We start from the raw sequence: 55,318 nt of genomic DNA, 5'->3' as shown, positions 1-55,318 counted from the left end.
GGAAAGCGTCGACCACGTCTTCATCTGCGGTCCGTCCGGCATGAGCGAGGACATCGAGGCGACCTGCCGAGGGCTCGGCATCGCGGACGAGCGCATCCACGTCGAGCGCTTCGTATCGGAGTTCGGCGGCAAGCCGCGGCCGAAGAAGATCGTTGCGCCGGACGCGCCGCCGAAAGCGATCGCGTCGCTGATCATCGACGGCAAGCGCCGCGACGTGCCGGTCGCCGAGGACGAGGCGATCCTCGATGCCGCACTGCGCGCCGGAATCGATCTGCCCTTCGCCTGCAAGGGCGGCATGTGCTCGACCTGCCGTGCCAAACTGGTGGAGGGCGAGGCGCCGATGGACATCAACTACTCGCTGGAACCCTGGGAGCTGAAGGCTGGCTTTGTCCTGACCTGTCAGGCCAAGCCATCGTCGGAGCGGGTCGTGGTCGATTACGACCACGTTTGACAGTTTTAGCCAGGCAGCAGAACATCGTGTCCAAACAATCGGACGGGAGAAGCGCGTGAACGTCAAAGCCGCCTTGTCGCCCGAGGATGTTGCCCGCGCCTGCGCCAATGCGATGTGGGCGGAGGACGATGCCTCCAAAGGACTCGGCATGGAGATCGTCGAGATCGGACCAGGTTATGCGACGCTCGCCATGACTGTACGGCCGGACATGGTCAACGGCCAGCGCATCGCCCACGGTGGCTTCATCTTCACGCTGGCCGATTCCGCCTTCGCTTTCGCGTGCAACTCGCACAACGACCGCGTCGTGGCGGCGCAGGGCCAGATCACCTTCATCAAGCCGGGCAAGCTCGGCGATCGCCTCATCGCAAAGGCCCGCGAGGTTACGCGCGGCGGCCGCTCCGGCATCTATGACGTGCGCGTCACCGCCGGCGATACAGTCATCGCCGAATTCCGCGGGCATTCGCGGGCCATTCCCGGAAATTGGCTGCCGGCGCAGGATCAATAACGAAAAGCAATGATACGGGGAAACGAGGATGGCTCTGACGAGGCTCAAGGAAGGTGGCAACACCTATAAGGCCGAGCTGGATGCGCAAGAGCGCGCATCGCGCGACGAGATCATGGCGCTGCAGACGGAGCGGCTGGCCTGGTCGCTGAAGCACGCCTACGACAACGTCGCGCATTATCGCAAGGCCTTCGACGCGGCCGGCGTGCATCCGTCGGACTTTCGAGAGCTCTCGGACCTTGCGAAATTTCCGTTCACGGTGAAGACGGATCTGCGCGACAATTATCCCTTCAACATGTTTGCCGTGCCCCGTGAGAAGCTGGTGCGCGTGCATGCGTCCTCCGGCACGACGGGCAAACCGATCGTGGTGGGTTACACGCAACGCGATATCGACACATGGTCGGACGTGATGGCGCGCTCGATCCGCGCCGCCGGTGGCCGCACCGGCATGATCATCCACAATGCCTATGGCTACGGCCTCTTCACCGGCGGGTTAGGGGTGCACTATGGCGCCGAAAAGCTCGGCTGCACCGTGGTGCCGATCTCCGGCGGGATGACAGAACGACAGGTGCAGCTCATCAACGACTTCCGGCCCGACATCATCACGGTGACGCCGAGCTACATGCTTGCGATCCTCGACGAGTTCAAGCGCCAAAAGCTCGATCCGCGCCAGTGCTCGCTCAAGGTCGGCATCTTCGGCGCGGAGCCCTGGACCAATGCCATGCGCGGCGAGATCGAAGACGCCTTCGACATGGACGCGACCGACATCTACGGTCTTTCCGAGGTGATCGGGCCCGGCGTTGCGCAGGAATGTATCGAGACCAAGGACGGACTGCATATCTGGGAGGATCATTTCTATCCCGAAGTGATCGACCCCGACACCGGTGCGGTGCTGCCCGACGGGGAGAAGGGCGAACTGGTCTTTACTTCGCTCACCAAGGAAGCTTTTCCAGTGATCCGCTATCGCACCCGCGACCTGACGCGGCTGTTGCCGGGCACGGCGCGACCGGGCATGCGGCGGATGGAGAAGGTCACGGGACGTTCCGACGACATGATCATCCTGCGCGGGGTCAATCTGTTCCCGACCCAGATCGAGGAGGTTCTCCTCGCCACCGACTGGTGCGGCGGACATTTCATTCTGGAGCTGACCCGGGAAGGCCGCATGGACGAGCTGACCATCATTGCCGAGGCGCGGCCGGAGAGTTGGGACGGCCGGGGTCTCCTCGACCATGCGAGTCGGATCTCGACGCACATCAAGAACACCATCGGCATCAGCTCCAGGGTGAGCGTGGTTGCGCCGGCCACGCTGGAGCGCTCGCTCGGCAAGGCCAAGCGCCTCTACGACAAGCGGCCGAAGGATTAGGTCTTACCCCTCATGGTGAGGAGGCGCGTAGCGCCGTCTCGAACCATGCAGGCCAGGATGCTGCAATGCGGGCCTTCATCCTTCGAGACGCCGCTGGCGCGGCTCCTCAGGATGAGGGGAGGCAGGTTGACTTGGGTCTCTTCAAGGGCGACAAGGCCCGCGAGAAATCGCGGGTCTTTCCATGTCAACAGCCGTTCCCAAAGCCGTCGACGCGCGCTGCGTGCGCCTCAATGCCAAGGCCGAAAGCGCGGCTATGATCGCGCCGGCGGTCGAGCGTGAGACGCTTGCTCGCGGTCCGAATGATCTGCTGATCGAGATCAAGGCCGCTGCCGTCAATCCCTCCGACGTCAAGGCCGCGACCGGGCTGATGCCCTATGCCGTGTTTCCGCGCACGCCCGGCCGCGATTACGCCGGGGTAGTGATGGACGGGCCGGCCGGTACGATCGGCCGCGAGGTGTTCGGCTCCTCCGGTGATCTCGGCATTCGTCGCGACGGCACTCACGCCAGCCATCTCGTCGTTGAATCCGACGCGGTGGTGGAGAAGCCGAAGACCGTGTCCTGGGAGGAGGCCGCCGGCATCGGCGTGCCCTTTGTCACCGCGATGGAGGGTTTTCGCCGCGTCGGCATTCCAAAGCCCGGCGAAACGGTGCTGGTGTTCGGCGTCAACGGCAAGGTCGGGCAAGCTGCGGTGCAGATCGCGACCTGGCAGGGCGCGCGTGTCATCGGCGTGGTGCGCAAGGCGGAACCTTATGAGGGCCACACCAACGCATCCGTCGAGGTGATCGACGCTTCCGCGACCGACGTCGCGCCACGCGTGCGCGAGTTGACCGACGGTAGAGGCGCCGACATCGTCTTCAACACGGTCGGCGATCCCTATTTCCAGGCGGCGCACAAATCGCTCGCGCTTCGCGGCCGCCAGATCCTGATCGCCGCGATCGACCGCATCGTGCAGTTCAACATCCTCGAATTCTACCGCGGGCAACACACCTATGTCGGCATCGACACGCTCGGCCTGTCGTCGATCGCGACGGGCGCTGTGCTGCGTGACCTCGGCCAGGGCTTCGCGAGCGGGCACCTGAAACCGTTCCCCATCAAGGCGAACGCCGTCTATCCGCTCGAACGCGCGAAGGAGGCCTATGTCGCCGTTGCCGGCTCGTCGCGGGATCGCGTGATCCTGAAGCCTTGATGATGGAATCGTCCACCCAGCTCGTCATCCTCGCCGGCCTCGTCATTGGCCTGGTTTACGGCGCCGTCGGCCTGCTCAGCGGCTTCTGCCTGATGAGCAGCATGCGCGGCTGGCTATCGGACGGGGATGGGCGGTTGGTACGAACCTATGCGCTGGCGATCGCGGTCGCGACCGCAGCGAGCCAATTCCTCGCCGGCAACGGCATGGTAGATCTCGGCAAATCGATCTACCTGCAACAGTCCTTTTCGGTGCCGGTGCTGTTTCTCGGCGGACTTCTGTTTGGCTACGGCATGGTGCTGTCGAACGGCTGCGGTTCGCGCGCGCTGGTGCTGCTCGGTCGCGGCAATCTCCGCTCCTTCGTCGTGGTGGTCGTGCTCGCCATGGCCGCGCAGATGACGCTCAAGGGCCTGATCGCGCCGGCGCGCATCGCGCTGGTCCAGGCCTCGCAAACCACGGTCAACGTGAATTCGCTGCCGTCACTGTTGGCCGTGTTCGGTCCGGCTGAAGCGGTTTCGCGCGCGATGGCTGCTGCTGTCGTCGTCGTTGTGCTGATCCGGTTTGCTTTCGCGCACCCAGCGTTCCGGCGTTCGCCCGGCCAGATTGCGGCCGGCGTCATCGTCGGTCTCCTCGTCGCCGGAGGCTGGTTCGTCACCGGCTATCTCGGCGCGGATGATTTCAACCCCGTGCCGGTGACATCGCTCACCTTCGTCGCGCCGATCGCGGACAGCCTGCAATATGCCATGCTCTCGACCGGCCTGACGCTGAACTTCGGCATCACGACAGTTGCCGGCGTCTTCGCCGGCAGTCTGGTCACCGCGCTTGCGACGGGCCGTTTCCATCTCGAAGGCTATTCCTCGCCACGCCACATGCTGCGATCGGCGGGTGGCGCCGCGCTGATGGGCATCGGCGGCGTGATGGCGTTCGGTTGTTCGATCGGACAAGGGCTCACCGGCGTGTCGACGCTCGCGCTGGGGTCGTTCGTCGCCGTCGCCGGCATCCTGCTCGGCACGACGGCTGGCCTGCGCGGGATGCTGCGCGTTCAGCCTCTCGCGGTGGCCTGACCGCGCAGCAGACGATCGCCGAGCGTTGCGAGACCGATGCCGGTAACGATCAGCGCGGCCGCAATCACAAGACTCATGTCGATCGGCTCACCCAGCAGGATTGCAGCGCTGGCGATGCCGACGAGTGGCGTCCCGGTGGTGCCGAGTGACGTCGTCAGCGCCGAGATGCTCTTGTTGACCATCGACATCGCCCAATAGGCCAGCGCCGTCCCGATCAAGCCGGAATACAGGAACAGCAGCACGAGCCTCCACGACCATTCCGCGTGCGGCAGGCCGTGCGTGACGGCCGCCGATCCCGTCAGCACGATCGTCGCCACGAGCACCTGCCAGATCAAAAGCTGGAGCGGGGACGCGATCCAGCGATGCGCGCGGATGTAGATGATGTTCGCGGCCCATGAAATCGCGGCCAGGATGATCATGCCGGCGCCGAGTACGACGTTGGTGTTGGTCCAGTCGATCGATGCCGGATTCAGGATCACGGCAAGGCCGATCAGCCCGAGCAAGGCGCCGGCCAGCTTTGGCGCGGTCAGCGTGTCCTTCCCGAGCAGCGGCGCGGCGATCGCGACCCAGAGCGGCGTGGTGTAGCCCAGCACGATGGCCTTGCTCGCCGGCAGGAAGCGCACACCAGTCGCAACCAGCACCGAGAACACCGTCATGTGCAGCAGTGCGACGCTGAGGATTACCGGAATGTCGCGCCGCTCCGGGATCACCAGATTGTTGCTCAATCCGAGGATCGCGAACAATCCGGCCAGCGCGATCCAGCTCCGGATTGCCGACGTCCACAGGGGCGGGAGGAACTGGACGAGCTGCTTCGTCACCGACCAGTTCACGCCCCAGGCCAGCACGACGATGAGGAACAGGCCGACGGCCGCGCGGGGGGAAAGGGAGTTCATCTCGGAGGTCCTTGAAGCAGTCCAGTCCAGCGAATAGCATCCCGCTTGGCGCCTGAAAAAGTGCCAGATCGGAAAGGATTAAGGTGCCAGTTCCGGAAAGCATGATCTCCGCTCTGATCGACCTGAACCGGTCCGACGACGAGGGGCTGGTGGCTCAACTGACGAGCCAGCTCCGAAGCTTGATCGCGACGGGCCGTCTCGGCAAAGGCCGCACGCTGCCGTCGAGCCGCCGGCTTGCGAGCGATCTCGGCGTCTCGCGCAACACCGTCAGCTATGCGTTCGAGCAGCTCGCCGCCGAGGGATATCTCGAAGCCTCGCGCGGCCGCCGTCCGATGGTCACGGTCGACGGGGGCGAGCGCGTCGCAGAGGCGGGCGCCGTCGCATCTCGCATGCGCCCTGGCAAGCCGCGGCTTTCGCCCTGGGCGTCGAGCCTCACGCAGACCGACTGGCCGATGTCTTATCAGGCGCGACTAAGACCCTTGCGTCCCGGGCACGGCGATTTCAGGGAGTTTCCAAACGAGGTCTGGGCGCGTTGCCTGCGCCGCAGCGCCGTGCGCGCGGCGAAGCGCGAGCTCGGACCGGTCAACCGGACGCGCCTGCGCGAGGCGCTGGCGCATTATCTCGCGACCAGCAGGGGCGTGCGCGCGACGGCGGATCAGATCCTGATTCTGCCGAGCGCACAGGCTGCGCTGACCTTGATTGCGGCTGCCCTCATCACGCCCGGTGACGAGGTCTGGGTCGAGGATCCCGGCTATCCCGGCGCCGCCGCCGCCTTCCGCGCGTCCGGTGCGCGCGTGACCGGGATAGGATTGGACGAGCAGGGCATGCAGCGGATTCCGGGGATGGCGACCCCGACATTGATCTTCATGACGCCGTCGCACGAGCACCCGACCGGTCGCCTGATGTCGCTATCGCGCCGCACGGAATTTCTTGGCCTGAGCAGGCCCGGCAAGACCTGGATCGTGGAGGACGATTACGACGGCGAATTCCACTACGACAGCCGGCCGGTGCCGGCCTTGCAAGGACTCGATGCCCATGGCCGCGTGTTCTATGTCGGCACGTTCTCCAAAGTCATGACCGCGGACATCCGGCTCGGCTATCTCGTCGTACCGCGGGCCCTGGTCGGTACTCTCGAGATCGTACAGCGGCACATCGGACTGATCGCCGCGAGCCACATCCAGGAGGCGCTGGCCGAGTTCATTGCCGACGGGCATTTCCTGGCGCATCTGCGCCGGATGCGCCGGCTCTATCACGCCCGCCGCGATCACCTCGTGGAGGGACTAGCCGGCCATTTGGGCGACGTGCTCTCTGCCGAAGTGCCCCCGGGCGGCATTCAGCTCGTTGCGCGCCTCAAGCGCGGTCGCGCCGATCAGATGGCGGTCAAGCGGCTGGTCGAAGCGGGCGTTGAAACGCGTGCCCTGTCCGGCTTGGCACTGGGCAGGCCGCGCGATCACGGTCTGTTGCTCGGCTTCGCGGCCTGGCGCGAAAGCGAGATCACCGCGGCATTGCGGACGATGGCGTCGTGCTTCTAGCGCAATCGCGCTAGTCCACAGCCTTGGTCACGATGCGGATTTCCGAGGTCAGCGTCCGGTGCACCGGGCACTTGTCGGCGATCTCCATCAATTTCTTGCGCTGCTCGGGATCGAGCGCGCCGTCCATCGCGATGTCGCGCTCGATCTGGTCGAGCATGCCATCGCGCGTCTCGCACTCCGCGCAGTCTTTTGCATAGATCTTGGAATGCTTCAGCGAGACGGTGACACGATCGAGCGGCAGCGACTTGCGGTCGGCATAGAGACGCATGGTCATTGAAGTACAGGCCCCGAGGCCAGCGAGCAGGAGATCGTAGGGACCAGGGCCGGCATCCTCGCCGCCGGCGGCGACCGGCTCGTCCGCGATGAGCTGATGCGGTCCGACGGTGACGACCTGGTTGAACTTGCTCTTGCGGGTCTCCTGCACCACGACCCGGCGCGGTGCCTCGGGGAGATCCATCGCCTTCGCAGGCTTCGCCGTGTCGATGTACCGGCTCGCCCAGGCCGCGATCACGTCGGCTGCGTAGAGCGCGTCGGCCGGCTTGCTCAGCAGATGATCGGCGTGGTCGAGCGAGACGAAGCTCTTGGGATGCCGAGCGGAGACGAAGAGCTTCGTCGCATTGTCGATGCCGACGGTATCGTCGAGCGGAGAATGCATGACCAACAGCGCCTTGTGCAGGCCGGTGACGTCCTTCATCAGCTCGTGCTCGGCGATATCGTCGAGGAATTCGCGCTTGATCCGGAACGGGCGTCCCGCAAGCGAGACTTCGACCTCACCTTGCATGCGAATGTCGTCGAGATGCTCTTTGAACAGGCCGGTGACGTGGGCGGGATCGGATGGTGCCGCAATGGTCACAACCGCCTTGGCTTCCGGGATTTGTCCTGCTGCCGCAAGGATCGCGGCGCCGCCGAGGCTGTGACCGATCAGGATTGACGGCGCCTTGCGGACGCTACGCAGATGATCGGCCGCGCGCACGAGATCGGCCACGTTGGAGGAAAACGTCGAATTGGCGAAATCCCCTTCACTGGAGCCGAGCCCGGTGAAGTCGAAGCGCAGCACCGCGATACCCTTGGCTGCGAGTGCGACCGAGATGCGTTTGGCGGCCAGCGTGTCCTTGCCGCAGGTGAAGCAATGCGCGAACAGCGCGAAGGCCCCGGGCTCGCCGTCCGGCAATTCGAGCGTGGCCGAAAGCTGATGGCCGCCTTCGCCCGTGAACTGAAAGCGTTCCGTCGACATGGGCTTTCCCCCGTCCTTGCTTGAACCTAATCGTCCGAATAGCGCTGCTCTGCCCAGGGATCGCCGCGATTATGATAGCCGCGGACCTCCCAGAAGCCCGGAGCGTCCTCGGTCAGGAATTCAATCGACTGAACCCATTTGGCGCTTTTCCAGAAATACAGATGCGGCACGACCAGCCGCACCGGGCCGCCATGTTCGTCCGACAATGGCTCACCGGACCAGCGATGGGCGAGCAATGCATCCTCGGCGGCAAAGTCGTCCAGCGCGAGGTTGGTGGTGTAGCCGTCGTGAGAATGCAACACGACGAAGCGCGCGTCCTCGCGCGGCCGGCAGGCCGCGAGCAGCTCGCGCGTGGCGAGCCCCTCCCACTCATTGTCGTAGCGCGACCAGGTGGTGACGCAGTGGATGTCGGAGGTGAACTGCGCCTGGTTCTGGGCGACGAACTCGGCAAAGGTCCAGAACACGGGGTTCTCGACCGCGCCAAAGACATCGAGCCGCCAGCGCTCGCGCGAAACCGGCGGCACGACGCCGAGATCGAGCACCGGCCAGTCTTTTGTCAGATGCTGGCCGGGCGGCAGGCGCTGATCTTCCGGTCGCGCGATCTTGCCGGTCAAAAAACGGCCTTCGCGCGCCCATCTCTCCTTGGTGCGCGTCAGCTTGCTGTCGGGCGGCTCGTTGTCTTCGGCCATCGGCTACTCGTGGCGATGCATCGCGGAGGCGTGCTTGGTGTCGCGCATGGTGGAATAGATGATCAGTGACAGGCAGATGACGCCGGCGAGATAGTAGTAGAACCACTCCTCATGCCCGATGCTCTTGAAATAGAGCGCGATCGCGGGCGCCGTGCCGCCGAACATCGAGACGGTGATCGCATAGGGCAGGCCGACGCCGAGGGCGCGGACATTGGTCGGGAACAGCTCGGCCTTCACTACGGCGTTGATCGAGGTGTATCCGGCGACGAACAGCCAGGCCCCGCAGATCAGGATGAACGCGATGAAGGGCGACTTGGTCTCCTTCAGCGTCATCAGCAGCGGCACGGTTGCGAGCGTGCCGGCGACGCCGAAGAAGATCAGCAGCGGTTTGCGGCCGATCTTGTCGGAGATGGCGCCATAGATCGGCTGTAGGATGGTTGCGAAGATCAGCGTGCCGAAGATCACGAAAGTGGTCTGGTCCTCGGTCAGCCCCACCGAAAGCTTGACGAAGGTCTGCATGTAAGTGGTGAAGGTGTAGAACGCGGCGGTGCCGCCGGCGGTCAGGCCGACCACGAGCAAAAGCTCGCGCGGATACTTCAGCAGGTTCGTGATCGAGCCGGTCGGCTTCACCACCTTCTTGGCCTCTTCAAACGCTTCAGTCTCGTGCAGATTGCGCCGCATCACTGCAGCAAAGATCGCGAGCGCAGCACCGATCGCGAACGGGATGCGCCAGCCCCAGGCTCTCAGTTCCTCCGGCGTGAGGAAGATTTTTTGCAGAAGCAGCAGCACGATGATCGCGGTGAGCTGGCCGCCGATCAGGGTGACGTATTGAAAGCTCGAATAGAAGCCGCGGTGCTTGGGGTCGGCGACCTCGCTGAGATAGGTGGCGCTGGCGCCGTATTCGCCGCCGAGACTCAAGCCTTCGATGACGCGGGCGAGCGCCAGGATCACCGGCGCGGCGAAGCCGATCGTGGCGTAGGTCGGCGTCAACGCGATGATCAGGGAGCCGAAGCACATGAAGACGACCGACAGCGTCAGCGAGATGCGCCGCCCGTAATGATCGGCGATATAGCCGAACAGCCAGCCGCCCAACGGCCGCATCAGGAATGTCGCCGCGAATACGACGGCGACATTCAATTGTTGGACGACAGGATCGTTGCCGGGAAAGAAGGCGGGAGCGAAATAGAGCGCGAACGCGGTATAGGCGTAGAAGTCGTACCACTCGACGAGATTGCCGATCGAGCCGATGAAGATCGCCTTGATCCGGCGCTTGGCGTCGGCGACGTCAATATGGTCGGAAGCCGGTCGGGTTATTTGCTCAGTCACGTCCGGCCTCTCGGTATTGCTCTTTGGAGAGGTCTACATCGCCTTTCCAAGCAAAAATGGCAACTGGCGGGGGCCTCTGACGGTTCCCTGTGACCAGGTCACCGTGCCTGCCGGATCGAGGGCGAAGTCCGGAATTCGCTTCAGCCATTCCTCCAGCGCAACCTGCATCTCCATGCGCGCAAGGTTCGAGCCGACGCAGCGGTGGATGCCGAGGCCGAACGCGGCGTGGCGGTTCTCGCGGCGATCAATCACGACCTTGTCAGCATCCGGAAACATTTTCGGGTCACGGTTGGCGGCCGGGAAGGACAGCAGCACCATGTTGCCCGGCTTGACCGGGCAGCCTGAGACCGTTGTCTCCTTGACCACTTCGCGCGCCATCGTCACCGGCGAATAGGCCCGCAGCAGCTCTTCCACCGCGGTCGGGACCAGCCCGGGCTCGGCGACCAGGCGCTCGCGGTCGGCGGGCGTCCGGGCGAGGTGCCAGAGCGAGGAGCCGATCGCGCTCCAGGTGGTGTCGATGCCGGCAATCAGGAGCAGGCGCAACGAGCCCAGCACATGCGAATCCTCGAGCGGATTGCCGTCCTTGTCCCTGGCATTCATCAGGTAGGAAATAAGATCGTCGGTCGGCTTGGTCTTGCGCGCCTCGATGTGGGCGCTGAAATAGACGGTCATCTCCTGCACGGCCTGGAGCAGCGTGTTTTCATCCTTGATGCCAAGTTCCAGGATCATGTGGATCCAGCGGATGAAGAGATCGCTGTCTGTCTCGGGGATGCCGAGCATGTGTGCGATCGCGCGAACCGGAATGTGCTTGGTGTAGCGCTCTGCCGCGTCCAGTCGGTCTTCCGTGATGAAACCGTCGATCAACTCGTTGCAGATCGCGCGCACCCGCGGCTCCAGCTTCTTCATCGCGTCCGGCGTGAACGGCGGCAGCAGCAATTGCTTGGCTGGCTTGTGCACCGGCGGATCGGACGTGATCGGCGGGGCGGAGTTTCTGCTGGTGATCTCCGGTCGAACGTCACGGACGATGATGCGGCGTGAGGAGAAATGCTCACTGTCATTGGCGATCTCGCGCACCGCTTCATAGGTCGTCGGCAGGTAGCAGCCGAGGAAGCGCTCGGTATGCACGACCGGGCTTGCGGCGCGCAGCTCGTCCCAGATCGGGAAGGGATCTTCCGTCCATTGCGGATCGGTGTGGTCGAAATCATGGACCCAGTCGGTCACGGGCGGATGGGCGGCGGGCTGGCTGATGTCGGACATCTCGAAATCCCTTGGGGCTCGTGGTCGCGGAAGGCACGCGGGCAGAGGCGGGACGCGCTACTCCTCGATCACGTCGATCGCGATTTCCGGACAATTGGATTTGGCAAGCCAGGCCTTGTCTTCGAGGCCGGGTGGGACCGTGCCGTCGCCGGCCTCGTGGGCGTTGCCGTATTCGTCGAGCTCGAACAGCTCCGGCGCCAGCGCGTTGCAGCGCGCGTGCCCCTGGCATCTGTCGGGATCGACGTGAACCCTCAGTCGCTCTGTCATGGCGGCTTCCTCGGTCGTGTGCGCTCCAGCCCGAAGGCGGCGCGCGCTCCCATTTGCGTTTTTGTTCAAGTTATAGGCTATTACATTCGCGGCAGGCTTCCCCTGTCAAGCGCAAACTTATAGGCTCTGCGCAACATGCGTTCACAACTTGCCCGCAAGCCCGAGAATACCTACCACCACGGCGATCTCCGCGACGCCTTGATCAAGGCCGCGCTGCGCGAAGCCGAGCAGGGCGGGACGGAGGCGATCAGCATCAAGGCGCTGGCAAAGCAGCTGGGTGTCTCGCAGCCGGCGCCCTACCGGCATTTCGCCGATCGCGAGGCGCTGCTTGCGGCGGTGACGGCGGAGGCGTTCCGGCAGCTCAGCGCGCTTCTGCGTGCGGCGATGGCAAAGCCGTCGAAGCGATCGAAGCTGTCGCTGCTGGCGCAGGCGACGCTGGATTTCGGCTTACGCCGCAATGGCATCTACCGCTTGATGTTCGCTTCGCGCACGGTGTCGTGTGCGGCGAAAGGCAGCGAGCTGCACGAAGCGACACGCGAAACGTTTGCGCTCGTGATCGAGGCACTGGAAGCTCCGGCAGTCGATTACCTGCGCGAGCGGCAGGCGCTCAAGATCTGGGCGGCGCTGCATGGCGTGGTGATGCTGGCCGAGCAGGGGCTGTTCACCGGCGAGGCGGCCCATGCCACGCGCGAGGACCTTGTCGAGGATTTTGTCAGCGAAACGAAGGCCGCGCTTGCGGCGGCGATCAAGGGCGCGCGACGCCGGAAAAAGGCCGGCGCTTAAGCCTTCGCCGCCAACAGCTTCATCAGCTTCTCGACGGCGCTGTCAGGCGTGGTCACGACAGGGCGACCGGTAGCTTCTGCAACGAGGGGCGCAGTTGCCGCGATGCTGAACTGCGCGAGCGCGACGACGTCGCAATCGCGCAAATCATGTGAGGATTCCACGATCAGCCGGTCATGCGTAGCGCGGTCGCCACGGTCGAGTGCGGCCAGCGCGCCTTCGGCAAGTTTGGGCACGACCTGGACAGAGGCAGGAAACTCCGGCGGCATCGAGGCCAGCGTCGGCGCGAAGGTCGAGAGCAGGCCGATACGCCGGCCCATCGTCACTGCCCGCTCGATCATGGCTTCGTTCGGCTTGAGCACCGGCATCGGCGCATGCGCGCGCGCAACCGCCTCGATGCAGGGACCGAAGGCCGAGCAGGTGAACAGGATCGCATCCGCGCCTGTCGCCGCGGCGTAGCGACCGAGCACAAGAAAGCGTTCGGTCATGGCATCATTGAGCTTGCCCTCACGCGCCAGATCCGCCGACAGGCTGTCGTCGAGCAGGTTCATCAGCCGCGCTTCCGGCCACGCCTTCGCGAACGCAGCTTCGATCGGGGCGATGGAATGCTTGAGGGCGTGGATCAGGGCGATGCGAAGGGACGTCGGCATTGAACGTTACTACCTGGTAGATCTCGTGCCCCGGACGCGGCGCAATGCGGAGTATTGCGCCGCAGAGCCGGGGCCCATTGTGGCCGCTGGGTCCCGGCTCTGCGCAGCAGCGTTGCACGCTGCAGCGCGTCCGGGACACGAGAGGCGTTTACTTGAACGGCACCGCGTACATCAAGCCGCCCTTGCTCCAGAGGCCGTTGAGGCCGCGCTCGAGCTTGAGCGGGCTCGCCTTGCCGACATTGCGCTCGTAGATCTCGCCGTAATTGCCGGTGGCCTTGATGGCCGTGACCAGCCATTTGTTGTCGAGCCCGAGCCGGGAGCCGAGATCGCCGGAGGCACCGAGCAGGCGTTGGATCGCGGGCGTCTGCGACTTCGCCATCTCGTCGACATTGCCTTGTGTGACGCCAAGCTCTTCGGCCTCGATCAAGCCGTAATGCAGCCAGGTGATGATGTCGCTCCAGACTTCATCGCCATTGCGGGTGAAGGGGCCGAGCGGCTCCTTGCTGATGGTCTGCGGCAGCACGACGTAGTCGGCCGGGTTCGGCGCCGCGGTCGTCACGGCGCCTGCGAGCGCGGAAGCGTCTTGGGTCATGGCATCGCAACGGCCGCCGAAGAAGGTCTGGTACATGGTGTCGACGCGGTCGAACACCAGCGGCTTCCAGTCGATGCCGTTGGCGCGGCCGTAATCGCCGAGCGTGACCTCATGCGTGGTGCCCTGCGCGACGCAGACGGTGGCGCCCTTGAGGTCCTTGATCTCCTTCACGCCGAGGTCTTTCTTCACCACAAAGCCCTGACCGTCGTAGAAGTTGATTGGGCCTTGCCGCAGGCCCAGCGTGACGCCGCGCAGATAGGTCTGCGTCGAGTTGCGGTAGAGCACGTCGATCTCGCCGGACTGGAGCGCGGTGAAGCGGTTCTGCGCGGTCAGCGAGACGTAACGCACCTTGCTGGCATCGCCGAGCACGCCGGCGGCGAGCGCGCGGCAATAATCGACATCGAGACCCTTGTAATTGCCTTGCGAGTCCGGCGCGGAGAAGCCGGCAAAACCGGCGCTGACGCCGCATATCAGCGTGCCGCGGCCCTTCACAGTGTCGAGCGTCGCCGCCGATGCGACCACGGTCGATGCCGCGAGCACGCCGGCTATGATAACCACTTTCCTCATCATGTTATTCTCCCCTCAGTGATTGACACGACGCAATACGTTGTCGACAGCCGTGCCGAGCTTGTCGACGATCAGATCGATCTCGTCAGCCGAAACGATATAGGGTGGCGCCAACAGCACGTGGTCGCCACGGACGCCGTCCACGGTGCCGCCGCCGGGATAGCAGCCGAGGCCGTCGGCGAGGGCCTCCGCCTTGATCTTCTGGTTCAGCTTCAGCGCGGGATCGAACGAGGTCCGGCTGCCGCGATCGGCGACAAGCTCGATCGCCCAGAACAGGCCGCGGCCCCTGATGTCGCCGATATGGCGGTGGTTACCGAAACGCTCGGTGAGCCGCTGCTCGAGCTGCTTGCCGCGCTCCTTGACCCGGTCGAGCAAGCCGTCCTCGCGGATCACGTCCTGCACCGCGAGCGCGGCAGCGCAGGCGAGGGGATGCGCCAGATAGGTGTGGCCGTGCAGGAAGGCGCCCGAGCCGGCGCGAATGGCGTCGATGATCTTGCCACTGGTGAGCATTGCACCGATCGGCTGGTAGCCGCCGCCGAGGCCCTTGGCGATCGCCTGGATGTCGGGTGCCACGCCTTCCTGCTCCCATGCATGCGTGGTGCCGGTGCGGCCCATGCCGCACATGACCTCGTCGAGGATGAGCAGGGCACCGTGTCGGTCGCAGATCTCGCGGACCGCCCTGTAATAACCGTCCGGCGCGGTCACGGCACCTGCGGTGGCGCCGACGACGGGCTCTGCGAGGAACGCGGCGACCGTATTGGGACCGAGGCGCTGAAACTCGGCTTCGAGTTCGGCCGCAAGCCGGGCGACGAATTGCGCATCGGATTCGCCATCGTGCTTCTCGTGATAGGCGAAGGCCGGGGTCACGTGGCTGAAGGCGTCGGAGAGCAGCGGCGCATAAGGCGCACGCCGCCAGGCATTGCCGCCGGCAGCCAGCGCGCCGAGCGTATTGCCGTGATAGCTCTGGCGCCGGGCGATGAAATGCTGCCGCTGCGGCTCGCCGCGCTCGATGAAATATTGCCGGGCGATCTTGATGCTGGCTTCGACCGCTTCCGACCCGCCGCTGACGAAATAGGCGTAGGCGAGGCCGCCGGGCTCATGGCCGACCAGCCTCTCGGCCAGCGCCTCGGCCGGCTCGGACGAGAAGAACGCCGTGTGGGCGTACGCCAGTGTCGAGGCCTGCTTCGTCAGCGCCGCGATGACGCGTGGATGCTGGTGGCCAAGGCAAGAGACCGCCGCGCCGCCGGAGGCATCGATCACGCGGCGTCCGTCCTCGGCAAAGAGATAGACGCCTTCGCCGCCGATTGCCTTGGGCGGCGTTTCGCGCAGCGAGCGATGCAGCACGCGGCTGGTGCGAGCGGCCATGGGTCAACCTTTCTCTGATACGTAAGTTGAAGCCGCGGCCAGCCGCGCCTCGGTATTCTCCAGGCGCTTCTTCGCGGCCGTGCCGCCGAGCGAGAACGTCACGGCCGCGAGCGATTGGGCGATCGCAATGGCGCCGGTCAGGCTCGGGAAAAAGCCGGGAGAGGAAGCCGCTTCGAACAGCAGCACGTGGTCGGCGCCTTCAGCCATCGGCGCCGAAGAGCTATCGGCGATCGCGATCAGGGCCGCGCCGGCACGATAGGCGGCCTGCGCGACCCGGACACTGGCATGTGTGTAGGGCATGAAGCCGATGACGATGACAGCTTCGCCGGGCCGGAATGCGCCGAGGTCGAGATCGTCGGGGCCGGACGCGCCGACGAGTTGCACCTGTTCGGGACGAAACAGCCGGAGCTCGTAATTCAGCAGTTCCGCGACGCTGCGGCAGCTTCGGTAGCCGGTGATCCAGATCCGCTTGGCGTCGTGGAGCGCGCGCGCCGCCTCGGCAATCGGCTGGGCCGGGATGCGCGGAAGGCCGGCGGCCTCGGCCTCGAGCTTGTCGGTGACGAGCGCGACATCGGCGTTCGGGCCGTGGCGGCGGCTCCTGGCGCGGCCGGAGAAGGGCGCGATCTGCGAGGGGCGCCGCGCCTCCGTCAACGCCGCGCGCAATTCATCCCAGCCAGAATAACCGATCGCTTTGGCAAGCCGCGTGAACGCGGCGGGATCGGCGCCGGCAACCGCCGCGAGATCGCGCATCGAACGCGTGGTGGCGTCGTAATCGTTGGCCGCGACGAAACGCCCGACCTCCTGCAACCGCATCGGAAGCGATGGCAATGCAATGCGCAGTTCGCTCAGCGGCGAGGATTTCGCGGGCTCGGCCATGAAACATTTGTTGCACAAAGTGGAGTTTGGTGCAACACTTGACGTACGCCGCCGGAAATCGTCGTCTTGAGAAGGATTTTTGTGCTGTGACGTCAGACGCTCCGAGACCGCCGCCGCGCCGCCGCTTCTTTGGCGCTTTCGGACAACGCGAGCTGAAAGGCCTGTTCTGGCAGGCCCTGGTGGTCGGGATCGCAGTCGCGGTCATCGCCTTTCTCTGGTCCAACACGGTCACCAATCTCTCCGCGCGCCGCATTACGACCGGTTTTGCCTTCCTCGGCCGTGAGGCCGGCATGCCCATCTCCGACAGCCTGCTCGCCTACAATCCGAGAGACTCATATCTCTGGGCCTTCGTCGTCGGCATCGCCAACACCCTGCGCGTTGCCGTGATCGGAATCGTGCTTGCAACCATCCTGGGCACGGTGATCGGCATCTCGCGGCTGTCGGCCAATTGGCTGCTGTCGCGGCTCGCCGCAGTGTATGTCGAAACGCTCCGCGACATCCCGCTGCTGCTCCAGCTCCTGTTCTGGTACGTGCTGATGCAGGCGCTGCCGGCAGCGCGCGCGGCATGGCGGCCGATCGAGGGCGTGTTCCTGTCCAATCGCGGGTTGATCCTGCCGGCGATTCCGATCGGGACGCCGCAGCTTTGCGTGCTCGGCGCGGCAGTGTTCGGGCTTGTCGTGTTCTACGTCATCCGGCGGCGGCTCATCGCGCAGCAAATGCGCGACGGCAAGCCGCGGCCGTCCTGGCCTTTTGGACTCGGCTTGCTTGTTGTGCTGCCTGCGGCGGTGTCCGTGCTTCTCGGCGTGTCCTGGACGATCGAATGGCCGGAGCTGCGCGGCTTCAACTTCGTCGGCGGGCTGACGCTCGCGCCGGAATATTTCGCGTTGCTGATCGCGCTCGTCACCTACACCTCGGCCTTCATCGCCGAGATCGTGCGCAGCGGCATCCAGTCGGTGCCGCGCGGCCAGTGGGATGCCGCCAATGCGCTGGGACTGCGCCGGAGCTTCATGCTGCGGCAGATCATCCTGCCACAGGCGCTACGCGTCATCGTGCCCCCAATGACGAGCCAGTACCTCAACCTGACCAAGAACTCCTCGCTCGCGGTGGCGATCGGCTATCAGGACGTGGTCTCGATCGCCAACACGACGTTGAACCAGACCGGGCAGGCGATCGAGGCCATTGCGTTGATCATGGCGGTGTTTCTCACCATCAGCCTCGGCATCAGCTTCTTCATGAACTGGTACAATTCGCGCATCGCGCTGGTGGAGCGCTGACCATGACGGCGATCGCCGACATTCCGGAAGTACCGCGCGCCGCCCGCCGCCCGCAGATCGGCAATCCGGTGCTGCGCTGGCTGCGCACCAATTTGTTCTCGTCTATCCCGAACGGCATTCTCTCGGTCGTGTTGCTGGCAGTGCTCGCAAAGGGCCTCTTTAGCTTCGCGCAGTGGGGCATCGCCAATGCGGTCTGGCTCACCCCGGCGAACGATTCCAGCGCCTGCCGCGCGGTACGCGGCGTCGGTGCATGCTGGGCGATCATCCCCGAGAAATACCGCTTCATCCTGTTTGGCACCTATCCGTTCGACGAGCAGTGGCGGCCGGCGCTGGCGGTGCTGCTGTTCATCGCCCTGTTCTATCTCTCCACCCGCCGCGCCTTATGGCGGCGCGAGCTGGCCTATCTCTGGATCGCCGCTCTCGCGCTGATCAGCATGCTGATGTGGGGCGGCATACTCGGCCTGTCGTTCGTCTCGCAGGACCGTTGGGGCGGCCTCCCGGTGACGCTGATCCTGGCGACCTTTGGTCTGGCTTTCGGCTTCCCGCTCGGCATCCTGGTCGCACTCGGCCGGCGCTCAAAACTGCCGGCGATCCGCTCGCTCAGCGTGCTCTATGTCGAGCTGATCCGCGGCGTGCCGCTGGTCAGTCTGCTGTTCATGGCGAGCGTGATGTTTCCGCTGTTCATGCCGAACGGATTCAACATCGACAAGCTCCTGCGCGCGCAGGTCGCGATCATCCTGTTCGCGGGCGCTTACCTGGCCGAAGTCATTCGCGGCGGCCTCCAGGCCGTGCCCCGCGGGCAATACGAGGCCGCCGATGCGCTCGGGTTGTCATACTGGCGCAAGAACCGGCTGATCGTCCTGCCGCAGGCGATCCGTCACGTCATCCCGCCGCTGGTCAACACCTTCATCGCGTTCTTCAAGGACACCAGCCTGGTCCTGATCATCGGTATCTTCGACCTGCTGACGACGTCCAAGACCGCGATCATCGATCCGGCGTGGCAGCAATTCTCCGTCGAAGTCTACATCTTCGTCGCCGGGATCTATTTTGTCTTCTGCTTCGCGATGTCGCGGTATAGCCGGAGCCTGGAGGCGGCAAGCGAAAGGTGAGTATCTCTCTTGTCCCGGACAAGGTGCTACGCGAAACGCTGCGCCGCATCCGGGGCACGAGAGCGGAGACCTAGTTCTTCACCCGCGGATCAATTGGCGTCGTGCCACGCACGCCCAAGATATCCTCCAGCGTCTTCGCGCCGGCGATCACCTGCGCATCAGCGCGCGGAGCCCCGACGACCTGCAGTCCGACCGGCAGGCCCGACGCCGTGAAGCCGCAGGGCAGCGAAAGCGCGGGACAGCAGGCGAGCGTGATCGCATAGACGATGCCGAGCCACTCGACGTAATTGTCGAACTTCTTGCCGGCGCATTCGGCGACATAGCGGTGCTCGATCGGGAAGGGCGGCACGATGGTGGTCGGTACCAGCAGCAGATCGTAGCTCTTGAAGAACTCGACCGCACGCGCGGTCATGCCGACGCGCTGCGCCTCGGCGCGTTCGAGTTGCTCGATCGTAAGCTTGAGGCCTTCCTCGATGTTCCAGATCACTTCGGGCTTGAGCAGGTCGCGCTTGGTGCGCAGCAGCTGTGCCTTGCTGATCGCGAAGTCGAACGCGCGCAGCACGTGGAAGCACTCATGCGCCTCGCGCCAGTCCGGATGTGCCTCCTCGACGATGACGCCGGCTTCGGCAAAGCGTTCCGCCGCCTTTCGCGTGATTGCTTTGACTTCGGGATCGACCGGCGTGATACCGAGGTCTGGCGAGTAGGCGATGCGCTTCGGTTTGCTGCCTGACTGCGCCGCCGAGAGAAACGAGGTCAACGGCGCCGGCAGCGACAGCGGATCGGCGGCATAGTCGCCGCTCATGGCGTCGAGCAGCAGCGCGAGATCCTCGACGTTGCGTGCCATCGGACCGACGACGCCGAGATTACGATCGATGGCTGATTTTGGAGTATGCGCGACCCGGCCGATGCTCGGCCGCATCCCCACGACGCCGCAGAAAGCTGCCGGACTGCGCAGACTGCCGCCCATGTCCGAGCCCTGCGCGAGCCAGGCCATGCCGGTCGCGAGCGCAGCGGCCGCGCCGCCTGACGAGCCGGCTGCCGACTTGGACGTATCCCAGGGATTGAGCGTTGCGCCGAACACCTCGTTGAAGGTGTTGGCGCCCGCACCGAATTCCGGCGTGTTGGATTTGGCGTAGACGACCGCGCCGTTACCTTCGAGGTTCTCCACCATGAGGTCGGACTGTTTGGGCACATTGTCCTTGAAGATCGGCGAGCCCTGGGTGTTCAGCACGCCAGCAACGTCGGTCAGATCCTTGATCGGCACCGGCAGGCCTGCGAGTAATCCGCGCGCACCGGCCGGCTTCCGCATCAGCGCCTTTGCGCTATCCCGCGCGCGATCGAAGCACAGCGTCGGCAGCGCGTTGACCTTGCCGTCGACTTCGCCGATACGCTTCTCCAGCACATCCAACAGTTCCAGCGGCGAGACGTCGCCGGACCGCAGCTTGTCGACGACGGTGCAGGCGGTTTCGCGGATCAACTCTTGAGACAACTATTTTACTCCTGTACTTGTTCAAGCGTCATTGCGAGCGCAGCGAAGCAATCCAGTCTGTCAAGGCGGAAAGATTCTGGATTGCTTCGCTGCGCTCGCAATGACGAGATTAATCAACCCCAGCCCGCGCTGATGCCGCCGTCCACCGTGTAGATCACGCCGGACGTGTAGCCCGCGCGATCCGACGCCAGGAACGCCATCAGGTCGCCGATCTCGCGCGCATGCGCAGGCCTGCCGAGCGGCAGGCTCTTCTGGAATTCCTTGTAGCGGCTCTCGTCGCCGAACTGGTGCTTTGCCCGGGTCTTCAGCAGGGTGACGTGACGATCGGTGCCGACAGGGCCGGGATTGATGCCGACCACGCGGATGTTGTCGGCGAGGCTCTTGCCCCCGAGCGCGCGGGTGAAGGCCATCAGGGCGGCATTGCCGGCGCTGCCGCAAATGTAGTTGGCGTCGAATTTCTCGCCGGCGGCGCCGATGTCGTTGACGATCACGCCGCCGCCCTTCGCCTTCATCTGCGGATAGATCATGCGCGTGAGGTTGATGTAGCCGAACACTTTCAATTCCCAGGCGTGCCGCCAGGTCGCCTCGTCGATCTTGTCGATGGAGCCGCCGGGAATGTCGCCGGCATTGTTGACGAGCACGTCGATGTCGGCGGCTTCCTTGGCGAGCCGCGTCAAATCCTCGCTCTTGCGCAAATCGACGATGCTCGTGGCGGCATCGATCTGGTGCGCCGAGCGCAAGCGCTCGGCCAGAGCCTTGAGCTGATCGCCGTTGCGGGCGGCGAGGAGGAGATGGCAGCCTTCCTCGGCAAAGGCCTCGGCGGCAGCTGCGCCGATGCCCTTGGACGCGCCCGTGATCAGGACGCGCTTGCCACGCAGATGCAGATCCATGGGAGTCACTCGCAGGAGAGGAACGGGAATAAAATCAGTAGGCGGTCGGCCGCGCCATGGTCAACATTGCAGTGCAGCGTTGCACTGCCGCCGCGTTTGGTCCATTGCAGTGCGGTCAAAAAGGCGGCGGCTGCCGGAGCAATCAAGGACGTTCTCGATGAGCAAGAAACAATACCGGATCGCGGTCATTCCTGGCGACGGCATCGGCAAGGAAGTGATGCCGGAGGGTCTGCGCGTTCTGGAGACCGCGGCGAAGAGGCACGGGGTGTCCCTTCATTTCGATCATTTCGACTTCTCGTCCTGGGACTATTACGAGAAGCACGGCCAGATGATGCCGGACGACTGGAAGGACAAGATCGGCAAGCATGACGCGATCTATTTCGGCGCGGTCGGCTGGCCGGCCAAGATTCCGGATCACGTCTCGCTGTGGGGCTCGCTGATCAAGTTTCGCCGCGAGTTCGATCAGTATGTGAATCTGCGCCCGGTACGGCTGATGCCGGGCGTGCCGTCGCCGCTGGCCAACCGCAAGCCCGGCGACATTGATTTCTGGGTGGTGCGCGAGAACACCGAAGGCGAATATTCCTCCGTCGGCGGCCGCATGTTCCCGGACACCGACCGTGAGTTCGTGACGCAGCAGACGGTGATGACCCGCATCGGCGTCGATCGCATCCTGAAGTTCGCGTTTGAACTCGCGCAGTCGCGGCCGAAGAAGCACCTGACGTCGGCGACCAAGTCGAACGGCATCTCCATCACCATGCCCTATTGGGACGAGCGCGTGGAGGCGATGGCGAAGAAGTTTCCGGGCGTGAAGTGGGACAAGTACCACATCGATATTTTGACGGCGAATTTCGTGCTGCACCCGGATTGGTTCGACGTCGTGGTCGGCTCCAATTTGTTCGGCGACATCCTGTCCGATCTCGGCCCGGCCTGCACCGGCACCATCGGCATCGCGCCATCAGGCAACATCAACCCCGAGGGCAATTTCCCGTCGGTGTTCGAGCCGGTGCACGGCTCGGCGCCCGACATCGCGGGGCAGGGCATCGCCAATCCGATCGGCGCAATCTGGTCCGGCGCGATGATGCTCGAACATCTCGGCGAGAAGGAAGCCGGCAAGTCGATCGTCGATGCGATCGAGCGCACGCTGGCCGAGCGCACGCTCCGCACCAAGGACCTCGGCGGCAACGCCGACACCACGGCTTGCGGCAAGGCGGTCGCGGACATGGTGGATTAGAGCGCTCCTGTCCCTCCCCCCTTGTGGGGGAGGGTGGCTTCGATGCGAAGCATCGAAGACGGGTGAGGGGTTGTCTCCGCGGAGACAGACCTCTCAATTGTGCATTTCTCTTCGTGGAGAGAGACCCCTCATCCGGCGCTTCGCGCCACCTTCTCCCACAAGGGGAGAAGGGAAGAGCCGCGTGCTCTGTCTCACTACCCCGCGATCTTCTCGATCGCCGCCTGATCCAGCCCAAACGTTTTCCCAGCCAGCAAAATATCCCGCCAGGTGGTCGGATCGACCGGGATGCCTTCCGCGAGCCGCTTCTTCTTCGTCTCGCGCTCGGGCTCGCCGGCGATCTTCACCTTGTCGACGCCGGGGGCCGGCGGTGAGCCCGTGTGCCACGCGACGAAGCTCTCGACTTCGCGCGCGAGATTCTCCGCGGTGCCGAGCTTGGCCGGATCGATGATGATCGAGAGCATGCCATTGAGGACGTTGTACTTGCCATCGGACGGGCCCTTGACCACCTGACCGCCGGAGAGCGCGCCGCCGAGGATTTCGCACACCAGCGCGAGTCCCGAACCCTTGTGCTCGCCGAACGGCAGGATGGCGCCGTACGGCGGGATCACGGTGTAGCGCGGGTTGGTGGTCGGCTTGCCCTCGTTATCGATGATGGTGCCGGGCTCGAGCTCGACGCCCTTGTTGTGGGCGACGCGGGTCTTGCCCTGCGCGATCCTGCTGGTGGCGAAGTCGAGCACGATGGGGTCCTTGCCCGCGCGCGGGATGCCGACGCAGAACGGGTTGGTGCCGTGGCGCCCATCGCTGCCGCCCCAGGGCGCCACGATCGGGCGCGAGATCACGTTGACGAAGTGAATCGAGACCAGTCCGTGGTCGATGCACTGCTCGGCCCAGTGGCCGATGCGGCCGATGTGATGTGAATTCGAGAGGCCGACGAGACACACGCCGTTGCGCTTGGCGCGCTCGGCTGCGAGCTCCATCGCTTCATGGCCGATGACCTGCCCGTAGCCGGTGAGGCCGTCGAGCGTGAGCAGCGGACCGGTGTCGAGCACGACCTTGACGTGCCGGTTCACGGCGAGGCCGCCCGTGGTGACGCTCTGGACATAGCGCGGGATCATGCCGACGCCGTGCGAGTCGTGTCCCTTGAGGTTGGCCTCGACCAGATTGGTGGACACGAGCTCGGCCTCGCGGTCCGTGGAGCCGCCGGCCTTGACGATGGCACTGATGGCTTCGATGAGCGGCTGTGCCTTGATGGTGCGATAGTCGGCCATTGTTGGCGCTCTTATCCCTTTCCAAGATTGCGGTGCGTAGGGTGGGTTAGGCGAAGCCGTAACCCACCTCTTCTGTCTTCGCGAACGTCGAGGGTGGTGGGTTACGCTTCGCTAACCCACCCTACGTTTTCACGATCCGGCGGCAGTGCTCCCACGCCGCATAAATGAGGTTCTCGCTCGCCTCCGGGGTCCGGAACGCCGAATGCGCCGACAACGTTACGTTCGGCAGCTTGGTCAGCGGATGATCGCCGGGCAATGGCTCGATGTTGAAGACGTCGAGGCCGGCATGGCGGATGTGGCCCGACTTCAGCGCATCGATCATGGCGGCCTCGTCGACGACGGCGGCGCGGGCGGTGTTGATGAGGATGACGCCCGGCTTCATCTTCGCGATCATCTCGCGGGTGATCATGCCGCGCGTCTCGTCGTTGAGCAGCAGATGCAGCGATACGACGTCTGCTCTCGCCAACACCGAATCGAGATCGACGAATTCCACGCCCGGATAGCTCTTCGGCGAGCGGTTCCAGGCGATCACCTTCATGCCGCTGCCCGAGGCAATGCGCGCGACCTCCGCGGCAATACCGCCGAAGCCGATCAGGCCGAGCGTCTTGCCCGTGAGCTGCATGCCGTCTTCGCGCAGCCAGTTTCCGCCGCGCATCTCGCGGTCCATCATCGCGATGACGCGGGCCGAAGCCCACATCAGCGCGATCGCGCATTCCGCCACCGCCGTGTCGCCATAGCCCTTGATCAGGTGCACGGAGATGCCGAGCTCAGCGAGCTCCTCCGGGTTCATGTAGCTGCGCGCGCCGGTGCCGAGGAACACGACATGCTTCAGCCCCGCGCACTTCTTTGCGACATCGGTCGGCAGCGCGGTGTGGTCGACGATCGCGATCTCGGCGCCGTCGAGGATCTCGGGATATTGCTCGGGCTTGATGTCGGGATCCCTGTGGATCCGCACCTTGGGATCGCCCGGTTGCTCCAGCCGCTCCAAGATCACGGCGAGGGCTTCATTGGCGTCGACGAAAACTCCGCGCATGATTCTCTCCGGTCAGGATGCGACGCCGGCGATCGCCAGCACCGTGTGCATGAGGACGTTGGTGCCCGCGGCGCAATCGGGCTGCGTAGCGTCTTCCAGCTCGTTGTGGCTGATGCCGTCCTTGCAGGGCACGAACACCATTGCGGCGGGCATGATTGTGTTGAGATTGCAGGCGTCGTGGCCGGCGCCGGAGGTAATGCGGCGAGAGGAGTAGCCGAGCGTCTTCGCCGCGTTTTCCACCGCTGCAATGAGCTTCGGATCGAAATGCGTCGGCGGCTTGCGCCAGACCAGGTCGATCTTCACCTCGACCTTGCGGCGTGCGGCGATCTCGGCAATCGCGCTACGAAGATCGCGATCGAGCGCATCCATGATCGCGTCATCCGCGCTGCGGCAATCCATGGTGAAGGCGATCTCGCCGGGAATGACGTTGCGTGAAGGGTTTGCGATCACGGCCTCGCCGATGGTGCCGACTGCCTTCGGCCCGTGCTTCCTCGCAATGGCTTCCATCGCCAGCACGATCTCGGACAGCGTCGCCAGCGCATCGCGCCGCAGCGGCATCGGTGTCGATCCGGCATGACTCTCGAAGCCGGAAATCTTGCCGTCGTACCAGAGCACGCCCTGGCCGGAATCGACCACACCGATGGTCTTGCCTTCGGCCTCCAGGATCGGGCCCTGCTCGATGTGCAGCTCGACGAAGCAGCCGAGCTTCTGGAACCCGACCGGCTTGTCGCCGCGATAGCCGATGCCGTCGAGCGCCTGGCCGACGGTGGTGCCATCGGCGTCCTTGCGCGACAGGATGTCGTCGGTGGTGAAGTCGCCGACATAGGCGGCGGAGGCCATCATCGCGGGAGCGAAGCGTGAGCCCTCTTCGTTGGTCCAGTTGACGACGCAGATCGGCGCTTCGGTTTCGATTCCGGCATCGTTCAGCGTGCGGATCACTTCGAGCGCACCGAGCGTTCCCAGAATGCCGTCATATTTGCCGCCGGTGGGCTGGGTGTCGAGATGCGAGCCGATGCCGACGGGCAGCTTCGACATGTCGCGACCCTTGCGCAGGCCGAATTGCGAGCCGAGCGCATCGGTGTGCACCTCTAGGCCAGCGTCCTCGCAGGCCTTGCGGAACCAGTCGCGCACCAGCTTGTCCTCCGCGCTCAGCGTCAGCCGCCGCACGCCGCCCTTGGCCGTCGCGCCGAACTGCGCGGTCTCGTGGATGGAGCCCCAGAGGCGGGCGGAATCGATTTGCAAATTGGTGGCGGCTCGGCTCATGCGGTCAGTCTCTCAATTGTCCGGCGCCTGTTTCAATGACGCGCCGGCGCGGGCGCGTCAACTGCGAGGCTGCTCTGCGCAATCTGACATGCAAGCTCTGCGACCCGCTCCACCGCCACGACGTCGGGCGAGGCGAGCCAGCTCGCGGTGAATGTCAGCGGCGCGATTTTGAGATCGGTGTCGAGCAGTTGCAGTCGCCCGTCTGCGAGCTCGCTCTCGACGATGGCGTCGGGGATCACGGCGATGCCGAGACCCTCGACCGCCATGTGGATGACGGTCGCAAGCGAGGCGGAGGCGTGCAGCCGGATCGGCGGCAGCTCCGGCCGGTCGAACACTTCGCGCACGACTTCGTAGGGCCGCGTCTTCCGCGGAAACGTGATGATCGGAAACCGCGCCAGCTCGGCCCGCGTGACCGGTCCATGGCCAAGGCCGAGCGAGGGGCTGGCGAGAAAGCCGATCGGATAGTCGGCGAGGACGCGATTGTGCACCCCGGAGGCAGAGAGCGGCCCCACCACGAAAGCGAGCTCGATCTCCTGCGCAAGCAGGCGCGCGGTCAGGTTCGGCGTGATGTCGACCTCGATCTCCAGCGACAGGTTCGGATAGACCTCGTTCATGCTCTTCACCAGCCGCGGCAGCCAGGTGTGCACGATGGTCTCGGCGACGCCGAGCCGCATCACGCCGCGCATCGCCGAGCGGTCGCCGATCTCGGCGATCATCGCGGCGCGCAGGCCGATCAGCTTCTCCGCATAGACCATCATCTGCCGGCCGCTCGGCGTCGGCGAGGCCACGCGGTGGTCGCGGTTCAACAGCTTCACCCCCATCTCGCGCTCGAGCTGGGCGATGCGCTGCGAGATCGCCGGCTGGGTCGTGTTGAGGCGTGCTGCGGCGCCGCGAAAGCTGCCGAGCTTCACAACCCAGAGAAACGTCTCGATCGATCTGAAGTCCAGCATTGGAAGGATTTTCCCGTCCGATAAATGAAATTTATCGATATTGATTAGAAAGGAAGATTAGACTTTATAGCACGCGTGGTGTTGGCTTGTCTTTGTCGAGTTTATAGGCAGGTCGATCTCATGACTGTTTTGGTGGCAGTGCAGCAAACTGAAACGCCCGACACCCTCCCGAGCCGCAAGGCGCGGCTCGCCTACCGCGAGGGGCTGGTCGCCTCCACCGCCGGCGTTGCCCCCGGCTTCGTCCAGGGCAATCTGGCGATCCTGCCGGCGGAATATGCCGGCGCCTTCCACCGCTTCTGCCAGCTCAATCCCAAGCCGTGTCCGATCATCGGCATGTCCGACGTCGGCAGTCCGCACATCCCGGCGCTCGGCGCGGATCTCGACATCCGCACCGACGTGCCGCGCTATCGAGTCTGGCGCGATGGCGAGGTCGTGGACGAGCCGACCGATGTGACAAAGCACTGGCGCGACGATCTCGTGACCTTCGTGCTCGGCTGCTCCTTCTCGTTCGAAGAGGCGCTGCTCGACGAGGGCATGCCGATCCGCCACATCGAGCACAATGTGCGCGTGCCGATGTATCGCACCAACATCGCCTGCGGCGAGTCCGGTCCCTTCGCCGGTCCCATGGTGGTGTCGATGCGTCCGTTCAAGCCGGCGGATGCGATCCGCGCGGTGCAGATCACCTCGCGCTATCCGGCCGTGCACGGCGCGCCCGTGCATCTCGGCCATCCGCATCTGATCGGCATCAAGGACATCGCCAAGCCCGATTACGGCGATCCGGTCCCGGTTGCAGACGACGAGATCCCGGTGTTCTGGGCGTGCGGCGTGACGCCGCAATCGGTCATCAATGCTGCCAGGCTGCCGTTCGCGATCACGCATTCGCCGGGCCTGATGCTGGTGACGGATCTCAAGAACAGGACCATGGCCGTGATTTAGTGGGCAGCGTTTGCTGCTTCTTCGAGCTTTACCGCACCCATCAATCGCTTCATTCGATCAGCCGAAATTCAGTAACAGGGGACTTTGCCATGACGATCACTCGCCGCGACGTATTGTTGGGAGCCACCGCTACGGCCGCGCTCGTGCCGCTGGCAGCGCGCGCACAGACTTCGGAAGTCGTGATCGGCGTGATCTATCCGTTCTCCGGCGGCAGCGCGCAGCAGGGCGTCGATGCGCAGAAGGCCTATGAGACCGCGCTCGAGGTCATCAACAAGGCCACGGATTTCGACCTGCCGCTGGCCAAGGGCGAAGGCCTGCCGGGCCTCGGCGGCGCAAAAGTCCGCCTCGTGTTCGCCGACCATCAGGCCGATCCGCAGAAGGGCCGTGCCGAAGCCGAGCGCCTGATCACGCAGGAGAAGGTCTGCGCCATCATCGGCACCTATCAGAGCGCGGTCGCCGTCACGGTCAGCCAGATCTGCGAGCGCTACCAGATCCCGTTCGTCTCGGCCGACAATTCCTCACCCAGCCTGCATCGCCGCGGCCTGAAATATTACTTCCGCGCCTCCCCGCACGACGAGATGTACTCGGCCGCGATGTTCGACTTCTTCGATGCCTTGAAGAAGAAGGGCACCAAGATCGAGACGCTGTCGCTGTTCCACGAAGACACTATCTTCGGCACCGATTCCGCCAATGCCCAGGCCAAGATCGCCGGCGAGCGCGGCTACAAGATCGTCGCGGACATCAAGTATCGCGCCAACTCGCCCTCGCTTTCGGCCGAGGTGCAGCAGCTCAAGAGCGCCAACGCCGACGTGCTGATGCCGTCGAGCTACACCACCGACGGCATCCTGCTGGTGAAGACCATGGCCGAGCTCGGTTACAAGCCGAACGCGATCGTGGCGCAGGACGCCGGCTTCTCCGAGAAGGCGCTCTATGACGCCGTCGGCGACAAGCTCGAAGGCGTGATCTCGCGCGGCACCTTCTCGCTCGATCTCGCGCAGAAGCGCCCGATGGTCGGCAAGATCAACGAGATGTTCAAGACGCGGTCGGGCAAGGATTTCAACGATCTCACCTCGCGTCAGTTCATGGGCCTGATCATCCTCGCCGACGCCATCAGCCGCGCCAAGTCGACGGACGGCGAGAAGATCCGCGACGCGCTCGCCGCCACCGACATCCCGGGCGAGCAGACCATCATGCCCTGGAAGCGCGTCAAGTTCGACGAGATGGGCCAGAACAACGACGCCGACCCGGTGCTGCTGCAATATGTCGGCGGCAAGTTCGTCACCATCTTCCCGCCGCAGGCCGCGATCGCCGAGGCGATCTGGCCGATGAAGTAAGACACGGCGGGCGGGAGCACAGATCGTAGCTCCCGCCCTCATCCTGAGGAGCGGGCGCAGCCCGCGTCTCGAAGGACGAGGGCTGGGCCATCCTTCGAGACGCGCGCGGTGCGCGCTCCTCAGGATGAGGACGTAGTTGGGGGGACAGACTTTTGACAGCCCAAACCATTATCCAAAGTCTCGCGAGCGGCCTCCTCATGGGCCTGCTCTACGGACTGATCGCCGTCGGCCTCGCGCTGATCTTCGGCCTGATGGACGTCGTGAACTTCGCCCATGGCGAGTTCTTGATGATCGCGATGTATGTGAGCTTCTTCCTGTTCACGTTTTTCGCCATCGACCCCTTGCTGTCGGCGCCGCTGGTGGCCGCTGCCCTGTTCGTATTCGGAGCGGTGGTCTATTTGTTGATCGTACGCTTCGCCATGCGGGCCAAGGCCAATGCGGGCATGGTGCAGATCTTCTCCACCTTCGGCCTCGCCATCGTGATGCGCGGCCTCGCGCAGTTCTTCTTCACGCCGGATTATCGCAGCGTTCCGCATTCCTGGCTCGGCGGCAAGACGATCTCGATCGCCGGCGTCTTCCTGCCGGAGCCGCAGCTCATGGGTGCGCTGGTTGCGATCCTGGCCTTCGCCGGGCTCTACTTCTTCATCCATCGCACCGATTTCGGGCGCGCGCTGGAGGCCACCCGTGAAGATCCCGGGGCGGTGGCTCTCGTCGGCATCGACAAGAACCGCGTGTTCGCGCTCGGCTGGGGGCTTGGTGCCGCGCTGGTCGGCCTCGCCGGAGCGATCATGGCAAGCTTCTTCTATATCTACCCCGACGTCGGCGCGTCCTTTGCGCTGATCGCCTACGTCACGGTCGCGCTCGGCGGCTTCGGCAGCGTGTTCGGCGCTTTCGCCGGCGGGATCATCGTCGGCCTCGTCGAGGCCACCACCGCGCTGGTGCTGCCACCCTCGCTGAAATCGGTCGGCATTTACGCCGTCTACCTGCTGGTCGTCTTCATCCGGCCGCGCGGCCTGTTCGGATCGATGTGATGGACAAGGATTTTGCCGCGCGGCGCCGCCGCGACCTCATCATCGCCGCGGTGCTGACCGCCCTGGCGGCGCTCGCTCCCCTGTTCATCAAGGACGTCTACGTCCAGAACATCCTGATCCTGACTTTGATGTATGCGGCGCTCTCGCAGAGCTGGAATATTCTCTCCGGCTATTGCGGACAGATCTCGCTGGGACATGCGCTCTATTTCGGCATCGGCGCCTACACCACCGAGCTGCTGTTCACCAAGTTCGGCGTGCTGCCATGGTTCGGCATGCTCGCCGGCGGCGCAGTCGCGGCCGCAATCGCGATGGGGCTCGGCTATCCCTTCTTCCGCCTGCGCGGCCATTATTTCGTGATCGCGACCATCGTCATCGCCGAGATCGGCTTGCTGCTGTTCCAGAATTGGGAATGGGCGGGGGCCGCGATGGGGATCACCATTCCGGTGCGCGGCGACAGCTGGTTGAAATTCCAGTTCATGCGCAGCAAGCTGCCATACTTCTATTTCGCACTTGTGCTGTGCAGCCTCGCCTGGTTCGTCACCTGGTGGCTGGAGGACTCCAAATGGGGCTTCTGGTGGCGCGCGGTGAAGGACAATCCGGAAGCGGCCGAGAGCCTCGGCGTCGTCGTGTTCAACTCCAAGATGGGCGCGGCTGCCGTCTCCGCTTTCCTCGTTGCCATCGGCGGCGCCTTCTATGCGCAGTTTCTCGCCTATATCGATCCTGAAAGCGTCATGGGGTTCCAGTTCTCGCTGCTGATGGCGCTGCCGGCCGTGCTTGGCGGCATCGGCACCCTCTGGGGGCCCGTGTTAGGGGCGGCGATCCTGATCCCGATGACGGAGCTGACGCGCTCCTATATCGGCGGATCCGGCCGCGGCGTCGACCTCATCGTCTACGGCACGCTAATCGTGCTGATTTCGCTCGCCCTGCCGCAGGGTCTGGTGAGCCTGTTCTCTCGTGCGAAGCGGAAGGGAGCCACGCGATGACCCCACTGCTTGAAACCCGCGGCGTCTGGCAGCGTTTCGGCGGCCTCGTCGCCAACAGCGACGTTTCGATTTCGGTCGGCCGCGGCGAGATCGTCGGTCTGATCGGCCCGAATGGTGCCGGCAAGTCCACGCTATTCAATCTCATCGCCGGGGTGCTGCCGCCGACGCAAGGCTCGATCTGGTTCGACGGCGAGGATGTCACCAGCATGCCGGCCGCCGAGCGCTGCCAGCGCGGCGTCGGGCGCACCTTCCAGGTCGTCAAGAGCTTCGAGACCATGACCGTTATCGACAACGTCATCGTCGGCGCTCTCGTGCGCAACACCGTGATGCGCGAGGCACGCCGCAAGGCGCATGAGGTGCTCGAATTCACCGGCCTTGCCGCGCGCGCCAACGTGCTCGCGAGCGACCTCGTGCCGGCCGAAAAGCGCCGCCTCGAAGTCGCGCGCGCGCTTGCGACGGAACCAAAACTTCTGCTGCTGGACGAAGTCCTCACCGGCCTGACGCCGACTGAGGCGCAGACCGGTGTGGCGCTGGTGCGCAAGGTGCGTGACGCCGGCATCACCGTGCTGATGGTCGAGCACGTCATGGAGATCGTGATGCCGCTGGTCGACCGCGCCATCGTGCTCGACCTCGGCAAGGTGCTGGTCGAGGGCAAGCCCACTGAAATCGTCCGCGATCCCAAGGTGATCAGCGCATATCTGGGAGATCGTCATGCTGTCGGTGCGTGAAGTCACGACCGCCTATCAGGGCCTGGTCGCGATCTCCGCGGTCTCGATCGAGGTCCAGAAGGGCGAGATCGTCTGCGTCGCCGGCGCCAACGGCGCGGGCAAGTCGACACTGCTAAAATCCATCGCCGGTGCCGAGCGCCCGCGCTCGGGCACGGTGACGTTCGATGGCAAGCGCCTCGACGGCATGGCGCAGCACCACATCACCGCCACCGGCATCGCCTACGTGCCGGAGAACCGCCGACTGTTTCCGCGCCTCTCCGTGCGAGACAATCTGCGCCTCGGCAGCTATCTCTACCGCGGCGAGGCCGACCGCGAGAGTCCGCTCGATCTCGTGTTCCAACTGTTTCCGCGTCTCTCCGAGCGCCTGGAGCAGCGCGCCGAGACGCTCAGCGGCGGCGAGCAGCAGATGCTCGCCATCGGCCGCGCGCTGATGACGCGCCCGCGGCTGTTGATGCTGGACGAGCCCTCGCAGGGCATCATGCCGAAGCTGGTCGACGAGATCTTCCAGGCCGTGAAACGCATCCGCGACGCCGGCATGACCGTCTTGATCGTCGAGCAGCGCATGGCGGAATGCCTGGAAATCGCAGACCGCGCTTACATCCTGCAAACCGGCCGCGTGCTAATGCAGGGCGCGGCAAGCGAGATCAAAGGCAATCCCGACGTGCGCAAGGCGTATCTGGGGCTGTAGCTACAGGCACACTGCCGTAGCCCGGATGAGCGAAGCGATATCCGGGGCAAGCGTTCCCGCATGTCGCTGCGCTCATACGGGCTACGATTGCGGGGGCTGTAGCGCCAACCGTCATTGCGAGCGCAGCGAAGCAATCCAGAATCCCTCCGCGGAAAGACTCTGGATTGCTTCGCTGCGCTCGCAATGACGAGGTTAGAGCCGAGCCTAATGCCCGTGCTCCGGCAGCATCAGCCCAAACACCTTCCCCAGATCGTTCACCTGCTCCGGCGACAAATACCGCGGGTTCATCCCGCGCAGCATCAGATACAGCTTCGCCGTCTCCTCCAGCTCCTCCGTCGCGAACACGGCTGCCTCCAGCGTGTCGCCCGCGACGACCGGGCCGTGATTGGCGAGCAGCACGGATGAGTATTTCCCCGCCAGCCCTCTGATCGCATCGGCGACCGCGGGATCGCCGGGGCGGTAATAGGGCACGAGCGCGGTGGCGCCGCATTTCATCAGATAATAGGCCGTCATCGGCGGCAGCGCGGCGCGCGGGTCGATCTCCGGGAGCATCGACAGCGCGACCGAATGGGTGGAATGCAGGTGCACGATCGCCCTTGCGCTCCCGCGCGTGGCGTAGAGCGCATTGTGCAGCGGAACTTCCTTGGTCGGCGCATCGCCCGAAACCAGTCGGCCCTGATCGTCCAGCCGCGACAATTTTGCGGGATCGAGGAAGCCGAGCGAGGCATTGGTCGGCGTCACCAGCCAGCCGCCGCCATCCAGCCTGACGCTGATATTGCCGGAGGAGCCGGGCGTCAGCCCACGTTCGAACAGGGACCGTCCGAAGCGGCAAATGTCTTCGCGCAGCAATGTCTCGTTGCTCATGGCCGTCATGTCCGTTTGTCTCACGCTTTGGCAGCGCGGCCAAGCCGTGTTATTCCGTTGCCAAGCTGCCGCAAAGGGCGGCCCTCCGGGAAACGTCGCAAGGATCAGTTGTATGTCCGCCTCCACGTCACAGAATCAGCGCATCGCCGTCATCGGGCTCGGCTCGATGGGGTTTGGCATGGCGACCTCGCTGAAGCGCGCCGGTCATGTCGTCACCGGCTGCGACGTCTCGGCCGATGCGGTCGCGCGTTTCGTGACGGAGGGCGGCGCCGGCGCCAAGACGCCGGCTGAAGCTGCCAAGGGCGCCGACATCGTCGTCAGCGTCGTCGTCAATGCGGCGCAGACCGAGACGATCCTGTTCGGCAAGGATGGCGTCGCCGAAACCATGGCCAAGGACAGCGTCTTCCTGTCGTCGGCGACCATGGATCCCGACGTGGCGCGGCGTCTCGCCAAGCAGTTGGAGGCGACCGGCCGGCACTATCTGGATGCGCCGATCTCCGGCGGGGCGCAGCGCGCAGCGCAGGGCGAGCTGACAATTCTCGCTTCCGGCAGTCCGGCTGCGTTTGAGAAGGCGCGGCCCGCGCTCGATGCCATGGCCGCAAAGCTCTACGAGCTCGGGGATGCCGCAGGCCAGGGCGCCGCCTTCAAGATGATCAACCAGTTGCTCGCCGGCGTTCATATCGCCGCCGCCAGCGAGGCGATCGCGTTCGCGGCCAAGCAGGGTCTCGATATCCGCAAGGTCTATGAGGTGATCACGGCGTCCGCCGGAAACTCCTGGATGTTCGAGAACCGCATGCCGCACGTGCTCGACGGCGATTACACGCCGCGCAGTGCGGTCGAGATCTTCGTCAAGGACCTCGGCATTATCCAGGACATGGCGCGCAGTGCCAGATTCCCGGTCCCGGTCTCCGCCGCAGCGCTCCAGATGTTCTTGATGACATCAGCCGCCGGCATGGGCCGCGACGATGATGCGTCGGTAGCGCGGATGTATGCGCAGGTCACCGGCGTCAAGCTGCCCGGCGACAAATAGACAAGAGGATTCCCATGCCCCGTTTTGCCGCCAATCTCTCGATGATGTTCACCGAGGTGCCGTTCCTCGACCGCTTCGATGCCGCTGCGGCAGCCGGCTTCACCGCCGTCGAGTTTCTCTTTCCCTATGAGCATCCGGCCGAAGCCGTCGGCGAGCGGCTCAAGCGCAACGGCTTGACCCAGGCGCTGTTCAACCTGCCGCCGGGCGACTGGAATGCCGGCGAGAAGGGCTTTGCGGCGCTCCCGTCGCGATTCCCCGAGCTCAAGGCGAGCTTGGAGACCGCGCTGCCCTACGCCAAGGCGACCGGCGTCAAGCGGCTGCATTTGATGGCAGGCATCGCCAACCGTGGCGAGCGCGTCGCGATCGAGGCGTTCTACAAATCGGTGGCGTGGGCCGCCGAGTTCTTTGCGCCGCACAGCATCGACATCGTGCTCGAGCCGATCAATGCGCGCAACGTGCCCGGCTATTTCCTCAACGATTTCGGCTTCGCGCGCGACCTGATCCAGGAGCTGCGGCTTCCGAACCTAAAACTGCAGTTCGACATTTATCACTGCCAGATCATCCATGGCGACGTCACGATGCGGCTGCGCGAGATGATGCCGGTGATCGGCCACATCCAGATCGCCAGCATCCCCTCGCGCAACGAGCCTGATGGCGAGGAGCTGAACTATCCGTTCCTGTTCGACGAACTCGACCGGCTCGGCTATGCCGGCTTCGTCGGCTGCGAATATAATCCCCGCGGCAAGACCACCGACGGCCTTGCCTGGTTCAGGCCTTATGCGGGAGTGAAGCCGTGACACTTGCAGCGAAAATATCTCTTGGCTGCATCGCCGACGACTACACCGGCGCCTCCGACCTCGCCAACACGCTGACACGCGCCGGCCTGCGCACCGTGCAGACCATCGGCGTGCCCGCGGACGATCTCGCGCTGCCCGAGGTCGACGCCGTCGTGGTGTCCTTGAAGAGCCGTTCGATCGAGGCCGGCCTTGCCGTGTCGCGCTCGCGCGCGGCTGACAAATGGCTGCGCGGCCGTGGCGCCGGCCACGTGCTGTTCAAGATCTGCTCGACCTTCGATTCCACCGATGCCGGCAATATCGGCCCGGTGATGGATGCGCTGCGCGCCGATTGCGGCGAGGCGACCGTGCTGGTGACGCCGGCCTTCCCGGAGACTGGCCGCACCGTCTACCAGGGCAATCTGTTTGTCGGCGCCGTGCCGTTGAACGAGAGCCCGCTGAAGGACCATCCGCTCAACCCGATGCACGATTCCAACCTGGTGCGCATCCTGGCGCGCCAGAGCAAAACGCAAATCGGCCTCGTCGACCTCGCCACCGTCACGCGCGGCGCGGATGCCGTGCGGACGCGGCTCGCCGAACTTGCGGGCAAGGGCATTGGCGCGGCGATCATCGACGCCGTGTTCGACCGCGACCTTGAGACCATCGGCCTCGTCGCTGTCCAGCATCGGCTGTCGGTCGGCGCCTCCGGCATGGGCCTTGGGCTGGCGCGGGCGCTGGTGTCGACAGGCAAGGTCACATCGACAGCGGCGAGCAGCGAGGCGAGGGCTGCCGTCGGCGGACCGGCGGCGTGCCTTGCCGGAAGCTGCTCGCAGGCGACGCTTCAGCAGATTGCCAATGCCGAGCGTGTCATGCCGGTGCTGCATCTCGATCCGGGCCGTATTACTACGGGCGAGGACGAGGCGCAGCGCGCGCTGGCCTGGGCGAAACCGCGACTGGCCGACGGTCCGGTCCTGATCGCATCGAGCTCGACGCCGGATCAGGTCGCCGCGCTCCAGGCGCGCCATGGTCGCGACGCGGCCGGTCACGCCATCGAGCAGGCGATGGCCGATATCGCCGAGGGTCTGGTGCTGGGCGGGGTGAAGCGCCTGGTCGTCGCCGGCGGGGAGACATCCGGCGCCGTGGTCGACCGGTTGAAGATTCCCGGATTTCTCGTGGGAGTAGAGATCGCGGCGGGCGTCCCGGTGCTGCGCGCGGTCGGTGCTGAAAAAGGCGACATGTTGCTTGCCTTGAAGTCCGGCAATTTCGGCGGCCCGGAGTTTTTCTCCGACGCGCTTGGGCTCATGCGCTGAGCGCAGGGCATTCTTAGCTGCCTGTTCATTTGTTTCAGGCTCGGTACTCGTGCGGAGTCGTTATTAACATCTGCTCAGGTGCTCTGGTGTTTGATTTCGGTACTGCTCCTTTTGGTTGATTCGTAAAATTCCGGACGCGCCGCCGCGCCAGCACAAAGAGACCCGATTATGCTCGCCACCATTTCCATTCGCGCCAAGATCATCAGTGTCGTGGCGTTCCTGCTGGTCGCGATGGCCGGCATGGGCCTGCTCGCCGTCATGAAGATGCGGTCGATGAACGCCAATACCACCGAGATCACCACGAGCTGGATGCCCAGCGTGCGGGTGCTGGGCGAGCTCCGGGCATCAGTCATCACCTACCGCAACGTGGTTCGTCAGCACATGCTGTCGGAAACCCTTGAAGACAAGCTCGCCAACGAGAAGACGGGCGCCACGGTGATCGAGGCGCTCGCCAAGGCCCGCAAGGCCTACGAGCCGATGATCACCTCGCCCGAAGAACGGAAGCTCTACAACGATTGGGCCAAGCTCTGGGACGACTATAAGAAGGGCACCGAAGACGTCATGGCGCTCTCGCGCAAGGAGGCCGGCAAGGTCCCGCATGAGGCCCAGGAGCTGAACACCAAGACGGTCAACAAGATCGGTCTCGAGGCGGACGCGATCCTGACCAAGGACATCGAGCTCAATACCAAGGGCGGAGACCAGGCCGCGCAGGACGCTGCGGATAGCTACAATTATGCCTTCATGCTGGTCTCGATCATCCTCGGCGCGGCCGTCGTCGTCGGGGTCGGCGTCGGCTTCTACCTGGTCCGGGACGTCTCCAGCGGCATCAACTCGATCATCGAGCCGATGCAGGCGCTGGGCAAGGGCGAGCTTTCCGCCGAAGTTCCTCATCGCGGTGAGAAGACCGAGATCGGCGCCATGGCCGATGTGCTCCAGATCTTCAAGGAAGCGCTGATCGCCAAGAAGGCCGCCGACGAGGCTGCCGCCGCCGATGCCGAAGCCAAGATCGAGCGCGGCCGCCGCGTCGACAACATCACCCGCGAATTCGAGACGATGATCGGCGAGATTGTCCAGACCGTGTCGTCGGCCTCGACTCAGTTAGAGGCCTCCGCCTCGACGCTGACCTCGACCGCCGACCGCTCCCAGCGGCTGGCGACCACCGTTGCCGGAGCGTCGGAGGAAGCCTCGACCAACGTGCAGTCGGTCGCTTCGGCGACCGAGGAGATGGCCTCGTCGGTGAGCGAGATCAGCCGCCAGGTCCAGGAATCGGCGCGAATGGCGGGCGACGCCGTCGGCCAGGCGCGCTCCACCACCGAGCGCGTCAGCGAGCTCTCCAAGGCGGCCTCGCGCATCGGCGACGTCGTCGAGCTCATCAACACCATCGCCGGCCAGACCAATTTGTTGGCGCTCAACGCGACCATCGAAGCCGCACGCGCCGGCGAAGCCGGCCGCGGCTTTGCGGTCGTGGCCTCCGAGGTGAAGGCGCTCGCCGAGCAGACCGCGAAGGCGACCGGTGAAATCGGCCAGCAGATCTCCGGCATCCAGGCGGCGACCAACGACTCGGTCGGCGCCATCAAGGAGATCTCGTCGACCATCGAGCGTCTGTCGGAGATTTCCTCGGCGATCGCGGCGGCCGTGGAAGAGCAGGGCGCCGCGACCCAGGAGATCGCCCGCAACGTCCAGCAGGCGGCGCAGGGCACCCAGCAGGTCTCATCCAACATCACCGACGTGCAGCGCGGCGCAACCGAGACCGGCACGGCCTCCTCGCAGGTTCTGTCGGCGGCACAGATGCTGTCCAACGACTCGGGCCGGCTCAAGACCGAGGTCAGCAAGTTCCTGACCAACGTTCGCGCGGCGTAGCTACGTCCGCGCGGCGTAACGACGGACGCGCGAGGTGTAAACTCCCGCGTCAACATCCATTGACGAACGAGCGGCGCCTCAAGCGCCGCTCTTTTTTTGAGCGCCGGTAGCCTGATGTCGGTAGCAGGTACCATCATGGGGTTCCGCGGAAGATGGACGGGTGCCTTCTTCATCGATAGTTAAATTCGGCTTACGAGAATGGTCACAAGGACCGCCGGTAGCAGCCCTGATTGGAATCGCCGCTTATTTCATCCAACTTTTGGGGCTCGCATGCGCAAGAATTTACCCGTCACCGAGGTCGAATATTCCGTCAGCGATGAGACGCTGATCGTCTCCCGGACTGACCTCAAGGGCAAGCTCACCTACTTCAACGACGACTTCCTTGCTGCAGCCGGCTTCACGTCCGCGGAGCTGATGGGCCAGCCGCACAACATCGTCCGTCACCCCGACATGCCGCCGGAGGCATTCGACAATCTCTGGGACACGCTGAAGGCCGGCAAGCCGTGGCTCGGCGCGGTGAAGAACCGCCGCAAGAACGGCGATTTCTACTGGGTGCTGGCGACGGCATCGCCCATTCGCGAGAACGGGCAGGTCACGGGCTTTACGTCGATCCGCACCAGATTGCCGGCCGACCAGCGCAAGCTGGCCGAAGAGGTCTACGCCGCGATCCGCGAGAAGAAGCCGCATGGTTATCGCGTCGATGCCGGCATCATCCGCCGCCGCTCGCTGCTCGACCATTTTGCGATCTTCACCAGAACGCTGAAGGCGCGCCTGGTCACCACGATGGCGCTGCAGCTGCTGTTCGTGCTTGGGCTTGGCATCGGCGGCGCGCTCTCGACCGGCGGCACGACCAGCCTGAGCCTGGCGCTGCTGGCCGCCGCCGGCGCTGCCGTCCTCGGCTTCGCCGGCCTTACGACCATGCGCGCCGTCCAGGGGCCAATGCAGCAGCTCAACGACACCTTGGTCAACCTCGTCCAGGACAAGCTGGACAATCGCATCGTGATCCAGCGCGACGACGAGATTGGCGAGGCGCTACGCAACCTGCAGACGGTGCAGACCATCATCCGTTTCAGCCGCGGCGAGGTCCAGGCCGTGCAGCTGCGCTCAGAGGCGCAGCGCAAGGCCGAGATGGCAAAGCTCGCGGACGCCTTCGAGGCCGCTATCGGCGAGATCGTGGAAACGGTCTCGTCAGCCGCGACCGAGTTGGAAGCGTCTGCTTCGACGCTGTCCACCACGGCGGGTCGCGCGATGGAGCTCGCTACCGTGGTCGCGGCAGGCTCCGAAGAAGCCTCAGCCAACGTGGATTCTGTCGCCTCTGCCGCGGAGGAGATGGCGGCTTCGGTTCGCGAGATCAGCCGCCAGGTTCAGGACTCGGCGCGGATCGCAGGCGAGGCCGTCAGCCAGGCGCAGATCACCACCGAACGCGTCAGCGAGCTGTCGCGCGCCGCGTCACGCATCGGCGATGTGGTAGAACTCATCAACGCGATCGCCGGTCAGACCAATCTTCTGGCGCTCAATGCCACAATCGAGGCCGCGCGCGCCGGCGAAGCCGGTCGCGGCTTCGCGGTCGTTGCCTCCGAGGTCAAGGCACTCGCCGAGCAGACGGCAAAGGCAACCGGCGAGATTGGCCAGCAGGTTGGCGGCATTCAGACGGCAACGCAGGACTCGGTCGGCGCGATTGGCCAGATCAGCGGCACGATCGCGCAATTGTCCGAGATTTCCTCGGCGATCGCGGCCGCCGTGGAAGAGCAGGGCGCAGCCACCCGGGAGATCGCTCGCAACGTGCAGCACGCGGCGGAGGGCACGCAGCAGGTGTCCTCGAACGTCGCCGAGGTCGAGCGCGGCGCCACCGAAACCGGGTCGGCCTCCTCACAGGTACTGTCGGCGGCACAGATGCTCTCGCGCGATTCCAACCGGCTGAAGCTCGAAGTGGGCAAGTTCCTCGGGTCGGTCCGCGCCGCATGAGGCGGCCGCATGGCCGCAGTGCGTGTTCTGCAGTGCGGTAGCAGGGAATTGAATGCAGGAAACCCGCCGGAGATTAGCGTTTCCGGCGGTGCTCGGGTAAAGGGTAAAGAGGATCCCCGTGGGGGCGGATTCCGTATCCTCGCTTGACCTGGAATTTCCCGGCGAATGATTGCTCTGGTCCGTATTGCCCTGAGCCGGCCCTACACGTTTGTCGTGCTCGCGCTCCTGCTCCTGATCATCGGACCGCTGGCGGCGCTGCGGACGCCGACCGACATCTTCCCGGACATCCGCATTCCCGTGATCGGCGTGGTCTGGCAGTACACCGGCCTGCCGCCCGACCAGATGTCGGGCCGCATCACCACGCCGTTTCAGCGCGCGCTGACCACGACGGTCAACGACATCGAGCACATCACCGCCAATTCCTATAACGGCTTTGGCATCATCAAGATCTTCTTCCAGCCGAACGTCGACATCCGCACCGCCAATGCGCAGGTCACCGCGATCTCGCAGACGCTGATCAAGCAGATGCCGCCGGGCGCGACGCCGCCTCTGATCCTGAATTACTCCGCCTCCACCGTGCCGATCGTCCAGGTGGCGCTGTCGGGTGACGGGCTGACCGAGCAGAACCTCGCCGATATCGGCATCAACCAGCTCCGCACGCCGCTGGTCACCGTGCCGGGTGCTGCGATCCCGTATCCCTTCGGCGGCAAGCAGCGCCAGATCCAGATCGACCTCGACCCCACCGCGCTCCAGGCCCGCGGCCTGTCCGGCCAGGACGTCGCCAATGCGCTGGCTGCGCAGAACCTGATCACGCCTGTCGGCACCCAGAAGATCGGCACCTTCGAGTACAACATCCAGCTCAACAATTCGCCCCTGAAGATCGACGAGCTCGGCAATCTGCCCATCAAGACCGTCAACGGCGCGATGGTCTATGTGCGCGACGTCGCGACTGTGCGGGACGGCAACCCGCCGCAGACCAACATCGTCCATGTCGACGGCAACCGCTCGGTGCTGATGATGGTGCTGAAGGCGGGCGCGACCTCGACGCTCGACATCATCGCCGGCATCAAGCAGAAGGTGATCGACGTCAAGGACCAGCTGCCGGACGCGCTCAAGATCGGCTTCATCGGCGATCAGTCGGTGTTCGTCCGCGGCGCCATCGAAGGCGTCGCGTTTGAAGGCGTGATCGCGGCGCTGCTCACCAGCGTCATGATCCTGCTGTTCCTCGGCAGCTGGCGCTCGACCGTCATCATCGCGGTCTCGATCCCGCTCTCCGTGCTCGGCGCCATCATCATGCTGTCGGCGATCGGCGAGACGCTGAACATCATGACGCTCGGCGGCCTGGCGCTCGCGGTCGGCATTCTCGTCGACGATGCCACCGTCACGATCGAGAACATCAACTACCATCTGGAGCAGGGCAAGCCGGTCGAGCAGTCGATCCTCGACGGCGCCAACCAGATCGTGACGCCGGCCTTCGTCTCGCTGCTCTGCATCTGCATCGTGTTCGTGCCGATGTTCTTCCTCACCGGCGTGGCGCGCTTCCTGTTCGTGCCGATGGCGGAAGCGGTGATGTTCGCGATGATCTGGTCATTCCTGCTGTCGCGTACCTTGGTGCCGACCATGGCCAACTATCTGTTGCAGGCACATGTCCATCACGAGGACGGCCCGCCGAAGTCGCGCAATCCCCTGGTCTGGTTCCAGCGCGGCTTCGAGGCTCGCTTCGAGCGCATTCGCGGCGGCTACCATAATTTCCTCGGGCTCGCGCTGGCGCACCGTCCGGTGTTCGTGATCGGCTTCCTTTGCGTGGTCGCCGCCTCCTTCGCGCTGGTGCCCTTCCTCGGGCGCAACTTCTTCCCCGCGGTCGATGCCGGCAACATCCTGATGCACGTCCGCACCCAGGTCGGCACCCGCGTGGAGGAGACCGCGAACCAGCTCGCCGACGTGCAGAAGGCGATCCGCAAGCTGATCCCGGGCGAGATCGAAACGCTGACCGACAACATCGGCATGCCGATCTCCGGCATCAACATGACCTACAACAACACCGGCGTGATCGGCCCGCAGGATGGCGACATCCAGATCAAGCTGAAGGAAGGCCACAAGCCGACCGAGGAGCATGTGCGCGTGCTGCGTGAGCAACTGCCGCGGCTGTTCCCCGGCGTCAGCTTCGCCTTCCTGCCGGCCGACATCGTCAGCCAGATCCTGAACTTCGGCGCGCCGGCGCCGATCGACCTGCAGATCCGCGGCGCCAATCTCAGCGCCAACTTCGCGTATGCCAACAATCTGCTGGCCAAGGTCCGCAGGATTCCCGGCGTCGCGGATGCGCGCATCCAGCAATCGCCGAACAATCCGACCTTCAACATCGACGTCGACCGCACCCGCGCGCAATATGTCGGCCTGACCGAGCGCGACGTCACCAACAGTCTCGTGGTCAACCTTGCCGGCTCCTCGCAGGTGGCGCCCACCTACTACCTCAACCCGGATAACGGCGTGTCCTATTCGATCGTGATGCAGACGCCGCAATACCAGATGGATTCGCTCAGCGCGCTGCAGACGCTGCCGATCACGGCTGCCGGAAATTCGCAGTCGCCGATCCTCGGCGGCATCGCCGACATCAAGCGCTCGACCTCGAGCGCGGTGGTCTCGCAATACGACATCCAGTCGATGGTGCAGATCTTCGCCACCACCTCGGGCCGCGATCTCGGTGCGGTCGCGACCGACATCCGCCAGGTGATCGCCGACACCGCCAGGGAGGTGCCGAAAGGCTCTTCCGTCGTGCTGCTCGGCCAGGTGCAGACCATGAACAGCGCCTTCACCGGCTTGTTGTTCGGCCTGCTCGGCGCGGTCGTCCTGATCTATTTCCTGATCGTCGTGAACTTCCAGTCCTGGTCCGATCCCTTCGTGATCATCACGGCGCTGCCGGCCGCGCTCGCCGGCATCGTCTGGATGCTGTTCGCCACTGAGACGACGCTGTCGGTGCCGGCGCTGACCGGCGCCATCATGTGCATGGGCGTTGCCACCGCCAACAGCGTGCTCGTGATCTCGTTCGCGCGCGAGCGCTACGAAGAGCTCGGCGATCCCATCGCCGCGGCGCTGGAAGCCGGCTTCGTCCGGTTCCGCCCGGTGCTGATGACCGCGCTCGCCATGATCATCGGCATGGCGCCCATGGCCCTGGGGCTCGGCGAGGGTGGCGAGCAGAATGCGCCGCTCGGCCGCGCCGTGATCGGCGGCCTGATCTTTGCAACCTTCGCCACGCTGATGTTCGTTCCCGTGGTGTTCAGTATGGTACACAAGAAGCAAGGCGGCAAAGCCGCCGCCCCTTTGGAGACTCCGCATGTCGCCCACTGAATCCCGCTCCCCGGTGTCGCACCGGAAACTGGGCATTTTCGGCGTGGTGGCGCTGATCGCGGCAGGCCTGGTCGTGGGCACCGGCATCCGCGCGCGCGAGGAGCAGGGCTCCAAACTGAAGGCATGGACCGATGATCAGGCTGTTCCGAGCGTCGCGGTGACGCTGCCTAATGCCAAGGCTCTCAATACGACCATCGACTTGCCGGGCCGTCTCGAAGCCTATTATCGCGCGCCGATCTTTGCCCGCGTTCCCGGCTATCTCAAGAGCTGGAGCGCCGACATCGGTGCGCGGGTGAAGGCCGGTCAGGTGATCGCCGAGATCGAGGCGCCCGACCTCGACCAGCAACTGCTTCAGGCCCGCGCCGACCTCGCCAGCCAGCAGTCCAGTGCCAGGCTGTCGGAAGCCACCCTCAACCGCCGCAAGACGCTGGTCGCCTCCAACTTCGTCTCCGCGCAGGAGATCGACGAGCGTACCGCCGATCTCTCCAACAAGAACGCGGCGGTTCGCTCGGGCCAGGCCAATGTCGAGCGCCTCGAAGCGCTGGCCGGTTACAAGAAGATCACCGCTCCGTTTGACGGTGTGGTCACGGCGCGCGACACCGACGTCGGTGCGCTGATCAATTCAGGCGGCGGCTCGGGCCCGGCGATGTTCGTGGTCTCCGACATCACCAAGCTGCGCGTCTACATCAACGTGCCCCAGAACTACGTGCCCGCGATCAAGATCGGCGCCAAGGCCGCCATTGTGCTGCCGGAGTATCCGAACCGGACCTTCCAGGCGACGGTGGAAGCCTCCTCGCAGGCGGTTGACGTCGCCTCCGGCACGACGCGCATGCAACTTGGTCTCGACAATTCCTCGGGCGAGCTGATGCCCGGCGGCTACGCCAGCGTGAAGCTCAACCTGCAGCGCGACTCCGCGCCGCTCAGCATTCCCGCCAGTGCGCTGATCTTCAACGGCAGCGGCCTGCGCGTCGCAACCGTCGGTCCGGACGACAAGGTCCTGTTCAAGGCCGTGACCATCGCCCGCGACCTCGGCCGCGAGATCGAGCTCGCCTCGGGCATTGCAGCCGATGACCGCGTCATCACGGCACCACCGGACGGCCTGTCCGACGGCGACCAGGTCCGTGTGACCGGCGCCGGTGCCAAGGGCAAGCCGGCGACGGCGTCCGAGAAGCAGGCGCCGAAGGGGTAGGGTGAGTTTGTAGGGTGGGTTAGCGAAGCGTAACCCACCACTTCGGTTACCGCGTAGACAAAAGCGGTGGGTTACGCTTCGCTAACCCACCCTACGCCACCCGCCACTCCGGGACGCCATCCGCGGCCGTCGTGATCTCGCCCAGCGAACCCACCGGCGTGCGGTCCATGTTCAGCACTTGCGCCAACGTCGCCGTGTCGCCCGCGGGAATCCGCGCCAGCGTGCGCCTGTCGTCTTCCGTCCGCAGCATCACCACGCCATGCTCGACATCGCCGCTGCGGCCATAGAGCACCGTAAAGCTCTCGACCTTGCCCATGCCGCTCGGCTCCGTCACGAACTCCGGCACCGCGCGCTTGTTGCGGTCCGCCGCCGCCTGCACGCTCGTCTCCTGTGCCAATGCTTCACGCGGCGGCGCCTTCGACACCACCAGCGCATGATGCTTGGTGACGAAGCCGCCCTGGCCGTAGAGCAGGCCGAGCTTGGCGCCGTTGCGCAGGCGCCGCACCATCGCGCAGGCAGCATGGGTCATGTAGGTGTTGAGCGGCGCCCCGAAGAAGGTGAGGCCGCCTGTTACGGTCGGCTGCACGTCCGCACCCAGGCCCAGCGTCCGCCGCGCCATTTTGGGCACGCACGGGAAGCAGCTATAGAGCTCGATCGCGTCGAAATTCTTGCCGTCGCCGTCGGCGAGATCCATCACGGCCTTCAAAACGGCGTTCTGCGAATGGCTCTCGTAAAACTGGTCGCGCAAAAGATAGTCGCGCGGTTCTTCCGCCGAAGCGCCGCCGAGCGGGTAGACGAGCTTGTCCTCGGCGATGCCTGCCGCACGCGCCCTGGCGAGGCTGGTGAGCAGCAGCGCGCCGCCCATGTTGACGCTCGGGTTGGCAACCATGAGCTTGTTGTAGGGCCAGGCGATCAGGCGGTTGTCCCCGGTCGGCGTCGTGATTTCGTCGGGCGCATAGCGCCGCTTCAGCCAGGCATTTGGATTTTGCGCGGCGGCTTCTGAATAGCGCGACCACAGCACGCCTGACTCCGCCATCGCTTCGCGCGGCGTCTGGCCCCAATGCGCCGAGGAGGCGGCCTCGTAGAATGGATACACCGTGACGGGCCGGAACACCCCGAGCTTCTGCGCCAGCGGCTTCTGGTACGCTGCGCCGCGTTTCGGCTCCTCGACGTCACGGGCGAACGACGTCCATGGCAGCTTCGCGCCGGCGCGCTCCGCCTTGGTCGCCGTCGACTGTGCCTCCGCGCCGCAGACAGCGGCAACACTGCATTCACCGCGCGCAATGCGCTTTGCTGCCTCGTGGATATAGCGGATCGGGCTCTCGCCGCCGACGGGGCCGTAATAGCAATGCGCGGGCGAGATGCCGAGTCGTTGCGCCAGCAACTGCTCCGGATCGCGATAGCGCCAGCTCAGGAAGTTGACGACGTCGAGTGACTGCACCTCGCCGAGCAGCTTTGCCCCGGCATCTGCTTCTGCCCGCCGCACCGCCTGTTCGAGCAGGTCGAGCGGCTCGAGGCCGTCGGTGATCTTCTTGGGACGGTCGACGATCTCGCCGACGCCGACGATGACGGGGATGCGGTCTTCGGGGGTATTTTTCTTGTCTGTCATGCTTCAGTTCACGATGTCAGTTGTTTCGTCATTGCGAGCGCAGCGAAGCAATCCAGGATCTGTCCGCGGTGAGAGTCTGGATTGCTTCGCTGCGCTCGCAATGACGGTGTGCGGCGATCACTCCGCCACCAGCGCATTCATATGCTCGACGGCTTCGGCGAAATCTTCCTTGAACTCCTGCACCACCGCGCCGGCCGACTTTACGCTGTCGATCAGCCCGACGCCCTGGCCGACGAAGTAGCTCACGAGATCGCGCGCCTTCGCGTTGCCGCCCGCTGCTGCGCGGTCGATCGCGTTGAAGGCGTCGCGGCTGACGATGCTTTGCAGCGGCATCGGCAATGCGCCGGGGCTCTCGGGTGCGCGGTCCCAGGCGTCGGTCCAGACCGAGCGAAGCTGCCGTGCCGGTTTCCCGGTGCGGCCCTTCGAGCGGATCGCATCGCGCGACGATGCCGCGATCATCTTCTCGCGAAAGATCTCCGTGGTCTCGGACTCGACGGTGGCAAGCCACACCGAGCCGGTCCAGGCACCTGCGGCACCCATCGCCATGCAGGCTGCCATCTGCCGTCCCGTCATGATGCCGCCGGCCGCCAGCACCGGCACGTCGCGGATCTTCTTGATCGCCTTGATCACCTCGGGCACCAGCACCATGGTCGAGACCTCGCCGCAATGGCCGCCGGCCTCGGTGCCCTGGACCACGAGGATATCGACGCCGGCCGCGACCTGGCGCAGCGCGTGCTCCTTGGCGCCGACCAGTGCTGCGACCGGCACGCCGTGCTTCCTGCCCATCTCGATCATGGCCTTCGGCGGCACGCCCAAGGCATTGGCGATCAGGCGGATCGGGTGCTTGAACGAGACCTCCAGCAGCTCTAGCGCGGTCCTGCCATCGAACGGCTGCGGCTGGTTGTCGGCGACCTCGGTGGTCGTGAGTTCGATGTCGAATTTCTTCAGGAGATTGCGCGTGTAGTCGCGGTGCTCCTGAGGCACGCGCGCTTCAAGGCTCTTCCAGGTGACGTCCTTTTCGCCCGCCGTCGAGATGTTTTCGGGGATCAGCACGTCGACGCCGTAGGGCTTGCCGTCGACGTGATCGTCGATCCATTTGAGCTCGCGCTCCAGCGTATCCGGCGTGTGCACGGTGGCACCTAACACGCCAAAGCCTCCGGCCCGGCTGACGGCGGCGACGACATCGCGGCAATGGCTGAAGGCGAGCAGGGGGAAATCGATGCCCAGCATGTCGCAGATCGGCGATTTCATCGTTCCCTCCGGCGGGCCTTCGCGTTGCTGTTGTCGCAATCTTGAGCGAAGGCTCATCGACGCTAGACCATCGTCTTGCGCTATGCCAATCCGGATTTGGCGGCGCATCTTGCGTGCACACGCCGTGTTACGCGAAGCCGCACGCATGGCTCGACAGATGCGGCCTCTGGTGCAGGTCGTCCTCGGCAACGTCGGATGCATGACGCGGCCTCGAGGCCCGCGCCGGACGCAGGGCCGGCAGGGCTTGCCATCGGCCGTCCGTGGGCTAATTAATGCAGACGCATCTTTTCGCCGGAGCCCCCTCATGACCGACACCCCCGCCTACGTGCCGCCCAAAGTCTGGACCTGGAACAAGGAGAACGGCGGGCAGTTCGCCAGCATCAACCGTCCCATCGCCGGTCCCACTCACGACAAGGAGCTGCCGGTCGGCAAGCATCCCTTCCAGCTCTATTCGCTGGCGACGCCGAACGGGGTCAAGGTCACCGTGATGCTGGAGGAGCTTCTGGCGCTCGGCCACAAGGGCGCGGAATACGACGCTTGGCTGATCAGAATAGGCAACGGCGACCAGTTCGGCAGCGGCTTTGTCGACATCAATCCGAATTCCAAGATCCCGGCGCTGATGGACCGCTCCGGCCCGGAGCCGATCCGGGTGTTCGAGTCCGGCTCGATCCTGTTCTACCTCGCCGAAAAGTTCGGCGCCTTCCTGCCGAAGGACATCAAGAGCCGCACTGAAGCGATGTCGTGGCTGTTCTGGCAGATGGGCAGCGCGCCCTATCTCGGCGGTGGCTTCGGCCACTTCTACGCCTACGCGCCGACCAAGATCGAATACGCCATCGACCGTTTCGCGATGGAGACCAAGCGCCAGCTCGACGTGCTCGACCGCCGGCTCGCCGACAACGAATATCTCGCCGGCAGCGAATACACCATTGCCGACATGGCGGTGTGGCCCTGGTACGGCGCGCTCGCCAAGGGGCTGGTCTATGGCGCGGGCGAATTCCTCTCCGTGCAGGACTACAAGCACGTGCAGCGCTGGACCGACCAGATCGCCAAGCGTCCGGCCGTCAAGCGCGGCCGCATGGTCAACCGTGTCTCCGGCGATCCCGCCAGCCAGCTCCACGAGCGTCACGACGCCAGCGACTTCGAGACCAGGACGCAGGACAAGGTCGGCGAGGTGGCCGCGTCGTAGGCGCATCGCTGAACATCGCAGTATTGTAGGGTGGGTTAGCGCTAGCGTAACCCACCTCTTTCGCTTCCCCGGAGACGAACAGTGTTGGGTTACGCTTCGCTAACCCACCCTACGGCAGGGCCGCGCTTGGCGAGACCTCACGCCATGCTCAGCTCGTGGCGTCCCACCACCATCCAGTGCACCTCGTCCGGACCATCCGCGAAGCGCAGGTGACGGACGTCCTGGTACATTTCGGCGAGCGGGGTCCAGTGCGAGATGCCCGTGGCGCCGTGCATCTGGATCGACTGGTCGATAATCTTGCAGGCGCGCTCCGGCACCATGGCCTTGACCATGGACACCCAGACGCGAGCTTCCTTGTTGCCGAGCACGTCCATGGCCTTGGCGGCCTTCAGCACCATCAGTCGCATCGCCTCGATCTCGCAGCGCGCCTGCGCGATGATCTGCATGTTGCCGCCGAGATGGGCGATCTTCTTGCCGAAGGCTTCACGGGTGAGGCCACGCTGCACCATCAGGTCGAGTGCCTTCTCGGCCTTGCCGATGGTGCGCATGCAGTGATGGATGCGGCCGGGGCCCAGCCGAAGCTGCGAGATCTCGAAGCCGCGGCCTTCGCCGAGCAGAATGTTCTCCTTGGGCACGCGCACGTTGTTGAAGCGCATGTGCATGTGGCCGCGCGGCGCGTGGTCCTGGCCGAACACGTACATGGGGCCGAGCACCTCGACGCCGGGCGTGTCGCGCGGCACCAGGATCTGCGACTGCTGCTTGCTCGGCGCCGCATCCGGATTGGTCTTCACCATCACGATGAGGATCTTGCAGCGGGGATCGCCGACGCCGGAGATGTAATACTTCTCGCCGTTGATGACCCATTCGTCGCCGACGAGCTTGGCGGTGGTCGAGATGTTCTTGGCATCGGAGGAGGCGACGTTCGGCTCGGTCATGACATAGGCCGAGCGGATCTCGCCGTTCATCAGCGGCTTCAGCCACTTCTCCTTCTGCTCCTTCGTGCCGACGCGCTCCAGCACCTCCATGTTGCCGGTGTCAGGCGCCGAGCAGTTCATGCTCTCCGAGGCCAACGGGCTCTTGCCGAGCTCGGATGCGATATAGGCGTAGTCGAGATTCTTCAGGCCCTGGCCGGTCTCGTCGTCGGGCAGGAAGAAGTTCCAGAGGCCTTCCTGCTTGGCCTTGTTCTTGGCCTTCTCCAGCACCTCGAGCTGCTTCGGCGTGAAGCTCCAGCGGTCTTGTTTCCCTTCGCCGGCCTTGGCGAATTCGATCGACATCGGTTCGACGGTGTCGCGGATGAACTTCCTGACGTGATCATAGAGCGGCCGGACCTGGTCCGACATCCTGAGGTCGTTGAGCTCGTCCCCGGGATTGAGGGTGTAGTTGGTGGTGCGGGGAATATAGGTGTGTTTTGTCATTGTTCCTCCCGGGGTCGCTGAGATCGCATTGAGCCGGAGAATAGTCGCAGCGTCGGCAAAGTGCGAGCGCGCATTTTCTAGAGCGAGCCATGCCATGCGATGGAATATCGCAGGGCGTTTGAAATGTTGTTTGAATGGGACGGTTGCCGCGAGCGCTGCTGTCATCGCCCGCGAAGGCGGGCGATCCAGTAATCCGACGCGTCGGTGATTCATGGAGAAGCCGCGGCGTACTGGATGCCCCGGTCAAGCCGGGGCATGACAGCGGTGGTTGCGGCCGGCTCAGCTCGCCATCCGATGCATCGCGCAGATCTTATTGCCGTCGAGGTCGCGCAAATACGCAATATAGAGGTTGACGCCCGGGCCTTGGCGGATGCCGGGCGGATCTTCGCAAGGAACGCCGCCGGCAGCGATGCCGGCCGTATGCCATGCATTGACCTGCTCCGGCGAGTTGGCGGCAAAGCCGATGGTGCCGCCATTCGCAGGCGTCGCCGCTTCGCCGTTGATAGGCTTGGTCACCGAGAACACGCCGGTCTTGGTGATGTAGAAGATGCGATGGCCGTCGACCCGCGCCGGCCGCACCTCGAGCGTGGACAGCAAATTGTCGTAGAAGGCCTTGGCCTTGTCGAGGTCGTTGGTGCCGATCATCACGTGTGAAAACATTTTTGCCCTATTTCCCTCATCTTGTAGCCCGGATGGAGCGCAGCGTAATCCGGGTCTTGTTTGCTTTTGGCCGTCCCGGATTGTGCTGCGCTCCATCCGGGCTACGAGAATCAAAACGCCGTATAGCCGCCGTCGATCACGAACGTATCCGCGGTGTGGTACGACGACGCCTTGCTCATCAGATACACTGCGATGCCGCCGAAATCGCTGGCTTCGCCAAAGCGGCGCACCGGAATGCGCGGCATCACGTTTGCGACGAATTTCTCGTTGGCCATCAGGCCCGAGGTCATGTCGCTCTTGATCCAGCCGGGCAGGATCGCGTTCGCGGTGGCGCCGTGGCGCGCCAGCTCAACGCCGAGCGCGCGCACCAGCGCGTTGATCGCGGCCTTGGTCGCCGCGTAGTGCTCGTTGCGGGCGGTACCGAAGATCGAGGCGAGACTCGAAGTCGCCACCAGCCGACCGAAGGGATCGCCCGCATTGGCGCGCTCGGTCATGTGTTTTGCGGCCGCCTGGAACGCGTGGAACACGCCGTCGAGATTGGTCGCAAACATCCCACGCCATTCCTCTTCGGTGCGTTCGATGAAGGAGCGCCGGCCGCCGCCGCCGATGCCGGCATTGGCGAAGCAGCCGTCGACCCGGCCGAACATGTCGAGCGTGGCCTTCATCGCGGCATTGACCGAGGCCGGGTCGGAGACGTCGCAGACCCGCGCGTCGACCTTGCCTGATAGCCCGGCCAGGCTCGCGGCAGCGCTGCTGTTCTTGTCAGGATTGCGACCCCAGATCGAGACGTTGCAGCCCTGGCCGGCGAGCGCCTGCGCGATGCCTAGCCCGATGCCGCCATTGCCGCCGGTGATCACGGCGACCCGTCCCGAAAGGTCGAAAAGGTTCATGGCGCGTTTCCTGTTTTTGCTTGGGTCGCGCATCAGCCGCTGCGCGCAAGATTGCTTGCTATGCTCTGATCACCATGGACAAGACCGTGCCAAAAATCAAATATGCGCCCCGGCAAAAGTAATTCCGGTCTGCGAAACTGGCGCAGGCCGCAACTCACGAGGAAACCATGCAGTTCAAACACGTCACGCTCGATCTCGATGGCTCGGTCGCGATCCTCAAGCTCGACCACCAGGAGGTGATGAACGCGGTCTCCGTCGACATGCTGGGCGGTCTCGCGGAAGCGCTCGACACGATCGAGGAGAAGAAGGACGAGGTGCGCTGCGTCGTGCTCACCGGCGCGGGGCGGGCGTTCTGCACCGGCGCGAATCTCCAGGGCCGCAACAACCAGTCGAAGAAGACCAAGGCCGGCCTGACGCTTGAGACCGGCTTCCATCCCTTCCTGCGCCGCATCCGCAATCTGCATTGCCCGATCGTGACCGCGGTCAACGGCCCCGCGGCCGGCGCCGGCATGAGCTTCGCGCTGCTCGGCGACATGATTTTATGCGCGCGGTCCTCTTACTTTCTTCAAGCCTTCCGCCGTATCGGCCTGGTGCCGGATTGTGGCTCGACCTGGCTCTTGCCGCGGCTGATCGGCAAGGCGCGCTCGATCGAATTGTCGCTGATGGGCGAGCGGCTCCCAGCCGAGAAGGCGCTGGAATGGGGCCTCGTCAACCGCGTCTATGATGACGGCGTGCTGATGGAGGAGGCGATGAAGCTCGCGCATGACCTCGCCAGCGGCCCGACGGTCGCGCTGTCGCTGATCCGCAAGCTCTACTGGGACAGCCCGGAAAATTCCTTCGAGGATCAGCTCAATCTCGAATTCCAGTGCCAGCTCCGCGCCGGCGACACGGATGATTTCCGCGAAGGCGTCGGCGCCTTCTTGGAGAAGCGGCCGGCCAAATTCAACGGCAGGTGATCAAGGGCAAATGATCGAGGCCGAACTCTCCCGCAGCGTTGCGCGCTGGTGCCCGGGCGCAACTGGTGTCGCTGGCGTGGCAAGACTGTCCGGCGGCGCCAGCCAGGAAACCTGGCGCTTCGACATCGTGCATCCCGATGGGCCGATCGGTGCGATCCTGCGCCGCTCGCCGAAGGGGTATGGCGCGGCGCCGACGCGCGCGGCGGGTCTCGGCGCGGAAGCGCAGCTGATGCAGCTTGCCTATCAGGCCGGCGTGCCGTCGCCGCGCGTGATGCATGTGCTCGCGCCGGACGACGATCTCGGCACCGGCTTCATCATGCAGCGGGTCGAGGGCGAGACCATCGCGCGCAAGATTCTTCGCGATGATGAATTCGCCGCGGCACGGCCGCTTCTCGCGCGGCAGCTTGGCGCCGTGCTCGCGAAGCTGCACAGGCTGCCGCTGGACAAATTGCCCGAGCTGCGCAGCCGGTCCGCGACCCAGGAGATCGCCGAGTTCGAGCGCGATTATCGCAGTCTGGACTGGCCCAAACCCGTGTTCGAGCTGGCGCTGCGCTGGCTGCGCGACCACGATCCGGGCCCTGCGGCCGAGACGACGCTGGTGCACGGCGATTTCCGCAACGGCAATCTCATCATCGGCGCCGACGGCGTGCGCGCGGTGCTTGACTGGGAGCTCGCTCATCTCGGCGATCCCATGGAGGATCTCGGCTGGGTCTGCGTTAACTCCTGGCGCTTTGGTGAGATCGACAAGCCTGTCGGCGGGTTTGGCTCGCGTGAGGAGCTGTTCGCCGGCTATGAGGCCGCAGGCCGCAAGGTCGATCCATCACGTGTCAAATTCTGGGAAGTGATGGGCACGCTGCGCTGGGGCATCATGTGCGGCGGCATGATGCAGCGATTTCGAGAAAGTCCGGACCATTCGATGGAACGCGCCATGATCGGACGCCGTGCCTCCGAGACCGAGATCGATCTGTTGCGGCTGCTGGTGCCGCGGGGGAGTTGACCATGCAGGACGAGCCGACCCCGATCGAGCTGACCAAGTCAGTCGCCGATTTCCTCCGCAACGATATCGCGCCGCTGATCTCCGGCCACCAGGCTTTCAAGCTGCGCGTCGCCATCAATATTCTTGATCTCGTGACACGGCAGTTGACGCTGGAGGAGGGGAGCGACGCCGCGGAGGTGGACCGCCTGCGCGCGTTGCTCGGCATGGACGGCGCGGTCACCGATCTCAACCGCGTACTCGCCGAGCGGACGCCGGGGTTGGCCGAGCATCTGTGGGCGACCACGATGGACAAGCTTGCGGTCGACCAGCCGAATTATGCATCGTACAAGCGGGAGCTGTCGCGCGGCGGGTAGACCTCTCCTCGTCATTGCGAGGAGCGTAGCGACGAAGCAATCCAGACCGTCTCAGCGGAAAGATTCTGAGCCTCCCCTAAATCGGTGGACACCTATAGCTTAGACAGCAAGAGGTGTCAGATGACGAAACGGCAGCGACGTTCTTATTCGGACGAGTACAAGCGGCAGGCAGTTGATCTGGTTTTGTCGAGCGGCCGCTCGGCGAAGTCGGTATCGAAGGAGCTCGGGCTTGACGGCTCCGTGCTGAGCCGATGGGTGGCGGAGCAGGGCACGGCGAGAGCCGGCGGCAGCGCCGTGGCGCCCACATCGCAAGCGGCGGTGCCGTCGGCGGACCAAGCTGACGTGATTGCGCGGTTGCAGCGGGAAAACGAACAGCTGCGCTTGGAGCGCGACATTTTAAAAAAGTCGATCGCGATCTTTGCTGGACCCCGGACATGAGGTTCCGTTTTATCGAGGATCGCCGCACGGACTATCCGGTCAAGGTCATGTGCCGTGTGCTCGGCGTCTCGCCCGCGGGCTACTATGCCTGGCGGTCGCGCCCGGAAAGCCTCCGGGCCTTGGCTAACCGAGCGCTGCTGGAAGGCATCCAGCGGGTTCATCGCGATAGCCATGGCCGCTATGGCAGCCCGCCCCAGGCGACGTCCAATCTCCTGTATGGAATGGCCCTGCACCTTGAGAAGTGCGATCTCCTCGCGCTCATTCAACGAGAGATACCGCCCGGACAGTGCCTTTGCCGAAGATCTGAACATCGCTGGTGGCATGCCCCCCCGCCTTTCGGAATAATCTGCTTCCGACAGGTTGTGACAATCCGGCTTCGAGTGCAGCATCTTCGCTGCTTAACCCAGCGGCAATCGCCCGCCAAAATTT

General features: G+C 64.7%; 51 protein-coding genes and 1 pseudogene (1 of these 52 only partly in view). 28 read left to right on the top strand and 24 right to left on the bottom strand.

The window, feature by feature from the left end; translation table 11 throughout:
- From paaE to BRA1253DRAFT_RS10490, 5 genes are all read left to right on the top strand, one after another.
- A protein-coding gene (gene paaE / locus BRA1253DRAFT_RS10510) for a 1,2-phenylacetyl-CoA epoxidase subunit PaaE (protein WP_007593803.1) crosses the window boundary here: on the top strand, positions 1-451 show its 3' portion. It extends 632 nt beyond the left edge of the window; 451 of the gene's 1,083 nt are visible here — the last part of the coding sequence; the start codon falls outside the window, past its left edge; its stop codon occupies positions 449-451.
- A gap of 55 nt (positions 452-506) precedes the next feature.
- On the top strand, positions 507-956 hold the full coding sequence (gene paaI / locus BRA1253DRAFT_RS10505) for a hydroxyphenylacetyl-CoA thioesterase PaaI (RefSeq protein ID WP_007593801.1): 450 nt from the start codon (positions 507-509) through the stop codon (positions 954-956).
- Positions 957-984: 28 nt separating this feature from the next.
- Entirely contained in the window at positions 985-2,316 is a 1,332-nt protein-coding gene (gene paaK, locus BRA1253DRAFT_RS10500; RefSeq protein ID WP_007593800.1) for a phenylacetate--CoA ligase PaaK, read from the top strand.
- A gap of 181 nt (positions 2,317-2,497) precedes the next feature.
- Positions 2,498-3,502, top strand: coding sequence for a zinc-binding alcohol dehydrogenase family protein (locus tag BRA1253DRAFT_RS10495; RefSeq protein ID WP_007593798.1), 1,005 nt, complete (start codon positions 2,498-2,500; stop codon positions 3,500-3,502).
- A 2-nt stretch (positions 3,503-3,504) separates the two neighbouring features.
- Positions 3,505-4,563 carry a YeeE/YedE family protein gene (locus BRA1253DRAFT_RS10490; RefSeq protein ID WP_035993119.1) on the top strand — a complete coding sequence of 353 codons (1,059 nt, stop codon included), beginning with the start codon at positions 3,505-3,507 and terminating at the stop codon, positions 4,561-4,563.
- On the opposite strand, the gene BRA1253DRAFT_RS10485 is transcribed toward BRA1253DRAFT_RS10490, so the two are convergent.
- A complete protein-coding gene (locus BRA1253DRAFT_RS10485; protein ID WP_007593794.1) occupies positions 4,542-5,456 on the bottom strand; it encodes a DMT family transporter in 915 nt (304 codons plus the stop codon). The genes BRA1253DRAFT_RS10490 and BRA1253DRAFT_RS10485 overlap by 22 nt on opposite strands.
- Before the next feature lie 101 nt (positions 5,457-5,557).
- Between BRA1253DRAFT_RS10485 and BRA1253DRAFT_RS10480 the strand changes: the two genes are divergently transcribed.
- Positions 5,558-6,988, top strand: coding sequence for a PLP-dependent aminotransferase family protein (locus BRA1253DRAFT_RS10480; RefSeq protein WP_198288298.1), 1,431 nt, complete (start codon positions 5,558-5,560; stop codon positions 6,986-6,988).
- A gap of 10 nt (positions 6,989-6,998) precedes the next feature.
- Here the strand turns inward: BRA1253DRAFT_RS10480 and BRA1253DRAFT_RS10475 are convergent, their stop codons facing one another.
- From BRA1253DRAFT_RS10475 to BRA1253DRAFT_RS10455, 5 genes are read right to left on the bottom strand one after another with little or no spacing between them, the layout of a single operon-like run.
- Positions 6,999-8,222, bottom strand: a complete 1,224-nt coding sequence (locus BRA1253DRAFT_RS10475; RefSeq protein WP_007593789.1) for a bifunctional alpha/beta hydrolase/OsmC family protein — start codon at positions 8,220-8,222, stop codon at positions 6,999-7,001.
- 26 nt (positions 8,223-8,248) lie between these two features.
- Entirely contained in the window at positions 8,249-8,911 is a 663-nt protein-coding gene (locus BRA1253DRAFT_RS10470; protein WP_007593787.1) for a sulfite oxidase-like oxidoreductase, read from the bottom strand.
- Between the two features lie 3 nt (positions 8,912-8,914).
- Positions 8,915-10,237: an MFS transporter gene (locus BRA1253DRAFT_RS10465; RefSeq protein WP_007593785.1), complete on the bottom strand. Its 1,323-nt coding sequence runs from the start codon at positions 10,235-10,237 to the stop codon at positions 8,915-8,917.
- Between the two features lie 33 nt (positions 10,238-10,270).
- On the bottom strand, positions 10,271-11,494 hold the full coding sequence (locus tag BRA1253DRAFT_RS10460) for a cytochrome P450 (RefSeq protein ID WP_007593782.1): 1,224 nt from the start codon (positions 11,492-11,494) through the stop codon (positions 10,271-10,273).
- Between the two features lie 57 nt (positions 11,495-11,551).
- Positions 11,552-11,761, bottom strand: coding sequence for a ferredoxin (locus BRA1253DRAFT_RS10455; RefSeq protein ID WP_007593780.1), 210 nt, complete (start codon positions 11,759-11,761; stop codon positions 11,552-11,554).
- A 135-nt stretch (positions 11,762-11,896) separates the two neighbouring features.
- On the opposite strand from BRA1253DRAFT_RS10455, the gene BRA1253DRAFT_RS10450 reads away from it, so the two are divergent.
- Positions 11,897-12,544 carry a TetR/AcrR family transcriptional regulator gene (locus BRA1253DRAFT_RS10450; protein ID WP_007593778.1) on the top strand — a complete coding sequence of 216 codons (648 nt, stop codon included), beginning with the start codon at positions 11,897-11,899 and terminating at the stop codon, positions 12,542-12,544.
- On the opposite strand, the gene BRA1253DRAFT_RS10445 is transcribed toward BRA1253DRAFT_RS10450, so the two are convergent.
- The 4 genes from BRA1253DRAFT_RS10445 to BRA1253DRAFT_RS10430 all read right to left on the bottom strand — a co-directional run bounded on the left by BRA1253DRAFT_RS10445 (position 12,541) and on the right by BRA1253DRAFT_RS10430 (position 16,591).
- Entirely contained in the window at positions 12,541-13,191 is a 651-nt protein-coding gene (locus BRA1253DRAFT_RS10445; protein ID WP_007593776.1) for an aspartate/glutamate racemase family protein, read from the bottom strand. The genes BRA1253DRAFT_RS10450 and BRA1253DRAFT_RS10445 overlap by 4 nt on opposite strands.
- 148 nt (positions 13,192-13,339) lie before the next feature.
- Positions 13,340-14,353, bottom strand: a complete 1,014-nt coding sequence (locus tag BRA1253DRAFT_RS10440; protein ID WP_007593774.1) for an amino acid ABC transporter substrate-binding protein — start codon at positions 14,351-14,353, stop codon at positions 13,340-13,342.
- A gap of 12 nt (positions 14,354-14,365) precedes the next feature.
- Complete coding sequence (locus BRA1253DRAFT_RS10435; protein ID WP_007593772.1) at positions 14,366-15,715, bottom strand: aspartate aminotransferase family protein; 1,350 nt, start codon at positions 15,713-15,715, stop codon at positions 14,366-14,368.
- Positions 15,716-15,718: 3 nt separating this feature from the next.
- Positions 15,719-16,591, bottom strand: a complete 873-nt coding sequence (locus tag BRA1253DRAFT_RS10430; RefSeq protein WP_007593762.1) for a MurR/RpiR family transcriptional regulator — start codon at positions 16,589-16,591, stop codon at positions 15,719-15,721.
- Between the two features lie 86 nt (positions 16,592-16,677).
- Here BRA1253DRAFT_RS10430 and BRA1253DRAFT_RS10425 point away from each other — a divergent pair, with 86 nt between their 5' ends.
- Both BRA1253DRAFT_RS10425 and BRA1253DRAFT_RS10420 read left to right on the top strand, forming a co-directional pair.
- Positions 16,678-17,865 carry an amino acid ABC transporter permease gene (locus BRA1253DRAFT_RS10425; RefSeq protein WP_007593761.1) on the top strand — a complete coding sequence of 396 codons (1,188 nt, stop codon included), beginning with the start codon at positions 16,678-16,680 and terminating at the stop codon, positions 17,863-17,865.
- Positions 17,866-17,867: 2 nt separating this feature from the next.
- Positions 17,868-18,974 (top strand): amino acid ABC transporter permease, encoded by a 1,107-nt coding sequence (locus BRA1253DRAFT_RS10420; RefSeq protein ID WP_007593760.1) that lies wholly within the window; start codon positions 17,868-17,870, stop codon positions 18,972-18,974.
- A gap of 70 nt (positions 18,975-19,044) precedes the next feature.
- Here the strand turns inward: BRA1253DRAFT_RS10420 and BRA1253DRAFT_RS10415 are convergent, their stop codons facing one another.
- The 3 genes from BRA1253DRAFT_RS10415 to BRA1253DRAFT_RS44405 all read right to left on the bottom strand — a co-directional run bounded on the left by BRA1253DRAFT_RS10415 (position 19,045) and on the right by BRA1253DRAFT_RS44405 (position 21,499).
- Positions 19,045-20,463, bottom strand: coding sequence for an amidase (locus BRA1253DRAFT_RS10415; protein WP_007593759.1), 1,419 nt, complete (start codon positions 20,461-20,463; stop codon positions 19,045-19,047).
- Positions 20,464-20,576: 113 nt separating this feature from the next.
- Positions 20,577-21,353 (bottom strand): SDR family oxidoreductase, encoded by a 777-nt coding sequence (locus BRA1253DRAFT_RS10410; RefSeq protein WP_007593758.1) that lies wholly within the window; start codon positions 21,351-21,353, stop codon positions 20,577-20,579.
- Positions 21,354-21,358: 5 nt separating this feature from the next.
- On the bottom strand, positions 21,359-21,499 hold the full coding sequence (locus BRA1253DRAFT_RS44405) for a hypothetical protein (protein WP_198288235.1): 141 nt from the start codon (positions 21,497-21,499) through the stop codon (positions 21,359-21,361).
- Between the two features lie 11 nt (positions 21,500-21,510).
- Here BRA1253DRAFT_RS44405 and BRA1253DRAFT_RS10405 point away from each other — a divergent pair, with 11 nt between their 5' ends.
- On the top strand, positions 21,511-22,584 hold the full coding sequence (locus BRA1253DRAFT_RS10405) for a tartrate dehydrogenase (protein WP_007593753.1): 1,074 nt from the start codon (positions 21,511-21,513) through the stop codon (positions 22,582-22,584).
- A 194-nt stretch (positions 22,585-22,778) separates the two neighbouring features.
- Here the strand turns inward: BRA1253DRAFT_RS10405 and BRA1253DRAFT_RS10400 are convergent, their stop codons facing one another.
- The 4 genes from BRA1253DRAFT_RS10400 to BRA1253DRAFT_RS10385 form a co-directional block, all read right to left on the bottom strand.
- Entirely contained in the window at positions 22,779-23,852 is a 1,074-nt protein-coding gene (locus tag BRA1253DRAFT_RS10400) for a malate/lactate/ureidoglycolate dehydrogenase (RefSeq protein WP_007593751.1), read from the bottom strand.
- Between the two features lie 121 nt (positions 23,853-23,973).
- Positions 23,974-24,885, bottom strand: coding sequence for an NAD(P)-dependent oxidoreductase (locus BRA1253DRAFT_RS10395; RefSeq protein ID WP_007593749.1), 912 nt, complete (start codon positions 24,883-24,885; stop codon positions 23,974-23,976).
- 12 nt (positions 24,886-24,897) lie between these two features.
- Positions 24,898-26,148 (bottom strand): Zn-dependent hydrolase, encoded by a 1,251-nt coding sequence (locus tag BRA1253DRAFT_RS10390; RefSeq protein ID WP_007593747.1) that lies wholly within the window; start codon positions 26,146-26,148, stop codon positions 24,898-24,900.
- 32 nt (positions 26,149-26,180) lie between these two features.
- Positions 26,181-27,098, bottom strand: a complete 918-nt coding sequence (locus BRA1253DRAFT_RS10385) for a LysR family transcriptional regulator (protein WP_007593745.1) — start codon at positions 27,096-27,098, stop codon at positions 26,181-26,183.
- A 120-nt stretch (positions 27,099-27,218) separates the two neighbouring features.
- Here BRA1253DRAFT_RS10385 and BRA1253DRAFT_RS10380 point away from each other — a divergent pair, with 120 nt between their 5' ends.
- The 6 genes from BRA1253DRAFT_RS10380 (at position 27,219) to BRA1253DRAFT_RS10355 (ending at position 32,798) form a co-directional block, all read left to right on the top strand.
- Positions 27,219-28,034 (top strand): putative hydro-lyase, encoded by an 816-nt coding sequence (locus BRA1253DRAFT_RS10380; protein WP_007593743.1) that lies wholly within the window; start codon positions 27,219-27,221, stop codon positions 28,032-28,034.
- Between the two features lie 89 nt (positions 28,035-28,123).
- Entirely contained in the window at positions 28,124-29,368 is a 1,245-nt protein-coding gene (locus tag BRA1253DRAFT_RS10375) for an ABC transporter substrate-binding protein (protein ID WP_007593741.1), read from the top strand.
- A 152-nt stretch (positions 29,369-29,520) separates the two neighbouring features.
- Positions 29,521-30,399, top strand: a complete 879-nt coding sequence (locus BRA1253DRAFT_RS10370) for a branched-chain amino acid ABC transporter permease (RefSeq protein ID WP_007593739.1) — start codon at positions 29,521-29,523, stop codon at positions 30,397-30,399.
- Positions 30,399-31,382 carry a branched-chain amino acid ABC transporter permease gene (locus BRA1253DRAFT_RS10365; RefSeq protein WP_007593738.1) on the top strand — a complete coding sequence of 328 codons (984 nt, stop codon included), beginning with the start codon at positions 30,399-30,401 and terminating at the stop codon, positions 31,380-31,382. Before BRA1253DRAFT_RS10370 ends, BRA1253DRAFT_RS10365 begins: the two co-directional genes overlap by 1 nt.
- Positions 31,379-32,110, top strand: a complete 732-nt coding sequence (locus tag BRA1253DRAFT_RS10360; RefSeq protein ID WP_007593737.1) for an ABC transporter ATP-binding protein — start codon at positions 31,379-31,381, stop codon at positions 32,108-32,110. Before BRA1253DRAFT_RS10365 ends, BRA1253DRAFT_RS10360 begins: the two co-directional genes overlap by 4 nt.
- Complete coding sequence (locus tag BRA1253DRAFT_RS10355; RefSeq protein ID WP_007593731.1) at positions 32,094-32,798, top strand: ABC transporter ATP-binding protein; 705 nt, start codon at positions 32,094-32,096, stop codon at positions 32,796-32,798. Before BRA1253DRAFT_RS10360 ends, BRA1253DRAFT_RS10355 begins: the two co-directional genes overlap by 17 nt.
- A gap of 204 nt (positions 32,799-33,002) precedes the next feature.
- Here BRA1253DRAFT_RS10355 and BRA1253DRAFT_RS10350 read toward each other — a convergent pair whose 3' ends face one another.
- Positions 33,003-33,671, bottom strand: a complete 669-nt coding sequence (locus BRA1253DRAFT_RS10350) for an aldolase (protein WP_007593729.1) — start codon at positions 33,669-33,671, stop codon at positions 33,003-33,005.
- Positions 33,672-33,774: 103 nt separating this feature from the next.
- Here BRA1253DRAFT_RS10350 and ltnD point away from each other — a divergent pair, with 103 nt between their 5' ends.
- The 7 genes from ltnD to BRA1253DRAFT_RS10315 all read left to right on the top strand — a co-directional run bounded on the left by ltnD (position 33,775) and on the right by BRA1253DRAFT_RS10315 (position 45,134).
- Positions 33,775-34,692: an L-threonate dehydrogenase gene (gene ltnD, locus BRA1253DRAFT_RS10345; RefSeq protein ID WP_007593728.1), complete on the top strand. Its 918-nt coding sequence runs from the start codon at positions 33,775-33,777 to the stop codon at positions 34,690-34,692.
- 14 nt (positions 34,693-34,706) lie between these two features.
- Entirely contained in the window at positions 34,707-35,489 is a 783-nt protein-coding gene (otnI, locus tag BRA1253DRAFT_RS10340; protein WP_007593723.1) for a 2-oxo-tetronate isomerase, read from the top strand.
- Positions 35,486-36,775, top strand: a complete 1,290-nt coding sequence (gene otnK / locus BRA1253DRAFT_RS10335) for a 3-oxo-tetronate kinase (protein ID WP_007593722.1) — start codon at positions 35,486-35,488, stop codon at positions 36,773-36,775. Before otnI ends, otnK begins: the two co-directional genes overlap by 4 nt.
- Positions 36,776-36,943: 168 nt before the next feature.
- On the top strand, positions 36,944-38,635 hold the full coding sequence (locus BRA1253DRAFT_RS10330) for a methyl-accepting chemotaxis protein (protein ID WP_007593721.1): 1,692 nt from the start codon (positions 36,944-36,946) through the stop codon (positions 38,633-38,635).
- Between the two features lie 270 nt (positions 38,636-38,905).
- Positions 38,906-40,600 carry a methyl-accepting chemotaxis protein gene (locus tag BRA1253DRAFT_RS10325; protein ID WP_007593720.1) on the top strand — a complete coding sequence of 565 codons (1,695 nt, stop codon included), beginning with the start codon at positions 38,906-38,908 and terminating at the stop codon, positions 40,598-40,600.
- A 165-nt stretch (positions 40,601-40,765) separates the two neighbouring features.
- Complete coding sequence (locus BRA1253DRAFT_RS10320; RefSeq protein ID WP_007593719.1) at positions 40,766-43,945, top strand: efflux RND transporter permease subunit; 3,180 nt, start codon at positions 40,766-40,768, stop codon at positions 43,943-43,945.
- Positions 43,932-45,134 (top strand): efflux RND transporter periplasmic adaptor subunit, encoded by a 1,203-nt coding sequence (locus tag BRA1253DRAFT_RS10315; RefSeq protein WP_007593718.1) that lies wholly within the window; start codon positions 43,932-43,934, stop codon positions 45,132-45,134. The genes BRA1253DRAFT_RS10320 and BRA1253DRAFT_RS10315 overlap by 14 nt, the downstream gene beginning before the upstream one ends.
- Before the next feature lie 91 nt (positions 45,135-45,225).
- On the opposite strand, the gene BRA1253DRAFT_RS10310 is transcribed toward BRA1253DRAFT_RS10315, so the two are convergent.
- Positions 45,226-46,743, bottom strand: a complete 1,518-nt coding sequence (locus BRA1253DRAFT_RS10310) for an acetyl-CoA acetyltransferase (RefSeq protein ID WP_007593717.1) — start codon at positions 46,741-46,743, stop codon at positions 45,226-45,228.
- 117 nt (positions 46,744-46,860) lie between these two features.
- Complete coding sequence (locus tag BRA1253DRAFT_RS10305; RefSeq protein ID WP_007593715.1) at positions 46,861-47,994, bottom strand: nitronate monooxygenase; 1,134 nt, start codon at positions 47,992-47,994, stop codon at positions 46,861-46,863.
- 304 nt (positions 47,995-48,298) lie between these two features.
- Between BRA1253DRAFT_RS10305 and yghU the strand changes: the two genes are divergently transcribed.
- Entirely contained in the window at positions 48,299-49,180 is an 882-nt protein-coding gene (gene yghU, locus BRA1253DRAFT_RS10300; protein ID WP_007593714.1) for a glutathione-dependent disulfide-bond oxidoreductase, read from the top strand.
- A 137-nt stretch (positions 49,181-49,317) separates the two neighbouring features.
- Here the strand turns inward: yghU and BRA1253DRAFT_RS10295 are convergent, their stop codons facing one another.
- From BRA1253DRAFT_RS10295 to BRA1253DRAFT_RS10285, 3 genes are all read right to left on the bottom strand, one after another.
- Positions 49,318-50,595 carry an acyl-CoA dehydrogenase family protein gene (locus BRA1253DRAFT_RS10295; RefSeq protein ID WP_007593713.1) on the bottom strand — a complete coding sequence of 426 codons (1,278 nt, stop codon included), beginning with the start codon at positions 50,593-50,595 and terminating at the stop codon, positions 49,318-49,320.
- Between the two features lie 279 nt (positions 50,596-50,874).
- On the bottom strand, positions 50,875-51,255 hold the full coding sequence (locus BRA1253DRAFT_RS10290) for a VOC family protein (RefSeq protein WP_007593712.1): 381 nt from the start codon (positions 51,253-51,255) through the stop codon (positions 50,875-50,877).
- A 110-nt stretch (positions 51,256-51,365) separates the two neighbouring features.
- Positions 51,366-52,145, bottom strand: a complete 780-nt coding sequence (locus BRA1253DRAFT_RS10285) for an SDR family NAD(P)-dependent oxidoreductase (protein WP_007593711.1) — start codon at positions 52,143-52,145, stop codon at positions 51,366-51,368.
- A gap of 167 nt (positions 52,146-52,312) precedes the next feature.
- On the opposite strand from BRA1253DRAFT_RS10285, the gene BRA1253DRAFT_RS10280 reads away from it, so the two are divergent.
- The 4 genes from BRA1253DRAFT_RS10280 to BRA1253DRAFT_RS43490 all read left to right on the top strand — a co-directional run bounded on the left by BRA1253DRAFT_RS10280 (position 52,313) and on the right by BRA1253DRAFT_RS43490 (position 54,889).
- Entirely contained in the window at positions 52,313-53,101 is a 789-nt protein-coding gene (locus BRA1253DRAFT_RS10280; protein WP_007593710.1) for an enoyl-CoA hydratase/isomerase, read from the top strand.
- 10 nt (positions 53,102-53,111) lie between these two features.
- Positions 53,112-54,098: a phosphotransferase family protein gene (locus BRA1253DRAFT_RS10275; RefSeq protein ID WP_007593709.1), complete on the top strand. Its 987-nt coding sequence runs from the start codon at positions 53,112-53,114 to the stop codon at positions 54,096-54,098.
- Between the two features lie 2 nt (positions 54,099-54,100).
- Entirely contained in the window at positions 54,101-54,451 is a 351-nt protein-coding gene (locus BRA1253DRAFT_RS10270) for a DUF6285 domain-containing protein (RefSeq protein ID WP_007593707.1), read from the top strand.
- 120 nt (positions 54,452-54,571) lie between these two features.
- Positions 54,572-54,889, top strand: a complete 318-nt coding sequence (locus BRA1253DRAFT_RS43490) for a transposase (protein WP_007593706.1) — start codon at positions 54,572-54,574, stop codon at positions 54,887-54,889.
- 188 nt (positions 54,890-55,077) lie between these two features.
- On the opposite strand, the pseudogene BRA1253DRAFT_RS43485 reads toward BRA1253DRAFT_RS43490, so the two are convergent.
- Positions 55,078-55,318: pseudogene (locus BRA1253DRAFT_RS43485) on the bottom strand (helix-turn-helix domain-containing protein); the annotation flags it as partial.

This window comes from Bradyrhizobium sp. WSM1253, assembly GCF_000244935.1.
Taxonomy (GTDB): Bacteria; Pseudomonadota; Alphaproteobacteria; order Rhizobiales; family Xanthobacteraceae; genus Bradyrhizobium; species Bradyrhizobium canariense.
Note: the sequence above shows the minus strand (reverse complement) of the source record. Positions and strands in the feature narration are given on the sequence as shown.

Excerpts from the sequence above, each read along its gene's own strand:
- paaK (WP_007593800.1), top strand. The coding sequence starts at position 985 with ATGGCTCTGACGAGGCTCAAGGAAGGTGGCAACACCTATAAGGCCGAG.
- BRA1253DRAFT_RS10495 (WP_007593798.1), top strand. The coding sequence starts at position 2,498 with ATGTCAACAGCCGTTCCCAAAGCCGTCGACGCGCGCTGCGTGCGCCTC.
- BRA1253DRAFT_RS10490 (WP_035993119.1), top strand. The coding sequence starts at position 3,505 with ATGGAATCGTCCACCCAGCTCGTCATCCTCGCCGGCCTCGTCATTGGC.
- BRA1253DRAFT_RS10485 (WP_007593794.1), bottom strand. The coding sequence starts at position 5,456 with ATGAACTCCCTTTCCCCCCGCGCGGCCGTCGGCCTGTTCCTCATCGTC.
- BRA1253DRAFT_RS10480 (WP_198288298.1), top strand. The coding sequence starts at position 5,558 with ATGATCTCCGCTCTGATCGACCTGAACCGGTCCGACGACGAGGGGCTG.
- BRA1253DRAFT_RS10475 (WP_007593789.1), bottom strand. The coding sequence starts at position 8,222 with ATGTCGACGGAACGCTTTCAGTTCACGGGCGAAGGCGGCCATCAGCTT.
- BRA1253DRAFT_RS10470 (WP_007593787.1), bottom strand. The coding sequence starts at position 8,911 with ATGGCCGAAGACAACGAGCCGCCCGACAGCAAGCTGACGCGCACCAAG.
- BRA1253DRAFT_RS10460 (WP_007593782.1), bottom strand. The coding sequence starts at position 11,494 with ATGTCCGACATCAGCCAGCCCGCCGCCCATCCGCCCGTGACCGACTGG.
- BRA1253DRAFT_RS10455 (WP_007593780.1), bottom strand. The coding sequence starts at position 11,761 with ATGACAGAGCGACTGAGGGTTCACGTCGATCCCGACAGATGCCAGGGG.
- BRA1253DRAFT_RS10450 (WP_007593778.1), top strand. The coding sequence starts at position 11,897 with ATGCGTTCACAACTTGCCCGCAAGCCCGAGAATACCTACCACCACGGC.
- BRA1253DRAFT_RS10445 (WP_007593776.1), bottom strand. The coding sequence starts at position 13,191 with ATGCCGACGTCCCTTCGCATCGCCCTGATCCACGCCCTCAAGCATTCC.
- BRA1253DRAFT_RS10440 (WP_007593774.1), bottom strand. The coding sequence starts at position 14,353 with ATGATGAGGAAAGTGGTTATCATAGCCGGCGTGCTCGCGGCATCGACC.
- BRA1253DRAFT_RS10435 (WP_007593772.1), bottom strand. The coding sequence starts at position 15,715 with ATGGCCGCTCGCACCAGCCGCGTGCTGCATCGCTCGCTGCGCGAAACG.
- BRA1253DRAFT_RS10430 (WP_007593762.1), bottom strand. The coding sequence starts at position 16,591 with ATGGCCGAGCCCGCGAAATCCTCGCCGCTGAGCGAACTGCGCATTGCA.
- BRA1253DRAFT_RS10420 (WP_007593760.1), top strand. The coding sequence starts at position 17,868 with ATGACGGCGATCGCCGACATTCCGGAAGTACCGCGCGCCGCCCGCCGC.
- BRA1253DRAFT_RS10410 (WP_007593758.1), bottom strand. The coding sequence starts at position 21,353 with ATGGATCTGCATCTGCGTGGCAAGCGCGTCCTGATCACGGGCGCGTCC.
- BRA1253DRAFT_RS10405 (WP_007593753.1), top strand. The coding sequence starts at position 21,511 with ATGAGCAAGAAACAATACCGGATCGCGGTCATTCCTGGCGACGGCATC.
- BRA1253DRAFT_RS10400 (WP_007593751.1), bottom strand. The coding sequence starts at position 23,852 with ATGGCCGACTATCGCACCATCAAGGCACAGCCGCTCATCGAAGCCATC.
- BRA1253DRAFT_RS10395 (WP_007593749.1), bottom strand. The coding sequence starts at position 24,885 with ATGCGCGGAGTTTTCGTCGACGCCAATGAAGCCCTCGCCGTGATCTTG.
- BRA1253DRAFT_RS10390 (WP_007593747.1), bottom strand. The coding sequence starts at position 26,148 with ATGAGCCGAGCCGCCACCAATTTGCAAATCGATTCCGCCCGCCTCTGG.
- BRA1253DRAFT_RS10385 (WP_007593745.1), bottom strand. The coding sequence starts at position 27,098 with ATGCTGGACTTCAGATCGATCGAGACGTTTCTCTGGGTTGTGAAGCTC.
- BRA1253DRAFT_RS10380 (WP_007593743.1), top strand. The coding sequence starts at position 27,219 with ATGACTGTTTTGGTGGCAGTGCAGCAAACTGAAACGCCCGACACCCTC.
- BRA1253DRAFT_RS10375 (WP_007593741.1), top strand. The coding sequence starts at position 28,124 with ATGACGATCACTCGCCGCGACGTATTGTTGGGAGCCACCGCTACGGCC.
- BRA1253DRAFT_RS10365 (WP_007593738.1), top strand. The coding sequence starts at position 30,399 with ATGGACAAGGATTTTGCCGCGCGGCGCCGCCGCGACCTCATCATCGCC.
- BRA1253DRAFT_RS10360 (WP_007593737.1), top strand. The coding sequence starts at position 31,379 with ATGACCCCACTGCTTGAAACCCGCGGCGTCTGGCAGCGTTTCGGCGGC.
- BRA1253DRAFT_RS10355 (WP_007593731.1), top strand. The coding sequence starts at position 32,094 with ATGCTGTCGGTGCGTGAAGTCACGACCGCCTATCAGGGCCTGGTCGCG.
- BRA1253DRAFT_RS10350 (WP_007593729.1), bottom strand. The coding sequence starts at position 33,671 with ATGACGGCCATGAGCAACGAGACATTGCTGCGCGAAGACATTTGCCGC.
- ltnD (WP_007593728.1), top strand. The coding sequence starts at position 33,775 with ATGTCCGCCTCCACGTCACAGAATCAGCGCATCGCCGTCATCGGGCTC.
- otnI (WP_007593723.1), top strand. The coding sequence starts at position 34,707 with ATGCCCCGTTTTGCCGCCAATCTCTCGATGATGTTCACCGAGGTGCCG.
- BRA1253DRAFT_RS10330 (WP_007593721.1), top strand. The coding sequence starts at position 36,944 with ATGCTCGCCACCATTTCCATTCGCGCCAAGATCATCAGTGTCGTGGCG.
- BRA1253DRAFT_RS10325 (WP_007593720.1), top strand. The coding sequence starts at position 38,906 with ATGCGCAAGAATTTACCCGTCACCGAGGTCGAATATTCCGTCAGCGAT.
- BRA1253DRAFT_RS10320 (WP_007593719.1), top strand. The coding sequence starts at position 40,766 with ATGATTGCTCTGGTCCGTATTGCCCTGAGCCGGCCCTACACGTTTGTC.
- BRA1253DRAFT_RS10315 (WP_007593718.1), top strand. The coding sequence starts at position 43,932 with ATGTCGCCCACTGAATCCCGCTCCCCGGTGTCGCACCGGAAACTGGGC.
- BRA1253DRAFT_RS10310 (WP_007593717.1), bottom strand. The coding sequence starts at position 46,743 with ATGACAGACAAGAAAAATACCCCCGAAGACCGCATCCCCGTCATCGTC.
- BRA1253DRAFT_RS10305 (WP_007593715.1), bottom strand. The coding sequence starts at position 47,994 with ATGAAATCGCCGATCTGCGACATGCTGGGCATCGATTTCCCCCTGCTC.
- yghU (WP_007593714.1), top strand. The coding sequence starts at position 48,299 with ATGACCGACACCCCCGCCTACGTGCCGCCCAAAGTCTGGACCTGGAAC.
- BRA1253DRAFT_RS10295 (WP_007593713.1), bottom strand. The coding sequence starts at position 50,595 with ATGACAAAACACACCTATATTCCCCGCACCACCAACTACACCCTCAAT.
- BRA1253DRAFT_RS10290 (WP_007593712.1), bottom strand. The coding sequence starts at position 51,255 with ATGTTTTCACACGTGATGATCGGCACCAACGACCTCGACAAGGCCAAG.
- BRA1253DRAFT_RS10285 (WP_007593711.1), bottom strand. The coding sequence starts at position 52,145 with ATGAACCTTTTCGACCTTTCGGGACGGGTCGCCGTGATCACCGGCGGC.
- BRA1253DRAFT_RS10280 (WP_007593710.1), top strand. The coding sequence starts at position 52,313 with ATGCAGTTCAAACACGTCACGCTCGATCTCGATGGCTCGGTCGCGATC.
- BRA1253DRAFT_RS10275 (WP_007593709.1), top strand. The coding sequence starts at position 53,112 with ATGATCGAGGCCGAACTCTCCCGCAGCGTTGCGCGCTGGTGCCCGGGC.
- BRA1253DRAFT_RS10270 (WP_007593707.1), top strand. The coding sequence starts at position 54,101 with ATGCAGGACGAGCCGACCCCGATCGAGCTGACCAAGTCAGTCGCCGAT.
- BRA1253DRAFT_RS43490 (WP_007593706.1), top strand. The coding sequence starts at position 54,572 with ATGACGAAACGGCAGCGACGTTCTTATTCGGACGAGTACAAGCGGCAG.